47 protein-coding genes, 2 tRNA genes and 1 riboswitch are annotated in these 57671 nt (G+C 71.5%); of the genes, 21 read left to right on the top strand and 28 right to left on the bottom strand.

From position 1 onward, the window contains the following. Positions 1-99: 99 nt before the first annotated feature. Both C1C97_RS09510 and purU read left to right on the top strand, forming a co-directional pair. Positions 100-1254 (top strand): VIT1/CCC1 transporter family protein, encoded by a 1155-nt coding sequence (locus C1C97_RS09510; RefSeq protein WP_110920409.1) that lies wholly within the window; start codon positions 100-102, stop codon positions 1252-1254. A 588-nt stretch (positions 1255-1842) separates the two neighbouring features. Continuing rightward, on the top strand, positions 1843-2715 hold the full coding sequence (purU, locus tag C1C97_RS09505) for a formyltetrahydrofolate deformylase (RefSeq protein ID WP_121031529.1): 873 nt from the start codon (positions 1843-1845) through the stop codon (positions 2713-2715). A 98-nt stretch (positions 2716-2813) separates the two neighbouring features. On the opposite strand, the gene sucD is transcribed toward purU, so the two are convergent. Both sucD and sucC read right to left on the bottom strand, forming a co-directional pair. After that, a complete protein-coding gene (gene sucD, locus C1C97_RS09500) occupies positions 2814-3731 on the bottom strand; it encodes a succinate--CoA ligase subunit alpha (RefSeq protein ID WP_110920411.1) in 918 nt (305 codons plus the stop codon). 32 nt (positions 3732-3763) lie between these two features. Continuing rightward, positions 3764-4933 carry an ADP-forming succinate--CoA ligase subunit beta gene (gene sucC / locus C1C97_RS09495; protein ID WP_121031527.1) on the bottom strand — a complete coding sequence of 390 codons (1170 nt, stop codon included), beginning with the start codon at positions 4931-4933 and terminating at the stop codon, positions 3764-3766. Between the two features lie 212 nt (positions 4934-5145). On the opposite strand from sucC, the gene C1C97_RS09490 reads away from it, so the two are divergent. Next, positions 5146-5895 carry a hypothetical protein gene (locus tag C1C97_RS09490; RefSeq protein ID WP_121031525.1) on the top strand — a complete coding sequence of 250 codons (750 nt, stop codon included), beginning with the start codon at positions 5146-5148 and terminating at the stop codon, positions 5893-5895. A 70-nt stretch (positions 5896-5965) separates the two neighbouring features. On the opposite strand, the gene pcrA is transcribed toward C1C97_RS09490, so the two are convergent. Both pcrA and C1C97_RS09480 read right to left on the bottom strand, forming a co-directional pair. Then, entirely contained in the window at positions 5966-8425 is a 2460-nt protein-coding gene (pcrA, locus tag C1C97_RS09485; protein ID WP_110920414.1) for a DNA helicase PcrA, read from the bottom strand. A 34-nt stretch (positions 8426-8459) separates the two neighbouring features. Next, positions 8460-9191, bottom strand: coding sequence for an NHL repeat-containing protein (locus C1C97_RS09480; protein ID WP_233542866.1), 732 nt, complete (start codon positions 9189-9191; stop codon positions 8460-8462). Positions 9192-9295: 104 nt separating this feature from the next. Here C1C97_RS09480 and C1C97_RS09475 point away from each other — a divergent pair, with 104 nt between their 5' ends. Next, positions 9296-10012 (top strand): hypothetical protein, encoded by a 717-nt coding sequence (locus tag C1C97_RS09475; RefSeq protein ID WP_121031521.1) that lies wholly within the window; start codon positions 9296-9298, stop codon positions 10010-10012. A 57-nt stretch (positions 10013-10069) separates the two neighbouring features. Here C1C97_RS09475 and C1C97_RS09470 read toward each other — a convergent pair. Next, positions 10070-10142: transfer RNA gene (locus tag C1C97_RS09470), tRNA-Arg, on the bottom strand. 60 nt (positions 10143-10202) lie between these two features. Between C1C97_RS09470 and C1C97_RS09465 the strand changes: the two genes are divergently transcribed. Next, positions 10203-11084, top strand: a complete 882-nt coding sequence (locus C1C97_RS09465) for a DUF4031 domain-containing protein (protein ID WP_121031520.1) — start codon at positions 10203-10205, stop codon at positions 11082-11084. A gap of 30 nt (positions 11085-11114) precedes the next feature. Here C1C97_RS09465 and C1C97_RS09460 read toward each other — a convergent pair whose 3' ends face one another. The 4 genes from C1C97_RS09460 to C1C97_RS09445 all read right to left on the bottom strand — a co-directional run bounded on the left by C1C97_RS09460 (position 11115) and on the right by C1C97_RS09445 (position 15005). After that, entirely contained in the window at positions 11115-11405 is a 291-nt protein-coding gene (locus C1C97_RS09460; RefSeq protein WP_233542865.1) for a hypothetical protein, read from the bottom strand. Between the two features lie 368 nt (positions 11406-11773). Continuing rightward, complete coding sequence (locus tag C1C97_RS09455) at positions 11774-12934, bottom strand: C40 family peptidase (protein WP_121031518.1); 1161 nt, start codon at positions 12932-12934, stop codon at positions 11774-11776. A gap of 231 nt (positions 12935-13165) precedes the next feature. Further along, positions 13166-13798 carry a C40 family peptidase gene (locus C1C97_RS09450; protein WP_110920389.1) on the bottom strand — a complete coding sequence of 211 codons (633 nt, stop codon included), beginning with the start codon at positions 13796-13798 and terminating at the stop codon, positions 13166-13168. 3 nt (positions 13799-13801) lie between these two features. Beyond that, a riboswitch (cyclic di-AMP (ydaO/yuaA leader) is annotated at positions 13802-13960 on the bottom strand. 337 nt (positions 13961-14297) lie between these two features. Beyond that, positions 14298-15005 (bottom strand): metal-dependent transcriptional regulator, encoded by a 708-nt coding sequence (locus C1C97_RS09445; RefSeq protein WP_110920388.1) that lies wholly within the window; start codon positions 15003-15005, stop codon positions 14298-14300. Between the two features lie 201 nt (positions 15006-15206). On the opposite strand from C1C97_RS09445, the gene serC reads away from it, so the two are divergent. After that, positions 15207-16319, top strand: coding sequence for a phosphoserine transaminase (gene serC, locus C1C97_RS09440; protein WP_110920395.1), 1113 nt, complete (start codon positions 15207-15209; stop codon positions 16317-16319). Positions 16320-16326: 7 nt separating this feature from the next. Here the strand turns inward: serC and C1C97_RS09435 are convergent, their stop codons facing one another. The 3 genes from C1C97_RS09435 to C1C97_RS09425 are packed head-to-tail and all read right to left on the bottom strand — an operon-like array spanning position 16327 to position 18747. After that, complete coding sequence (locus C1C97_RS09435) at positions 16327-17538, bottom strand: MFS transporter (protein ID WP_110920387.1); 1212 nt, start codon at positions 17536-17538, stop codon at positions 16327-16329. 44 nt (positions 17539-17582) lie between these two features. Then, positions 17583-18371 (bottom strand): DUF3027 domain-containing protein, encoded by a 789-nt coding sequence (locus tag C1C97_RS09430; RefSeq protein ID WP_121031516.1) that lies wholly within the window; start codon positions 18369-18371, stop codon positions 17583-17585. Then, positions 18364-18747 (bottom strand): cold-shock protein, encoded by a 384-nt coding sequence (locus tag C1C97_RS09425; RefSeq protein WP_110920394.1) that lies wholly within the window; start codon positions 18745-18747, stop codon positions 18364-18366. Before C1C97_RS09425 ends, C1C97_RS09430 begins: the two co-directional genes overlap by 8 nt. Positions 18748-18895: 148 nt before the next feature. Here C1C97_RS09425 and C1C97_RS09420 point away from each other — a divergent pair, with 148 nt between their 5' ends. From C1C97_RS09420 to C1C97_RS09405, 4 genes are all read left to right on the top strand, one after another. Then, positions 18896-19162 carry a hypothetical protein gene (locus C1C97_RS09420; protein ID WP_110920393.1) on the top strand — a complete coding sequence of 89 codons (267 nt, stop codon included), beginning with the start codon at positions 18896-18898 and terminating at the stop codon, positions 19160-19162. A gap of 156 nt (positions 19163-19318) precedes the next feature. Next, positions 19319-20032 carry a response regulator transcription factor gene (locus C1C97_RS09415; RefSeq protein ID WP_110920385.1) on the top strand — a complete coding sequence of 238 codons (714 nt, stop codon included), beginning with the start codon at positions 19319-19321 and terminating at the stop codon, positions 20030-20032. Between the two features lie 4 nt (positions 20033-20036). Further along, positions 20037-21509: a sensor histidine kinase gene (locus C1C97_RS09410; RefSeq protein WP_199712240.1), complete on the top strand. Its 1473-nt coding sequence runs from the start codon at positions 20037-20039 to the stop codon at positions 21507-21509. Between the two features lie 103 nt (positions 21510-21612). After that, positions 21613-21903 (top strand): WXG100 family type VII secretion target, encoded by a 291-nt coding sequence (locus C1C97_RS09405; protein WP_110920384.1) that lies wholly within the window; start codon positions 21613-21615, stop codon positions 21901-21903. A 7-nt stretch (positions 21904-21910) separates the two neighbouring features. Here the strand turns inward: C1C97_RS09405 and C1C97_RS09400 are convergent, their stop codons facing one another. The 4 genes from C1C97_RS09400 to C1C97_RS09385 all read right to left on the bottom strand — a co-directional run bounded on the left by C1C97_RS09400 (position 21911) and on the right by C1C97_RS09385 (position 26017). Then, on the bottom strand, positions 21911-23137 hold the full coding sequence (locus tag C1C97_RS09400) for an RNase H family protein (protein ID WP_121031514.1): 1227 nt from the start codon (positions 23135-23137) through the stop codon (positions 21911-21913). Between the two features lie 261 nt (positions 23138-23398). Then, complete coding sequence (gene groL / locus C1C97_RS09395; RefSeq protein ID WP_110920382.1) at positions 23399-25033, bottom strand: chaperonin GroEL; 1635 nt, start codon at positions 25031-25033, stop codon at positions 23399-23401. 231 nt (positions 25034-25264) lie between these two features. Then, entirely contained in the window at positions 25265-25588 is a 324-nt protein-coding gene (locus C1C97_RS09390; protein ID WP_121031512.1) for a hypothetical protein, read from the bottom strand. A 204-nt stretch (positions 25589-25792) separates the two neighbouring features. Next, entirely contained in the window at positions 25793-26017 is a 225-nt protein-coding gene (locus tag C1C97_RS09385; RefSeq protein WP_110920938.1) for a DUF3263 domain-containing protein, read from the bottom strand. Positions 26018-26079: 62 nt separating this feature from the next. Here C1C97_RS09385 and C1C97_RS09380 point away from each other — a divergent pair, with 62 nt between their 5' ends. Further along, positions 26080-26769, top strand: coding sequence for a uracil-DNA glycosylase (locus C1C97_RS09380; protein ID WP_110920939.1), 690 nt, complete (start codon positions 26080-26082; stop codon positions 26767-26769). Between the two features lie 40 nt (positions 26770-26809). Here the strand turns inward: C1C97_RS09380 and C1C97_RS09375 are convergent, their stop codons facing one another. The 8 genes from C1C97_RS09375 to C1C97_RS09340 form a co-directional block, all read right to left on the bottom strand. Continuing rightward, positions 26810-28912, bottom strand: coding sequence for a threonine/serine exporter family protein (locus C1C97_RS09375; RefSeq protein ID WP_407657270.1), 2103 nt, complete (start codon positions 28910-28912; stop codon positions 26810-26812). Positions 28913-29040: 128 nt separating this feature from the next. Next, a complete protein-coding gene (locus C1C97_RS09370; protein ID WP_121031508.1) occupies positions 29041-30123 on the bottom strand; it encodes a lipid II:glycine glycyltransferase FemX in 1083 nt (360 codons plus the stop codon). Between the two features lie 91 nt (positions 30124-30214). After that, positions 30215-32161, bottom strand: coding sequence for an FMN-binding glutamate synthase family protein (locus C1C97_RS09365; RefSeq protein ID WP_110920749.1), 1947 nt, complete (start codon positions 32159-32161; stop codon positions 30215-30217). 135 nt (positions 32162-32296) lie between these two features. Beyond that, entirely contained in the window at positions 32297-32578 is a 282-nt protein-coding gene (locus C1C97_RS09360) for an HPr family phosphocarrier protein (RefSeq protein ID WP_110920746.1), read from the bottom strand. 48 nt (positions 32579-32626) lie between these two features. After that, the gene (gene ptsP, locus C1C97_RS09355; protein ID WP_121031507.1) at positions 32627-34360 is read right to left on the bottom strand and encodes a phosphoenolpyruvate--protein phosphotransferase; all 1734 of its coding nucleotides are present in this window, start codon (positions 34358-34360) and stop codon (positions 32627-32629) included. Between the two features lie 5 nt (positions 34361-34365). Further along, positions 34366-36675, bottom strand: coding sequence for a PTS fructose transporter subunit IIABC (locus tag C1C97_RS09350; protein WP_121031505.1), 2310 nt, complete (start codon positions 36673-36675; stop codon positions 34366-34368). Positions 36676-36760: 85 nt separating this feature from the next. After that, a complete protein-coding gene (locus C1C97_RS09345) occupies positions 36761-37780 on the bottom strand; it encodes a 1-phosphofructokinase family hexose kinase (protein ID WP_110920841.1) in 1020 nt (339 codons plus the stop codon). After that, entirely contained in the window at positions 37777-38568 is a 792-nt protein-coding gene (locus C1C97_RS09340) for a DeoR/GlpR family DNA-binding transcription regulator (protein ID WP_110920842.1), read from the bottom strand. The genes C1C97_RS09345 and C1C97_RS09340 overlap by 4 nt, the downstream gene beginning before the upstream one ends. Positions 38569-38756: 188 nt before the next feature. Between C1C97_RS09340 and C1C97_RS09335 the strand changes: the two genes are divergently transcribed. From C1C97_RS09335 to C1C97_RS09320, 4 genes are all read left to right on the top strand, one after another. Next, on the top strand, positions 38757-40502 hold the full coding sequence (locus tag C1C97_RS09335) for an ABC transporter ATP-binding protein (protein WP_110920843.1): 1746 nt from the start codon (positions 38757-38759) through the stop codon (positions 40500-40502). Beyond that, positions 40499-42472 carry an ABC transporter ATP-binding protein gene (locus C1C97_RS09330; protein ID WP_121031503.1) on the top strand — a complete coding sequence of 658 codons (1974 nt, stop codon included), beginning with the start codon at positions 40499-40501 and terminating at the stop codon, positions 42470-42472. The genes C1C97_RS09335 and C1C97_RS09330 overlap by 4 nt, the downstream gene beginning before the upstream one ends. Positions 42473-42617: 145 nt before the next feature. Beyond that, positions 42618-43220: a TIGR03085 family metal-binding protein gene (locus tag C1C97_RS09325; RefSeq protein WP_199712239.1), complete on the top strand. Its 603-nt coding sequence runs from the start codon at positions 42618-42620 to the stop codon at positions 43218-43220. 220 nt (positions 43221-43440) lie between these two features. After that, positions 43441-43514, top strand: a tRNA-Thr gene (locus C1C97_RS09320). Positions 43515-43667: 153 nt separating this feature from the next. On the opposite strand, the gene C1C97_RS09315 is transcribed toward C1C97_RS09320, so the two are convergent. Further along, positions 43668-44561, bottom strand: a complete 894-nt coding sequence (locus C1C97_RS09315) for a DsbA family protein (protein ID WP_110920873.1) — start codon at positions 44559-44561, stop codon at positions 43668-43670. A gap of 246 nt (positions 44562-44807) precedes the next feature. Here C1C97_RS09315 and C1C97_RS09310 point away from each other — a divergent pair, with 246 nt between their 5' ends. The 3 genes from C1C97_RS09310 to C1C97_RS09295 are packed head-to-tail and all read left to right on the top strand — an operon-like array spanning position 44808 to position 48596. Further along, positions 44808-46343: an alpha,alpha-trehalose-phosphate synthase (UDP-forming) gene (locus C1C97_RS09310; protein WP_121031501.1), complete on the top strand. Its 1536-nt coding sequence runs from the start codon at positions 44808-44810 to the stop codon at positions 46341-46343. Then, a complete protein-coding gene (gene otsB, locus C1C97_RS09305; RefSeq protein ID WP_199712238.1) occupies positions 46336-47319 on the top strand; it encodes a trehalose-phosphatase in 984 nt (327 codons plus the stop codon). Before C1C97_RS09310 ends, otsB begins: the two co-directional genes overlap by 8 nt. 56 nt (positions 47320-47375) lie before the next feature. Beyond that, positions 47376-48596, top strand: a complete 1221-nt coding sequence (locus C1C97_RS09295) for a DUF4032 domain-containing protein (RefSeq protein WP_233542864.1) — start codon at positions 47376-47378, stop codon at positions 48594-48596. Here the strand turns inward: C1C97_RS09295 and C1C97_RS09290 are convergent. Continuing rightward, positions 48593-49195 (bottom strand): TetR/AcrR family transcriptional regulator, encoded by a 603-nt coding sequence (locus tag C1C97_RS09290; protein WP_110920590.1) that lies wholly within the window; start codon positions 49193-49195, stop codon positions 48593-48595. The two genes, C1C97_RS09295 and C1C97_RS09290, sit on opposite strands and share 4 nt — an antisense overlap. A gap of 3 nt (positions 49196-49198) precedes the next feature. Next, positions 49199-51448, bottom strand: coding sequence for an HAD-IB family hydrolase (locus C1C97_RS09285; RefSeq protein WP_121031497.1), 2250 nt, complete (start codon positions 51446-51448; stop codon positions 49199-49201). 297 nt (positions 51449-51745) lie between these two features. On the opposite strand from C1C97_RS09285, the gene C1C97_RS09280 reads away from it, so the two are divergent. Genes C1C97_RS09280 through C1C97_RS09270 form a run of 3 tightly spaced genes read left to right on the top strand, consistent with a single transcriptional unit; the run spans position 51746 to position 55077 of the window. Continuing rightward, positions 51746-52528, top strand: coding sequence for an SDR family NAD(P)-dependent oxidoreductase (locus C1C97_RS09280; protein ID WP_121031495.1), 783 nt, complete (start codon positions 51746-51748; stop codon positions 52526-52528). A gap of 4 nt (positions 52529-52532) precedes the next feature. After that, on the top strand, positions 52533-53369 hold the full coding sequence (locus tag C1C97_RS09275; RefSeq protein WP_233542863.1) for a lysophospholipid acyltransferase family protein: 837 nt from the start codon (positions 52533-52535) through the stop codon (positions 53367-53369). A gap of 31 nt (positions 53370-53400) precedes the next feature. After that, positions 53401-55077 (top strand): FAD-binding oxidoreductase, encoded by a 1677-nt coding sequence (locus C1C97_RS09270; protein WP_110920587.1) that lies wholly within the window; start codon positions 53401-53403, stop codon positions 55075-55077. Between the two features lie 152 nt (positions 55078-55229). On the opposite strand, the gene C1C97_RS09265 is transcribed toward C1C97_RS09270, so the two are convergent. Then, complete coding sequence (locus C1C97_RS09265; RefSeq protein ID WP_121031493.1) at positions 55230-57233, bottom strand: acetoacetate--CoA ligase; 2004 nt, start codon at positions 57231-57233, stop codon at positions 55230-55232. Positions 57234-57671 lie beyond the last annotated feature (438 nt).

The following is a 57671-nucleotide window of genomic DNA, read 5'->3' as shown; positions in this document are numbered from 1 at the left end:
CCCGGGGCGCGCTGGCACCCATGGCCGACCGTGCGGACGGTGGGCAAGCTTCGGGGTCCCGAAATCACCGTCCGCGTCCCGTGCGTAAGATCCGGAGGCATGCCCGAGTCCAGCACCCCGTCATCCGTCATGCCCGGAGCCCCCGAACCGACGTCCGCCCAGATCCGCCGCTGGCGCCACTACCTCGCGGACGAGCTCGCGGAGGCCAAGACCTACGAGCACCTCGCGCGCCACAGCACGGGGCGCCACGCCGAGATCCTGCACCGGGTCGCGGAGGGCGAGGGCCGCCACGCCGAGCACTGGCGCAGGCTCCTGGGCCCCCACGCCCACCGTGCCGTGAGTCCCGGCATCGAGGCCCGCATCCTGATGTTCCTGGCCAGGCACGTGAGCTCGGTGTTCGTCCTGGCCCTGCTGCAGCGCGCCGAGTCCCGCTCCCCGTACCGCGAGGACCCGGACGCCACCGCGGCGATGGCCGCGGACGAGGCCGTGCACGAGGAAATCATCCGCGCCCTGGCCACGGACGGCCGCACCCGGCTCTCGGGCAACTTCCGGGCCGCCGTGTTCGGCGCGAACGACGGCCTGGTGTCCAACCTCGCACTCGTGATGGGCGTGGGGGCCACCGGCACGGCCAGTTCCATGGTGCTGTTCTCGGGCATCGCCGGGCTGCTCGCGGGCGCGCTGTCCATGGGCGCGGGCGAGTTCGTCTCCGTGCGTTCGCAGCGGGAGCTGCTGGACGCCTCGCAGCCCACGCAGGTGACGCTGCGGGTGGCACCCTCCCTGGACCTCGACGCCAACGAGCTCACCCTGATCTACCGGGCCCGCGGGATGAGCGAGGAGGCCGCCGAGCACCGGGCCGCCGAGCGGCTGGGCCACTTCGACTGCGACTGCGACCCCTCGCTGTCCTACCAGGACGAGAAGGCCCGCCGGGTGGTCGACGGCGAGGACGAGCAGCCCGCACCCGACGACAACCAGGCACTGGGCACGGACCTGGGAGCCGCGGCGTCGAGCTTCTGCTTCTTCGCGTCGGGCGCGATCATCCCCATCCTCCCCTACCTCTTCGGTCTCGGGGGTGGGGCGGCCCTGCTCGTGGCCATGGCACTGGTGGGCGTGGCGCTGCTGATCACGGGCGGTTTCGTGGGCCTGCTCTCCGGCGCCTCACCGTTGAAGCGGGGGCTGCGCCAGCTGGCCATCGGGTACGGTGCCGCGATCGCCACCTACCTGCTGGGGCTCGCGTTCAACACGGGGGTGGCCTGACCCCGCGAACACGCGGCAATCATTTTGTCCCCTCTAGTGCCCACAAGCGCATGGAATTATGAGCAGTTGCCGCATAATTCGCAGGAGTAAATCCGGCACGGCATCCGGATGACCCGCATCACCCCTAGTCAGAAGCATATTTCGTGCTCCTGTCCCTGAATTTTCCACTGTGGGACGGCGCACTGCAGGGCGGGTGGTGAATTCGGGAATTCCCGGGGGCTCGGAGTCGTCTGAGAAATTCCGATATTCTGATGACGTGGTTCTTTGAACCACTGCAACGGGAGACTTCGCACAGGGAAACCGCCACACCTGCACTGGGGGGTGCACTGTGGCTGGTGCTGTGCGTCGGTAGCCGCTCAGCCCACGGCTTGATCCCGTTGAGGCGTTATCGCCTGCCGGTGGCCGCTGGTTCTCTCACAGAGGCGCACCTCTCCCCGCGCCGGACGGGCTCCTACCGTCCGCTCTCGCGGCCACCGGTCGATAACGCCCCCTGACCCGGGTGAGGCGATAGCATCGACTGCGGCTCACGGGCACCCCACGCGTTCCGCGGGCCGTCGATCCGTCCCGCCACGTCAGGAGCGCCCCCTCATGTCGGTCCACCAGCCCACGCCCGACGAGCACGTCCTCACCGCCCACTGCCCCGAGGCCTACGGGCTCGTGAGTGCCGTGGCCTCCAACCTGACGAGCCAGGGCTGCGACATCTTCGACGTCAAGCACTTCTCGGACCGGCACGACGACCGGTTCTATATCCGCTGCCACACCATCAGCGCACCGGGCACCGTGACCACGCAGTCACTGGTCGAGGGCTTCCGCCCCGTGGCGCAGGAGCACGACATGCGCTTCCGCCTGGTGGACGCCCGGAAGAAGACCCGCGTGCTCGTCATGGTCTCCAAGATCTCCCACTGCCTCGCGGACCTGCTGCACCGCGCCCACGTGGGTTCCCTGCCCGTGGAGATCGTGGCCGTGGTGTCCAACCACACGGACCTGCAGCCGCTCGTGGACTTCCACGGCGTGCCGTTCCACCACGTCCCCGTGACCCGGGAGACCAAGCCGCAGGCGGAGGCCGAGCTGCTCGAGCTCGTCGCCGCGTACGACACCGAGCTCGTGGTCCTCGCCCGCTACATGCAGATCCTCTCGGACGAGCTCACCCGGGAGCTGGCCGGGCGGTGCATCAACATCCACCACTCGTTCCTGCCCTCCTTCAAGGGCGCCAAGCCTTACCACCAGGCCTACGAACGCGGCGTCAAGATGGTGGGCGCCACCGCCCACTACGTGACCCCGGACCTGGACGAGGGGCCCATCATCGCGCAGCGCGTGATCCCCGTGGACCACGCGCACACCCCCGCGGACCTCGTGGCCGCGGGTTCCGACGCGGAGACCCAGGCACTGTCCCGCGCCGTGAAGTGGCATGCCGAGGGACGCGTGGTGATCTCCGGCAACCGCACCATCGTGCTGGCCTGAGGCCCGTCACCCGGCCCACGACGAGAACGACGCCGCTCCCCCACCGAGGTGGGCGAGCGGCGTCGTCGTGGCGGCGGTCCCGGCGAACCGGGAGCCGGTCACTTGCCGGAGAAGATGTCCCGCATCAGCTGCGCGGTCTCCGAGGGGGTCTTGCCGACCTTCACCCCGGCGGCCTCGAGGGCCTCCTTCTTCGCCTGGGCCGTTCCGGAGGAGCCGGAGACGATGGCACCGGCGTGGCCCATGGTCTTGCCCTCGGGAGCGGTGAAGCCGGCCACGTAGCCCACCACGGGCTTGGTGACGTTGGCCTTGATGAAGTCCGCGGCGCGCTCCTCGGCGTCGCCGCCGATCTCGCCGATCATCACGATGGCCTCGGTCTCAGGATCCGCCTCGAACGCCTCGAGGGCGTCGATGTGGGTGGTCCCGATGACCGGGTCACCGCCGATGCCGATGGCGGTGGTGAAGCCCAGGTCACGCAGCTCGTACATCATCTGGTAGGTCAGGGTGCCGGACTTGGAGACCAGACCCAGCTTGCCCTTGCCGGTGATGTTCGCGGGGGTGATGCCCAGCAGCGACTCCTCGGGGGAGATGATGCCCGGGCAGTTGGGGCCGATGATCCGGGTCTTCGGCTTGCCGTCCGCGCCGGTCCTGGCCCGGGAGTGGGCCCAGAACTCGGCGGAGTCCTGCACGGGGATGCCCTCGGTGATCACGACCACCAGCGGGATCTCGGCGTCGATGGCCTCGATCACGGCGTCCTTGCAGAAGGCCGGCGGCACGAAGACGATCGACGCGTTCGCGCCGGTCTCCTTCATGGCCTCGGCCACGCTGCCGAACACGGGCAGCTCCACGGGGTTGCCGTCCTGGTCCTTGTGGCTCACCGTGGTCCCGGCCTTGCGGGCGTTCACGCCGCCCATCACCTGGGTGCCGGCCGCGAGCATGCGTGCGGTGTGCTTGGTGCCCTCGCCGCCGGTGATGCCCTGAACGATGACCTTGGAGTCCTTGTTCAAAAAGATCGACATGTCTTCTTCCTGGTAGCTCTGTTCGTGGGCGATTACTTGGCGGACTGGGCGAGCTCGGCGGCCTTGTCGGCGCCGGCGTCCATGGTGTCCGCGGTGGTGATCAGCGGGTGGTCGGCCTTGCGGAGGATCGCGCGACCCTCGTCCACGTTGTTGCCGTCCAGGCGCACCACGATGGGCTTGGTGGCGGAGTCGCCGAGGATCTCGAGCGCCTTGACGATGCCGTTGGCCACGGCGTCGCACGCGGTGATGCCGCCGAAGACGTTGACGAAGACGGACTTGACCTGGGGGTCGCCCAGGATGACGTCCAGGCCGGCGGCCATGACCTCGGCCGAGGCGCCGCCGCCGATGTCCAGGAAGTTGGCGGGCTTCACGTCACCGTGCTTCTCGCCGGCGTAGGCCACGACGTCCAGGGTGGACATCACGAGACCGGCACCGTTGCCGATGATCCCGACCTCGCCGTCGAGCTTGACGTAGTTGAGGTCGTTCTCCTTGGCCTTCTCCTCGAGGGGATCGGCGGAGGTCTTGTCCGCGAGCGCGGCGTGGTCCTCGTGGCGGAACTCGGCGTTGTCGTCCAGGGACACCTTGCCGTCCAGGGCGAGGATCTCGCCGCCGCCGGTCTTCACGAGCGGGTTGACCTCCACCAGGGTGGCGTCCTCCTTCGCGTAGACCTCGCCCAGCTTGACCAGCACGGGGACGACCTTCTCCGCGGTCTCCGCGTCGAACTTCGCCTGCTCCACGATCTCGCGGGCCTTGGCCTCGGTGATGCCCTCGGCGGGGTTCACGTCCACGCGGGCCAGGGCGTCCGGGCGCTCCACGGCGAGCTGCTCGATCTCCATGCCGCCCTCCACCGAGCACATGGCCAGGTAGGAGCGGTTGGCGCGGTCCAGCAGCACCGAGAAGTAGTACTCCTCCGCGATGTCCGCACCCTGGGCGATCATGACGCGGTGCACGGTGTGGCCCTTGATGTCCATCCCGAGGATCTGCTGGGCGTACTCGTAGGCTTCCTCCGGCGACTTCGCGACCTTGACGCCGCCGGCCTTGCCGCGACCGCCCACCTTGACCTGGGCCTTGACGACGGTCACGCCGCCGATCTTCTCGGCGGCTGCCTTGGCTTCTTCTGGGGTAGTGGCGACGATGCCGGCCAGCACGGGGACGCCGTGCTTCTCGAACAGGTCGCGTGCCTGGTACTCAAACAGGTCCACGGATAGGTGTCCTTCTGCGTCGAGGTGTGTCGTCCCGCGCCGGGAACCCCCGGCTGGAGCGACCTGATGTGGGGGGATGTGGTGCAGCGCTGCACCACAGTGCCCTCGCGGCGATTTTAGTCCATGGCGAGGGGATTTCCCGTACCGCCGGTGTGCGTGAAGCCACACCGCACCTTCCCGGGACGGGCGGCCCCACCTGGTTGACTGGGCGCATGCGACGCATCGGACTGCCGGAGATCTGGGACGCCCGCGAGGCGGACCGGGGGTTCATGGCCTCGCTCGCCACGTTCTCGTTCGTGGCGCTCGGCCTGGAGCTCGTGGTGGACGGCACCGTCCTCACCTACACCGGCGCGGCTCCCGGGCTGTACCCCCTGGGGTGGCAGTGCCTCGAGTGGATCGGTCTCGGTGCGGCCTGGCTGGTCACGGCCCGCGCGCTGGTGTCCTGGTCCCGACGCCGCGGGGTGGACCCCCTGCCGAGCGAGTTCTCCTCCGCGGGGCGCGACGGCGCCCTGGACCACCGCGCCTGGCGCGCCGTCCTGCTGTGCTTCCTCTCGGCGGTCGTGCTCGCCATCGTGCTCCCCGCGCTGATCGGGGGCCCGTGGGGGTTCGTGCCGGTGGGCCGGTACCTGCAGCTCTACGACGCGTACGGCGCGGCGGGCTGGCTCGCGATGCTCGCGTGGGCGGTGTATCTGGTGGGCCGGTGCGCGGTGATCGCCGGGTTCCTCGCCTACGCCCACAGGGCCGTGCGGGGCGTGGCCACCTTCCGCGGGGCGCACCGCATCCCCTGGGGCGGGCTCGTGACCGGTGCGGTCATGGGCGCGGTGGCCTTCCTCTCCCGCGGGCAGGCCGTGGCGCTGACCACCGTGATGGTGTGCCTGCTGCTGGGGCTGATCCACGTCCGCTGCGGGGAGTCGCTGCGGATCACCGCGGTGTTCACGGTGCTGGTGCTGGCCGTCGTCTGAGGCCGCGACGCACCCGCAGGGTCCGGAGCCCGCCGCCGCGTGACCTCGCGCCGTGCCCGCGAGCCCGGTGCTACGAGACCTTCGTCATGGGCGCGTAGCGCAGCAGCAGCCGCTTCTCCTCGGCCCCGAAGCGGACCTTCGCCACGGTCTTGTCCCCGCTGCCCTCCACGGCGACCACCGAGCCGCGGCCGAACGCCTTGTGCTCCACGGCGTCCCCCACGCCCAGCGAGGGGATCTCCCTGTTCGGCTCCACGCGCCCCGCGGTGGCCGGGGACAGCCGGCGGAACGTGGCCCCGGAGCCCGCACCCGCACCCCAGGACGAGCCGCGCAACGGATCACGGGACCCGAACCCCGTGTGCACCGGCGAACCCCAGCCGCCGGACGCGGCAGCGCCCTCCCGCTTCCAGTCGATGAGGTGCCCGGGGATCTCGTCCAGGAACGGGCTGGCCGGGTTGAACTGGGACTGTCCCCACATGGAGCGGGACTCGGCGCGCGTGATGTAGAGCCGCTCGCGGGCGCGCGTGATGCCCACGTAGGCGAGCCGCCGCTCCTCCTCCATGCTCGAGGGGTCCGCGAAGCTGCGCTGGTGCGGGAAGATCCCGTGCTCCATGCCGGTGAGGAACACCACAGGGAACTCCAGGCCCTTGGCCGTGTGCAGCGTCATGAGTGTCACGACCCCCTGGGAGCGTGCCTGCGCGACCTCCTCGGCGATCTGCTGGGCGCTCGCGGCGTCGTCACCGTCGCGCCCGGGCTGGGACGGGATCTGGTCCGCGTCCGCCACGAGCGCCACGTGCTCGAGGAACTCCCCGAGCCCGGCCTCGGGGCGGTCCTTCTCGAACTCCCGCACCACGGCCACGAGCTCCGCGAGGTTCTCCACGCGGGACTCGTCCTGGGGATCGGTGGACGTGCGCAGCGCCTCCAGGTACCCCGACTGCTCCAGCACCGCCTCGAGCACGGCGGTCACGGAGGCGCCGGCCGCCAGTTCCCGCAGGTCGTCCATCAGCTGCGAGAACTTCCGGATGGCGTTGGCGGAACGGGTGGCCAGCCCGGGCGCCTCGTCCAGGCGGTGCATCGCGTCGGAGAAGGAGATGCCCTCGCGCTCGGCGAGTGCGGCGATCGAACCCTGCGCCCGGTCTCCGATGCCCCGCTTCGGCTCGTTGATGATGCGGCGCACGGTGATGTCGTCCGCGGGGTTCGCGACGGCCCGCAGGTAGGACATGGCGTCCTTGATCTCCTTGCGCTCGTAGAAGCGCGTTCCACCCACCACCTTGTACGGCAGCCCCACGCGCATGAGGATCTCCTCGAGCGAGCGGGACTGGGCGTTGGTGCGGTAGAACACGGCCACGTCCCCGGGACGGATGCCGTGCTCGTCCTGCAGCCTGTCGATCTCCTCGGCGATGAAGCGGGCCTCTTCGTGCTCGTTCTCCGCGGCGTAGCCCACGATGGGGGCGCCGTCCCCCTCGGCGGTCCACAGCTTCTTGTCCCGACGGTCGGCGTTCTGGGAGATCACCGCGTTCGCCGCGGAGAGGATGTTCTGGGTGGAGCGGTAGTTCTGCTCCAGCAGGATGGTGCGGGCCGAGGGGTAGTCCCGCTCGAAGTCCGTGATGTTGCGGATGTCCGCACCGCGGAACGCGTAGATGGACTGGTCCGAGTCCCCCACCACGGTCAGCTCCGCGGGCGGCAGCCCGGAGGGGTCCCCGCCCTGCGGGGAGTCCGCTCCCACGAGTTCGCGGACCAGCGCGTACTGCGCGTGGTTGGTGTCCTGGTACTCGTCCACGAGCACGTGCCGGAAGCGGCGCCGGTAGTACTCGAGCACCTGGGGGAACGCCCGGAACATGTGGACGGTCTCGCCGATGAGGTCGTCGAAGTCCATGGCGTTCGCCGCGCGCAGGCGCTGGGTGTATCCCCGGTAGACCTGCGCCACCGCGGACTCGAACGGATCGGTGGAGCTGGCCCGCGCCAGGCAGGTCTCGTCGTCCACGAGCTCGTTCTTCAACGCGGAGATCTTGTGCTGGATGGCCTTGGGCGCGAAGCGCTTGGGGTCCAGCTCGTGCTGCTTGGCCACCTGGGTGATCAGGCGCAGCGAGTCCGCGGAGTCGTAGATGGAGAAGTTGGGGGACAGCCCCAGGGTCTTGGCCTCCCGCCGCAGGATGCGCACGCACAGGGAGTGGAACGTGGAGATCCACATGGAGCGGGCGGACTCCCCCACCAGCTCCACGATGCGCTCCCGCATCTCCGCGGCGGCCTTGTTGGTGAACGTGATGGCCAGGATCTCTCCCCGGCGCGCACGGCCCGTGGCCAGCAGGTGGGCGATGCGGTGCGTGAGCACCCGGGTCTTGCCGGACCCCGCCCCGGCCACGATGAGCAGCGGCGATCCCGAGTGCTCCACGGCCGCCCGCTGCGGCTCGTTGAGACCGGCCACGAGCTGCTCCGGGGACGCGACGGCGTCGAAGGAGCCCTGGGGGACGCCCGCGTTCGCGGAACGCACCGAGGAAGCGGAGAGCAGGGGGTTGTCCGAGAGGTAGTCCATGGTGCGCCCAGTCTATCCAGGGGCTCGGACGCCCTCAGACGTACCGCGGCTCCACCAGGTGGCGGCCGTTGCGGTCCTCGACCCACAGCTGCGAGTCCGCCACCGTGACCCGCACGGGGGTGTCCAGCACCACGTCCTCGCCCGCCAGCTCGTCCGCCTCCCGCTCCGGGCCGCCGTACACGGTGGTGACCTCGAGATCGGTGAGGTCCACGTGGCGCAGCGCGTGGTTGCCGGTGTCCGCCACCACCACGGAGCCGTCGTACAGGATCTGCAGGTCCTCCGGGTGCGCGAGCCTGGCGTCCGCCGCGGGGCCGTCCAGGTACCCGGCCCCGTGCCGACCGACGACCGTGGTCACGCGGGGATCGCCGTCGGGCCGGTCGGTGTTGATCTCGAGCCGACGCAGGGACGAGGAGTCCCGGTCCACGAGCCACAGGGTGCCGTCCCCGGCCTCGGTGATGGAGACGGTGGCCGCGAACTTGGCCTGGGCCACCTTCCCGTCGCGGCGCCCGGCCTCCCCCGTGCCCGCCCACTCCTGGAGGGAGTCGGTGTACGCGTCCCAGCGGAAAAGCCGGTTGCGCTCCGGGACCGCCGCGATCACGGCGGAGAGCTTGTGCGACCACACGATGTCCGCCATGCGTGCGCCCTCCAGGACCGCGCAGTCGATCCTGCGGCGCACGGTGGTGTGGTCCGCCTCGTACAGGGTGAGCGCCGTCCCGTCACCCGCGCTCATGAGCAGTCCGTCCGGCAGGCCGATGGACAGTTCCATGGCCGTCACCACCTTTCGCGGTGCCCCGCGGCACCTGTCCCCACCTCGTCCTCGAGAGTGGCATCCGTGGCTCCTCACAGTACGCCGCGGGGGATAATGGGGCCATGGGTATGACCAGAGCGCAGAAGGCCCGGAAGTACGGGGAGAGCGGCGGCAGCACGGCGGCCGGTTCCCGAAGGTCCCGCGGCGCGGCTGCCCGGCCCGCGGGAGTCCGGCCCACCAGCGTCCACGAGATGCGCCCGGATGAGCTCGCGGCCGAACCCACCCGGGGGTCCTCGGCGGGAATCCTGGTGGGTGTGGCGTTCTTCGTGGGCGCCGCCCTGTGGCTCTACTACCACCTGCTGGTGCTGCAGGGCGTCTCCGGTGCCATGGCCCACGGGGTCACGGCACCGGAGCTGCTCGCGGGGGGTTTCGGCCCGGAGCACGTCGCGGACTTCGCCCGCGGGCTGGGTCCGGACGGGCACACCGGCTATAAGGGGGTCCACGCCACCACCGGACTGTTCACACCCCTGCTGACGGGCATGGGATGGTTGCTGTTCACCGGGCTGAACACCCCTCAGCGCGCCCGCAAGTGGGTCTACTGGGTGGTGGTCCTCGCCTACGCCGTGGTGTTCGTGGCGGGCAACTCCGCTCTCGACGCCGCCGTGGCCCACCCCGCCGATCAGGGGGCCGCGGCTCTCGCCTCCGGACTCGTGGTGACCCGCTGGATCCTCTTCGCGGCCCTCGTGCTCATCACGGTCATCGTGGCGGTGTCCGTGGTCCGCCGCAAGCTCTCCGACTTCGCCGAGGGCAGGCTCCCGGGCCAGCGCCCGCGCGGCTGAGCGCCGGGCACCGCGGATGAACAATGCCCCACCCGGTGACGGGTGGGGCATTCTCCGTGCCCCCGATTGGATTCGAACCAACGACACCGGCTTTAGGAGAGCCGTGCTCTATCCCCTGAGCTACGAGGGCAACAGTGCTCCACTTTATCCGCGCGACGTTCCCCCCGCGAGTCGAGCGCACAATGGGGTCATGACCGTCTACATCGATCCACCCCGGTGGCCCGCGCACGGCACCGTCTTCTCGCACATCGTCTCGGACGCCTCCATTGCGGAGCTGCACGACTTCGCCCGTGCGCTGGGTGTCTCCGAGCGGGCGTTCGACCGGGACCACTACGACGTCCCGGCCCACCGCCACGCCGCCGCCGTGGCGCTGGGCGCCGTCCCCGTGGACGGCAAGCAGCTCGCCCGGCTCCTGATCCGCAGCGGTCTGCGGATCCCCGCACGACGCCGCCCGGCCAAGCTCGCGGCCGCCCTCACCGCACGGTGGCGCCGGCACTTCCCGCGGCACCCGGACATGGCGGGCGAGCTGCTGCAACGGTGGAGCGAGCCCCACCGCGCCTACCACGGCCCGGCGCACCTGCTGGACGTGCTGGAGGCCGTGGACCTGCTCACCGCTGCCGACGAGCACCCGGAACTCGTGCTGGCGGCCTGGTTCCACGACGCCGTGCACGAGGGAACGGCCGGCCAGGACGAACGGGACTCGGCGGCACTGGCCCGGAGGCTGCTGTCCACCGAAGGGTGGCCGGAGGGTGTCGGGGACCGCGTGGCCGACCTCGTGCTCGTCACCGAGCACCACTCCCCCGATCCCGGGGATCGCGAGGCGTGCCTGCTGGTGGATGCGGATCTCTCGGTCCTCGGGGCCGGCACCGAGGACTACGACCGCTACCGCGCGGCGGTCCGGCGGGAGTACGCCGATGTGCCCGAGGAACAGTTCACGGCCGCGCGGGCCGAGGTGCTGCGCGCGCTGCGGGAGAAACCGCAGCTGTTCCACGAGCCACGGGCCGTGGCGCTCTGGGAGGAGCGTGCCCGCCGGAACCTGGACCGCGAGCTCGGGATCCTGACCCGCGCGTAAGGAGGCCGTTCCGCTCGGGAACGAGCCCGGTCACCGACCGCGGCGACGCTCCTCGGGGTTCGGGGCGGCCGCGGTCGAGGCGGCGGCGTCGCGGGCACGGGCGGCACTCCGGCGTCGGAAGACGATGGCGGCCAGGACCAGACCGACGATGATGCCGATGCCCCCGGAGACCGACAGCCACATGGCCACGTGCCCCGCGAACGCCGCCACGACGAACCCCACGATGATCCCGGGGATCGCCCCCGCCACCATGCCCACGGCGTAGTAGGTGAATTCCTGGTCCTGGGGGGTGCGAGCGGCGCTGGAGAGATCGGTGGACATGCCCCCGATTCTACGACGCCCCGCTGGGTGGTGACCGAGGACCCGTGCCCCTGCGGCCCGCCTGGCGGGATGCGGGTGTGGCGGGGCGCGGGAGTGGCAGGGCGTGGGCGTGCCCGGCCGGGCGGGCTCCACATCACCAGGGGGCGGAACGGCTGGCTGCGCCGCAACGGCCGCACCGCATGCGGGGGGGCGTGATCGGAGCCGGGGGTGCAACCGGGAGGCGGGAGCGAAAAAGACGTACGGACCCCGTGGTCGACGGGGTCCGTACGTCTTTTCGCGTCCTCATCGGGATCGGGTACACAACCGGTCCCGACTCGTCACGAGGTGTGGCACCGTGCGGATCACCGCGGTGCCGGGTGTGGAAGGGCTCAGCCCACGCGGATGAACTCCGGGCCGGAGCCCACGTACGCGCTGGTCTTGACGGTCTGGTTGCCGTTCCAGCCGCCGTGGATGGCCTGGCCGTTGCCCGCGTAGATGGCCACGTGGGCCACGCCGGCACCGCCGTTGGCGTAGTAGGCGATGTCACCGGCGCGGGCCTCGGAGGCCGACACCGGGGTGCCGAGGGACTTGTAGCTGGCGGGATAGCCGTGGTGGTTGATGCCCACGGCCCGGAGGGAGTTGGTCACCAGTGCGGTGCAGTCCTGGTTCGCGCCGATCTGTGCCTCGGCGGCACCCAGGATGGCCTGGCCCTGACCGGAGGCGGAGACGTGGGCGGCCTTCGCCGGGGCGGTCCTGGCGGCACCGGTGGACTGCGGGGTGACGGTGCCGGTGTGGGACGCGGCCGTGGCCTGGGGCGCCGCAGGAGCGGTCCGGGAGGTGCCCTGGTGGGCGGGCTGGACCTGCGTTGTGGGAACCTCGGAGGAGTACACCTGGGTGCTCTGCTGTGCCGCGGCCTCCTTGGCCAGGGTCTGCTGGCTCGGCTGAGCCGCGTGACGGCCCTGCACGGGGGCCTGCTCGGCCACGGGGGTGACGTTCTGCGAAGCGGTCACGACCTTGGAGGCGGCGGGGGCCTCGACCCGGGCAACGGGCACCTGGGCTGCGGGAGCGCTGGCAGCCGGAGCCTGGGCTGCGGGAGCGCTGGCAGCCGGAGCCTGGGCGGCGGGCGCGCTGGCAGCCGGAGCCTGGGCGGCGGGCGCCTTGGGGGCTGCGGCCTGGGGTGCCGGCGCCTGCTGCGTCGCGGCAGGGGCCTGGATCGGGGTCACATCCGCCACCGGGGCGGCCTGCACCACGGAGGACCGGACGGGGGCCGCGGCCTTGACGGCCGGCTGGGCCTTGACGGCCTTCGCGGCGGGAGCGGTCTTCTGCTCGGCCTTCTCGGCCTTGGCGGCGGGTTTCGCCGACACGGTGTTCTCGGAGGCGGGCGCCTCGGACACGGCGGCGGCGGGGGTCTGCTCAGAGGCGTTCTGCGTGGCCTGGACGGACACGGTGGTGGCGAGGGCCAGACCGGAGAAGGCGGCCACTGCGGCCACGGTGCGGGCCTTGCCCGCGAAGAGGCCCTTGGCGGCCTGCGAGGAGGTTTCGTTCGACATGCGTGTGGTTTCCTAACACGTTCGTGTCCACCCAGGGCACGGAGGTGTGCGGTGACCGCAACGTATTCGCACGCTGCACGGGTTCACCGGTGTGGGCGGTGTGGTGATGTTCTGTGATGTCAGCGGCTGACAGCCGGTGTGCCGTTCGAGGATCCGAACGGCACACCGGCCGCAGAGCCGGCTCGATCCTGGTGCCGAGGTGGCGCGAGCGCGTCACCTCGGGCGCGTGGATCAGCGGAAGGTGTAGTACCCGTCCAGCTGCATGGCGTTCACGGAGTGCACCTGGGTGCCCTGCGACGGGTTGAGAGCGGAGATCATCTGGCCGTTGCCGATGTAGATCCCCACGTGGGAGCCGCCGTTCTGGGACACCAGATCGCCGGGCTGCGGGTTGGAGGTGGGGGTGCCGGCGCCGATCTGGGCCCAGCTGACGCGGGGGATGTTGATCCCGTTCTGGGCGTACACCCACTGGGTGAAGCCGGAGCAGTCCCACGCCTTGAAGCTGGTTCCGGCGGGAACGTACGCACCACCCACGCCGGCGTACGCACTGCCGAGAAGGCCGCCGCCGGAGTGGTTGGACTGCGTGCTCACGCCGGAGGCGGACGCCGTGGTGCCCGCGGACTGCGTGGCGCCGGACGTCATCGTGCCGGTGGACGGCGTGGAGTAGGAAGCGTTGTAGGACAGCACCGAGGGGGTGCTGACGGAGGACGTGGACCCGAGGTCCACGATGTCCCCGGCCGCCTGGGCGGGCATCGCGATGCCTGCAACGGCGGCACCCGCCGCGACGGCCGCGACGGTGGTGTTGCGCACGGCGTGCGACGAGGTCTCGGCGCGGTGGCGTGCAGAAGTGTTCTTGATGAGAGACATGGTTGTTCCTCCCTGCGCCTACGAGGTGAGCTGTCGGGTTCGGATGGGAGACATCCGGTCGCACGATCTGGTGTGCCGTGCTGACTTGACCCCAAGGACCCGTGGGGCTGTCACGAGTCCGGAAGTGGTTCCCCCGCTTCTGCCATGCGGATTTTCTGTGTACGGGTCCCGGGGGCGCATGGCAGAACTCGGCGAGCGCTCGGGAGTGCCGGATCCGACCAGTGATCGGCACGTGCACGACTGTACAGGAGGGATAACGAAAATGTCACGTTTTGATTACAACGGATCACGGATCGGGCAATCGGGGGAATCAATGGGCTGCATTGCGTAGCTCTCGGATATCAATGGCCATCCCGATTGTCGCCCCGCCCCACCGCCACACCATGCTGTGACCAGGCACGATACCCCTCGGCGCCGTGGAGGGCGCCCCACGGGGCGGGATGGTCGACGCGGTGATCCCCAGGCCCGTCAGGTCACGGCGAGGGGTGGGTGAATCGCCTCAAGACCCGTGGGAGGCGAGGCGCACCGCGCGGGCGGTGGCGGCGTCGAGATCCAGTGAGACGCCCGTGGTCAGGTTCGTGACGAGGACCCTGTGCTCGTCACCGGGGTTGACCTCCGCCGTGATCCGCGACCCCGTGAGGATGCCCGCGGAGCTGAGCATCTCGATGAGTTCCGGATCCGCCTGCACCACCTCCGGCAGCAGCCGCACCGTGTACTGCTCCCCCGCGGGTCCCGCGGCGGCGTCGGACAGTGTGAGGCCGCCGAAGACCTCGGCCGTGGTCGTCCGGGTGCCGTCCTCCCGGCCCGGGATGGGCGTGCCGTACGGGGAGACCTTCGGGTCCCCGAGCAGATCCACGAGCCGGCGCTCCACCCGCTCGCTCATCACGTGCTCCCACCGGCACGCCTCCTCGTGGACGTGTGCCATGTCCAGGCCCACCACGTCCGCGAGCAGCCGCTCCGCGAGCCGGTGTTTGCGCATCACGGACACCGCGGTGCGGCGCCCGGCCTCCGTGAGCTGCAGGGAGCGGTCCGTGGCCACCGAGAGCAGACCGTCGCGCTCCATCCGGGACACCGTCTGCGAGACCGTGGGGCCGGAGTGGTGCAGGCGCTCCACGATGCGCGCCCGCATGGGCGTGATGCCCTCCTCCTCGAGCTCCAGCACGGTCCGCAGGTACATCTCGGTGGTGTCGATCAGGTCGCCGCTCATGGTCAGTCCTCTGATTTCTGCGCACCACGGCGCGCGGGTCGGCGGTCCCCCGTGGGGGTGCGCTCCAGCACAGTCTGAATGATTCGGGTCAATTGTAGCCAGCGGGCGGGTGGCGCAGCCCCGGGAGGAATGACGCCACCGCGGGACGGCACAATGGGGAGCACCACCGCATCACCCCTCGGAGGAGCCACCGTGAGCACCATGCCCGTCATCCCCCCGTCCCTGCTGCCGACCGACGGTCGTTTCGGGGCGGGCCCGTCCCGGGTGCGCCACGAGCAGCTGAGTGCGCTCTGCCACGGCGGACCGGCCCTGCTGGGCACCTCCCACCGGCAGGCGCCGGTCAAGGACCTCGTGGCGCGGATCCAGCAGCGGCTCGGCGCGTTCTTCTCCCTGCCCGAGGGGTACGAGATCGTCCTGGGTCTCGGCGGGGCCAGCACGTTCTGGGACAGCGCCGCGTTCGGCCTGGTGCGCTCCCGCGCCGAGCACCTGGCCTTCGGCGAGTTCGGGGCGAAGTTCGCGAGTGTGACGCAGCGGGCGCCCTTCCTGGAGCCGCCGGTGGTGGTCGAGGCACCCGCCGGCTCCCGTCCCGACGGTCCGCGCGTGATCCCCGGGGTGGACGTCTACGCGTGGCCGCAGAACGAGACCTCCACCGGGGTGGCCATGCCCGTGCGACGCGTCCCGGCAGACGGCGCTCTGACGGTCGTGGACGCCACCTCCGCCGCCGGCGGCATGGCCGTGGACCTCGCGCAGACGGACGTCTACTACTTCTCGCCCCAGAAGAACTTCGGCAGCGACGGCGGCATCTGGTTCGCCGCGTTCTCCCCCGCCGCGCTGGAGCGCGTGGCGGACGTCGCGGCCTCGGGACGGTGGATCCCGGACGTGCTGTCGCTGGCCACGGCCGTGGAGAACTCCCGCCGCCACCAGACCTACAACACCCCCGCTCTCGCGGGTCTCGTGCTGCTCGACGCGCAGCTGGGGTGGCTCGAGGAGCGCGGCGGACTCGAGTGGGCCGCCCGCCGCACCGCCGAGACCTCGGGACTCGTGTACGAGTGGGCCGAGCGCAGCGACGTCGCCCGCCCGTTCGTCGCGGATCCGGCCCACCGTTCCCCCGTGGTGTGCACGGTGGACTTCGACGCCGCCGTCGACGCCGCGCGGGTCGCGGCCGTTCTGCGCGCCAACGGCGTGGTGGACGTGGAACCGTACCGCAAGCTGGGCCGCAACCAGCTGCGGATCGCCACGTTCGTCGCAGTGCCCCCGGAGGACGTGCGGGCACTGCTCGAGTGCATCGACTGGACGGTGGCCGCCCTGGGCTGAGAACCGCTCAGGCCCGCCGGGCAGGGGAACGGGACGCGTGCCACGCGAACCCGGCACCGATGAGCACTCCCGCCAGGCCGGCCAGCACCGCGGACCCCATTCCCCAGCGCGCACCGAACGAGTCCGTGAGCCACCCCACCGCGGGGGCGCCGATCGGGGTCCCACCCATGAAGATGGCCATGTAGAGGCTCATGACCCGCCCGCGCATCGTGGGCGAGGTGGTGGTCTGCACGTAGGCGTTCGCGGTGGTCATGATGGTCAGGGACGAGACCCCGCACGGGATCAGCCACAGGGCGAACAGCCACAGGGTGGGAGCCGTGGCCGCACCCAGGCAGGAGACCGCGAACGCCGCGCACCCGATGAAGACGTACCGCAACCGGGCCGTGGCCCGCCGCGCGGAGAGCAGCGCGCCGGTGACCGTGCCCACGGCCAGCACGGAGTTGAAAACGCCGAACTCCTCGGAGCCCCGGCCGAACACCGAACCGGCCATCGCCGCGAGGTACACCGCGAAGTTCATGCCGAACGTCCCGATCATGAAGATGGTGCTCATGACCGCCACGAGGTCCGGGCGGTGCAGCACGTAGCCGATGCCCTCCCGGATCTGTCCGCGCGCCCGCGCGGCCCGGGGCGAGTGGCGCAACCGGGCGTCGTCGATCAGCATGATGGCCCAGATCATGGCCGCGAAGGTGAGCGTGTTGAGCATGAACACCCACCCCGTGCCGAGCGCCGCGACGAGCACGCCCGCCACCGCGGGGCCGATCAGCCGCGCGGAGTTGAAGGAGGTGGAGTTCAGCGCCACGGCGTTCGAGAGGTGGGAGTCCGGGACCATCTCGGAGACGAAGGTCTGACGCACGGGCGCGTCGAAGGTCGCCACCACGCCCAGCGCCAGGGCGAACACGTAGACGGTGGACAGGCCCGCCACCCCGAGCAGCAGCAGCGCTCCGAGCCCGGCGGCGAGCAGCGCCATGGCGCTCTGCGTGACCACCAGGATCCGGCGCCGGTCGTAGCGGTCCGCCAGCACACCCGCATAGGGTGCGAGCAGCAGCTGGGGCACGAACTGCAGGGCCATGACCACGCCCATGGCGGTGGTGTCGTGCTCCGTCAGTTCGTCGAACACGAGCCAGGACTGGGCGGTGCGCTGCATCCACGTGCCGATGTTGGACACCAGGGCACCCGTGAACCACAACCGGTAGTTGCGGATCCGCAGGGACCGGAACATCCCGGTCCCGTCCGCCCGGTCGGCGGGCGGCGGGGTGCCGCGGCCTAGGATGACGGGCCGCCCTCCGAGGGGGTCCCGTCCTGCTCGGACCGCTTGCCGCCGGTCCGCCTGCGCCCCGTGCGCTTACCCCCGGTCCGCTTGCCCCGGGGGGAGCAGACCTCGTCCTCGGGCGTCTCCTCGGCCGCCGGCGCATGGACCTGCACGGTCGGGGCCGCGGTGTCGGCGGCGCTCGCGGGGTCGTGCTCGTGCTCCGTGCCCGTCGGCTGCTCCGCGTCCTCCGCACCCGCGTCCGCGGTGTTCTCGTCCGCGTTCTCCTGCGCCTCCTGCTCGTGCAGCGCCTGCATGCGCTCCTCCCACGGGACCCAGTCCGGGGCCAGCAGGGAGTGCGGTCCAGCCAGGATCCCGGACTCGCACACGGTCACGTGCTTGGTGCGCGGCGCCCGCGCCACCGTGGCGTACCACGTCCACCCGGGGTATCCCGGGAGCGTGCAGTCGAAGAGATGGGTCAGCAGCCGGTCCTCGTGCACCCGGATGCCCACGTGCTCGCCGATGCCGCTCGCCGCCTGCTCGCCCGTCCCCACGGCCTCCCGCGCGAGGTCCACGGCCGCGGCGAGCACCGGGTCCTGCTTCGGGGCGCGGGTGCGGCTCCGCGCACGCGTGGCGGCGCGGGCCGGCACCGCGGTCTCCGCGCCCGGAGCAGCGGCGTCGGGTGCGCTGCCCGGGGACGCGGCGTCGGCTGCGGCACCGGGGGCGACGGCGTCGGGCGCGGTCTCCGGGGACACGGCGGGACCGGTGGTGCCGGGCAGCTCGTTGCGGCTCGTGGTCTCAGACATCGAGCTCATCCGCCACGGTGCGCAGGATGGCGGCGATCTTCTGTCCGTGCGAGTGGTCCGGGTAGCGCCCGCGGCGCAGCCCGTTGGACATCCCGTCCAGCAGGCGGATGAGGTCCTCGGTGAGCACCGCCATCTCCTCCGGGGGCTTGCGGGTGTTGCGCGTGACCGACGGCGGGGCGCTCAGCAGCGTGGCCGACAGCGCCTGCGCCCCGCGCTTGCCGTCCGCGATCCCGAAGTCCATGCGCGTGCCGGGCTTCACCGTGGTGACCCCCCTGGGCAAGGCGGACGAATGCAGGAACACTTCCTGACCGTCGTCCGTGGCCAGGAAACCGAAACCCTTGTCTGCGTCGAACCACTTGACCTTGCCCGTGGGCACGCGGATCACCTCAGTCTCTCGTCGTCACGTTGCGGCCACCTCGCCCGTGGAGCGGGGCACCGTGGGAACACCACAGTTTATCCCCCGGCGAGGCGGGCCGCGCCCGGGTCCTGCCCTGCGCGTCACCCCGCCTTGCTACCTTATGGGCATGTCTGAACCCACCGCCCCCGTGTCCGCACCCACCGGGCGTCGTCCCGGCCGAGGCCGGGGTGACGGCATCTCCCCGGTGCTCGCCACGGCTCTCGTGCTGACCGCCGTGTGCGCACTGTCGGTGGTGGCTGTGCTCATGGCCGCCGCGGGCCACCACGTGCTCTGGGCCGGCTTCACGATCTTCCCGGCCGTCTTCTTCCCCATAGCGTTCCTCCTGCTGTGCGTCGAGCTCGTGCGGGGCGTACGACGCCGTTCGGCCCGCTGACCCGCGCGGCGGCGTCGGCCGCGGTGCTCGGCACCGGGCGCCGACGACCCGCCGGAGCGGGACGGCAGGGGCCCGTTCCCGGGACCGTCGAAGCACCCAGGAAGCCACCGGAGACCGGACAGAATGTGTCCAGGAAACTCGGAGATACTGAGCCGCATGAATGCCAAGACCCCCGAAGCCAAACTGCTCGTCGTCGACGACGAGCCCAACATCCTCGAGCTGCTGGCCACGTCCCTGCGATTCGCCGGGTTCGAGGTCGTGACCGCCGCGAACGGGCGGGACGCCCTGCTGCGGGCCGAGGCCGAGGACCCCGATCTCGCGGTGCTGGACGTCATGCTGCCGGACATCGACGGCTTCTCCGTGACCCGCAAGCTGCGTGCCGCCGGGCGGCACTTCCCCATCCTGTTCCTCACGGCCAAGGACGACACCGACGACAAGGTGGCGGGGCTGACCGTGGGCGGGGACGACTACGTGACCAAGCCGTTCAGCCTGGACGAGGTGGTGGCGCGCATCCGTGCGGTGCTGCGCCGCACGCAGCCCCTCGAGGAGGAGGACTCGCGGCTGAAGGTGGACGACCTCGTCCTGGACGACGACGCCCACGAGGTCTTCCGCGGCGGGCGCGAGATCGGCCTCTCCCCCACCGAGTTCAAGCTGCTGCGCTACCTGATGCTCAACCCCAACCGGGTGCTGTCCAAGGCCCAGATCCTGGACCACGTGTGGGAGTACGACTTCAACGGGGACGCCTCCATCGTGGAGTCCTACATCTCCTACCTGCGGCGCAAGATCGACAACGACCCCGAGCAGCCGTCCCTGATCCACACCAAGCGCGGCGTGGGGTACCTGCTGCGTTCTGCGGACAAACGCCACTGATCCCTTGAACGTGCTCACCCGCCGGTTCCGTTCCGCGTCCCTGCGCTCCCAGCTCATGGCCCTGACCGGCCTGCTGCTGGCCGTCAGCATCCTGGTCACCACGCTGGTGGCCGTGTCCGTGCTGCGGGACTCGCTGGTCACGAGCATGGACCAGGAGCTGCGGCAGGCGGTGCCCGCAGTGGCCCCCGCACTCACGGGGGCGCTGCAGGGGGACGTGAGCACCCCCGTCCCCACCTCGGGGTTCCTGCTGGACCGCGACGGCCACGTGCTCGCCACGGCCCGCGGGGGTTCCACCGACTCCGCCCAGCGGCTGGACCCGGACCTCGGCAGGATGACGCTCGACTACGTGGTCGCCCACGACGGGCAGGCCGAGACCGTGGGCTCCGAGAGCGGCTCCGACCGCACGTGGCGCGTGGTGCCCACCAAGCTGACCATGTTCGACATGTCCGTGGTGGTGGCCGAACCGCTGGACCGCACCGACGCGATCATCTCGGGCGTGGGGCTGCTGACGTTCAGCTTCGGTCTGGCCACCCTGCTCGCCGCGATGACCGTGGGGTGGGTGCTGGTCACCCGGGCCTTCCAGCCCCTGCGGCAGGTGGAGGCCACGGCCGCCCGGATCGCGGACGGGGACCTGTCCCAGCGCATGGAGGGCTACAACCCCCAGACGGAGATCGGGCAGCTGTCCACCTCCCTGAATGCGATGCTCGGTCACATCGAGGACGCGTTCGACGCCCGCACCCGGTCCGAGACCAAGCTGCGCCGCTTCGTCGCGGACGCTTCCCACGAGCTGCGCACTCCGCTCGTCTCGATCCGCGGCTACTCCGAGCTCTACCGGCACGGGGCCCTGCAGACCCCGGAGGACGTGGGCAAGGCCATGAACCGGATCGAGTCCGAGTCCAAGCGCATGACGCAGCTCGTGGAGGACCTGCTCACGCTCGCCCGCCTCGACGAGCGGCGCGTGTCCGCCGTGCGTCCCGTGGATCTGCTGCACCTGGCCTACGACGCCGCCTCGGACGCCCACGCCACCGCGCCGGACCGGAGCGTCCAGGTCACGGGACTGCAGGACTCCTCTCCCGAGGAGGCCTGGGTGAACGGTGACGAGTCCCGGCTGCGGCAGGTGGTGGCCAACCTGCTCACCAACGCCCTGCGCTACACCCCCGACGGCTCGCCCCTGGAGCTCGCCGTGGGCCTGGAACCTGCGGTGGACGGCCAGTACACCTCCGTGCTGCAGGTGCGGGACCACGGCCCGGGCATCCACGGGCAGGACGCCGAGCGGGTCTTCGAGCGGTTCTACCGTGCGGACTCCTCCCGCACCCGGGAGACCGGCGGGACCGGGCTGGGGCTGTCCATCGTGGCCGCGATCATCGCGCAGCACGACGGCTCGGTGAAGCTCGAGGAGACGATCGGCGGCGGGGCCACGTTCACCGTGCGCATCCCCCACACGCGCCCTGTGGACGAGCACAACCCGGGCGCCTGAGTCCACAAGCCCGCGGGCGGGTCACCACGACGTTCCCACCCTCACCTAGCGTGAGTCGCACCGGCACGACGCCGGGATCTCACACCTTCCGGGGAGGAACATCATGGCTCATTTCGTGGTGGACAGCGACACAATTGCCGCCAAGTCCCAGCAGGCCCACGGGCACATCGACCGGCTGAGCGCCGAGGTCAACGGCATGACGGCCACGCTCACCGACCTCCAGGGCTCCTGGACGGGCACCGCCTCCGCGAGCTTCCAGGAAGCCCTGCGGTCCTGGCGCTCCGCACAGGCGCAGATGGAACAGGCGGTGGCCCAGATCAACCAGGCCCTGGCCACCGCCGGCACCCAGTACGCGGAGACGGAGGCGGCCAACGCCCGCATGTTCGCGGGCTGAGACCCGCTCAGTCCTCCGCCGTGACCTGGTGGAAGCGCAGCAGCCACGGGCCCATCTCGTTGTGCTGGTCCTCGCGGACCCACACGGAGCTGCGCCGTGTCACCCGTGCGGACTCCGCGAGCCGGTAGCTCAGGTGGTAGGCGTTCGCCCCGAGGGCGGTGACCCGCACCTCGGACGGTGCGCCCGCCGCACTCGTGGCGCCCCGTGCTCCCGGGGCGTCCGCCCGGCACGGGAACCGCCCCGTGGGCGCGGTGGCCCCGCGCTCGTCGATGCACAGCAGATCGGGGTGCAGCACGTCCGCGTGCGGGTGCTCCTCCTGCCTCCCGGCACGCCCGGAGGTGGCTGTGGACGCGCCGGTGGTCGACGACGTGGCCGGGACACACACCGCCGCCGTCTCGCGCTGCACGGCACCGGCCAGGAACTGCGGCGGCAGGTGCTCCGTTCCTGCGGCGTCCTGGTTGTCCCCGGCGCCGTCGGAGGCGGTGGCGCTCATGTCCCGGAGCTCGGAGAAGAGGTCCGGCTGCTCGGCCGACGCCGCGGACGGCGTCACGCCCGGGGTGCTGCTCGCGAGGCCCGGCTGCGGGCAGCCCGCCGGGGTGGGCCCGCCGCCGTCCCCAGCCGCGCGGGCGGCGAGGTGGTCCGTGTGGCCGGCAGGGTCGTGCCCGCGGGCGGCGGAGTCGTCCGTGCCGGCGGGGGTCCGTCCGGGGGCCGCACCGTCCGCAGCGGCGCCACCGGTGCGAGCGTGCGTCCCGGCGGAGTCGTCCCGGAACCCCGGCCCCACGGGCATGTCCCGTTCCGGTGTCCCGGACTGGTAGGCGGTGGCCATGGCGCGGGCGCGCTCGTCCGCCGCCTCGTTCAGCTCGTGGCCGGCATGGCCCTTGACCCACTCGAACGTGACCGTGCGTCCGGACAGCTCACGGTCCAGGGCCTTCATGATGTCCACGTTCTGCACGGGCTTGCCGTCGCGCTTCTTCCAGCCCTTCTTCTTCCACCCGGGCAGCCACTTGGTCACGGAGTTGATCACGTACTGGCTGTCGCAGTACACCGTGAGGGGCTCGTCCCCGCGGTGGCGGGTGGACTCCAGCAGGTTCAGCACCGCGGTGAGCTCGCCCATGTTGTTGGTCCCGTGGGCCCACCCGCCGGCGCGCCACGAGGTGGGGTCGATGTACCAGGCCCAGCCGGCCGGTCCCGGGTTGCCGAGGGCCGAGCCGTCCGCGGAAGCAATGATCGTCATGGACTCATCCTCCCAAAACCTCCCGACATGCAGAGCCGCGGCGCCGCGTGGGGCGTTCGTGCGCTCCGGCCTGCAGCGACTCCCCCACGCTGCGCCGGCCGGACCCCGTCGCCGTGGCCGTGGCCGAGAGCAACCCGCCGTCGCTGCCCACGCCGTGGCCGTCGCCGCGAACGGGAGAGGACCCCGGGCGCGCTGCACGCGCCCGGGGTCCTCTCGCGTCCAGCCCGTGGAGCGGGCCGGAATCCACTCAGGGGAGTGGGATCACATCATGCCGCCCATGCCGCCCATGGGATCGGCACCCGCGCCCGCACCGGCGGCCTCGGGCTCGGGCTTGTCCGCCACCACGGCCTCGGTGGTGAGGAACAGCCCGGCGATGGACGCCGCGTTCTGCAGGGCGGAACGGGTCACCTTGACGGGGTCGTTGATGCCCGCGGCCATGAGGTCCTCGTACTCGCCGGAGGCGGCGTTGAGGCCCCAGCCGGTCTCGAGACCGCGGACCTTGTCCACCACCACACCGGGCTCCATGCCCGCGTTGAGGGCGATCTGCTTGAGCGGCGCGTCGATCGCGACCTTGACGATGTTCGCGCCCGTGGCCTCGTCACCGGAGAGGTTCAGGGACTCGAAGACCTTAGCGCCGGCCTGGATCAGGGCCACGCCACCGCCGGCGACGATGCCCTCCTCCACCGCGGCCTTGGCGTTGCGCACGGCGTCCTCGATGCGGTGCTTGCGCTCCTTGAGCTCCACCTCGGTGGCGGCACCGGCCTTGAGCACGGCCACGCCGCCGGCCAGCTTGGCCAGTCGCTCCTGCAGCTTCTCGCGGTCGTAGTCGGAGTCGGAGTTGTTGATCTCCGCGCGGATCTGCGCCACGCGGCCCTCGATCTCCTCCTGCGTGCCGGCACCGTCCACGATGGTGGTCTCGTCCTTGGTCACCACGACCTTGCGGGCCTGGCCCAGCAGGTCGATCGTGGCGGACTCGAGCGAGAGGCCCACTTCCTCCGTGATGACCTGGCCGCCGGTGAGGATGGCGATGTCCGCGAGCTGCGCCTTGCGGCGGTCGCCGAAGCCGGGGGCCTTGACGGCCACGGACTTCACGGCGCCGCGCATCTTGTTCAGCACGAGCATGGCCAGGGCCTCGCCGTCCACGTCCTCAGCGATGATCAGCAGCGGCTTGCCGGCCTGCATGACCTTCTCCAGCACGGGGACGAGGTCCTTCACGGCGGAGATCTTGGAGTTCACGACGAGGATGTAGGGATCCTCCAGGACGGCCTCCTGGCGGTCCGCGTCCGTGACGAAGTAGCCGGAGAGGTAGCCCTTGTCGAAGCGCATGCCCTCGGTGAGCTCGAGGTCCAGCCCGAAGGTGTTGGACTCCTCGACGGTGATGACGCCTTCCTTGCCCACCTTCTCCATGGCCTCGGCGATCAGCTTGCCGATCTCGGGGTCCGCGGCGGAGATGGACGCGGTGGCGGCGATCTCCTCCTCGGTCTCGATCTCCTTGGCGGAGGACAGCAGCTGCTCGGTCACGGCGGCCACGGCCTTCTCGATGCCGCGCTTCAGCGACAGCGGGTCCGCACCGGCGGCCACGTTGCGCAGGCCCTCCTTCACGAGGGCCTGGGCCAGCACGGTGGCCGTGGTGGTGCCGTCACCGGCGACGTCGTCGGTCTTCTTGGCGACCTCCTTGACGAGCTCGGCGCCGATCTTCTCGTAGGGCTCCTCGAGCTCGATCTCCTTGGCGATGGACACGCCGTCGTTGGTGATCGTGGGGGCGCCCCAGGACTTCTCCAGGACCACGTTGCGCCCGCGGGGGCCGAGCGTGACCTTGACGGCGTCCGCGAGGGTGTTCAGACCCTTCTCGAGGCCGCGGCGTGCTTCTTCGTCGAATGCGATCATCTTTGCCATGTGTTTCGTCCCTCCTGGACGGTTGACAAACAAGACTTGTCATCACGGTGCCCGCGACGGACGGCACCGCACCGCGGTCCTCACCGCGCCGCAGCCACCTCACCGTGATGTGGTGTCACTCGGGTGCCGGGCAACCGCCACCGGACCCGGTTAGCAGTCCACTCGACTGAGTGCTAACCCAATAGTGACACCCGCGCGCGCGGAACCGCAAACGATCTGCGCGCGGTGGGCTCAGGTTTCATCCCCGGCTGAACGGGGTGCGCACCGGGCGGGGACGACGCCGCCCGGGACCCGCGCGGCCGGGCTCGCCACGGCGTCGTCGGCCTGCGCCTGGAACCCCGCCACGGGACCGGACGCCTGTGCGTCCTGGGCCGTGCGGGGCGCGTTCACGAAGCACACCGCCCCGAGTGCCAGCGCGAGCACACCCGAGACCAGGACGGCCCGGAACTCTCCCGGGGAGCCGGTGCGCGCCCGCGGGTTGTGCCCGCGGTGCGCGCCCTGCCGGGCGCCGTCCTCCGGGACGTCGTCGAACTCGTCGCGGGGGTACTCGCTCATGCTCTGCCTCTCGTCGGACGGACGGCACGGGGTCGGGCGGGGTGCCCGGGACCGGGCGTGGTGCTTGGGGTCGGGCGAAGTGCACGGGATCGGGACGAGCCGGGGGTCGGTCGGCGCACAGGCACCTCACCGGCCACTATCCCACGCCCGAGCAGGCCGGTGCGCGGCGGGACGTGCCCAGCGGGTGCGCTCAGCGGGATGTGCTCAGCGGGACCGTGCGCGGCGCAGCCGCGAGATCAGCATGGGGGCGTGGCGCGCGGCGGCCTCCGATGAGATCAGGGAGTTCAGCCGCTGGTAGTAGTGCACGGGGCTGAGCCCGAGTCGGGAGCGGATGGCCGATTCCTTGGCGCCGCGGTACTTCCAGTGCTCGGCCTCCAGCTGTAGGACGGCCCGGTCGAGCTCGTCGAGCTCCTCCCCCGTGGTAGACATGGGCACAACCCTAGCGCGCACCGTGCACCGCCCCGCGCGCCGTCCGTCCCAGGAGGCCAGCCGTGACCACACCCCGCCCGCTGCACGAGATCATGCACGAGGAGTGGGCCGCCGCCCTGCAGCCGGTGGAGCCGCAGATCCGCGCGATGGGCGAGTTCCTGCGCGCGGAGCACGCCGAGGGCCGGCACACGCTGCCCGCGGGTGAGAACATCTTCCGGGCGTTCCGCGAGCCGCTGTCCGCGGTCCGGGTGCTGATCGTGGGGCAGGACCCCTACCCCACTCCCGGCCACGCCATGGGGCTCTCGTTCTCGGTGGCTCCCGACGTGCGCCCAGTCCCCCGGTCCCTGCAGAACATCTACAAGGAGCTGCACGCGGACCTGGGGATCGAACCACCCGCCCACGGGGACCTCTCCTCGTGGTCCGGGCAGGGCGTCATGCTCCTGAACAGGGTGCTCACGGTGCAGGCCGGTTCTCCCGCCTCGCACCGGGGCAAGGGGTGGGAGGCCGTCACGGAGTGCGCGATCCGCGCCCTGGGTGAGCGCGAGCAGCCGCTCGTGGCCATCCTGTGGGGCAAGGACGCACGCAGCACCAAGGCGTGGCTGGGCGGGGCCCCCACGGTGGAGTCCGCCCACCCCTCCCCGCTCTCGGCGTCCCGCGGCTTCTTCGGCTCCCGCCCGTTCTCCCGCGTGAACGACCTGCTGCGCGAACAGGGCGCGGACCCCGTCTCGTGGGAGCTGCCCCAGCGCCCCTGACCGGGCGCGACGGCGTCGCCGCGCCCGGGGGCCGGCGGTGTCAGCGCCGTCGGTTGCGGCGCTGCGAGAGGTGCTGCATCTGCTCGATGAACGGCCGCATGAGGTACTTGGCGAGCACCACGCCGGCCGCCAGCAGCACGATCGAGGCCATGGCGTTGACCAGTTCCGTGATCCCCTGCCCCGGGGACTCGGCCTGCACCGTCATGGCGTACATGCCCCGGAACAGGGTGAGACCGGGCAGCAGGAACGTCATGGCCGGGATGGCCAGCACCGCCTGGGGGATCCGTGACCGGGCGGCCAGCAGCGCGGCCACGCACCCGCTGCCCACGGCACCCACGCCCGTGGCGATCCGGCTGCCGGCGTCGAAGAGGCCCACGCCGTGGTAGAGCAGCAGCCCCGCGAACGCGGCGGCCGCCGCGGGCGGGATGTGACGCGGCTTGACCTGCATCGAGACCGCGATCAGCACCGTGGAGACCAGCATGAAGACGATGTTCGTCACCGAGCCCGTGGGCGTGAAGCTCGACTGCGAGATGTCGATGGGAGGGACCCCGGCCACGTTCACCGTGACGGAGACCCCCATGGCGATCCCCGCCACGATGCCCAGGAACGCCATGGACGTGGACAGCAGCCGCCCCGCCGCGGTGACCGGGAAGCCGTTGATCGCGTCCTGCATGGTGGACACCCAGCGCGTGGTGGGCAGCAGCATGATGAGCCCGCCCGCGATCACCGTGGGCGGTGAGAGTTCCACCCCGAGCGAGGAGACCACGATGGCCACGAGCGTGACCACGAAGGCGTTGGCCGCCAGCGCGAAGAACTCGGGGATGCGCCAGGCACTGAGTTTCACCGTGACCAGCTGCACCACGGCGGACGAGGCCACCGCGACCAGCGCACCCACGGGCGAGGCCCCGAGTGCGAGCGCGAGCGTGCCCGCCACGACCACCGTGGCCGCCGAGACCAGCCAGCGCGGGTAGGGCTTCGGGCGGGCGTTGATCTCCGCGAGCTCCCGTTCGGCCCTGCGCAGGGGCATCTCGCCCTCGATGATGCGGATCACCAGCTGGTGGGTGTCCGCGAGCCCGGCGTAGTTGTCCGTCCACGAGCGCACCACGCGCATCACGGTGTGGCTGGAGGTGGCGGAGTCCCCCCAGGGGTCGTCCCCCGTGCGGGGTGCGCCCCCGCCGCGGGTCTCGGCCGTGGTCCCGGGGGTTCCCGCGAACGACGGCGCGTGCTCCCCCGCCTGCTCCCCGGGGTCCGCCGCCGTGGCGGGGGCGCGCCCGGCCGCGGTGAGCTTGCCCGTTGGTGTGGTCTCCGCGACGTAGTTGATGGTCACGGACTGGTTGGTGATGTCCACCTCCAGGTTCTCCACCCCGTACGTGGCGCACACGGCGATGATCGCGTTCTCCACGTCCAGGGCGTCCGCGCCGTAGTGGAACATGGTCTCGGCCAGCCGCAGGGCGAAGTTGAGGGTGCGCCGGGCCTGCCGGTCGCTGCCGTCGCCGAACTTCCGCAGGTGCTGGAACGGTGTGGCGGTGAGCCGGTCCAGGATCCGCATGGGGGCCGTGGGCGCGGTGTCGCCCTGCACCAGGGAGCGGAACAGGGACCTGGGGGCCCGTGCGGGCGCCACGCGCGTGGCCGGGTAGGCACCGCGGGGGATGGCCGTGGTGGCCGGGGCGATCTCGTGCGCCACGGTCTCCGGGCGCTCCACCGGGGACGCGGCGGCGGCGCCGCTGCGGCGCGACGGCGTGCTGATGGGCTCCGTCAGCGCGGCGGACACACCGGCCCGGTGCCCCTGCCCGGCCCGGTCCGCGGCGATCTGGCCCGGGGTCAGGACCGGCAGGGCCGAGACCTGGGGGGCTCCCGCCCGCGCGGGCTGCCCGGTGTGCGGGGTGCGGGACCCCGGGGGTCGCGAGGGCGCCGTCGGGCGTGCGTGCGGGGTGGCGCTGCGCAGCTCGGCGCGTGCGGCCTGCTCCTCCGTGGGCCGGGGCAGCGCGCGGGAACGGCGGCGGGGGGTCGAGGGGCGCACCGCCTCGCGCAGTGCGGTGTCCCCGCCCGGGCCGAAGGGCTGCTCGTCCGCCGGCTGCGGGTCCGCACCCTCCCCCGAGGACGGGTACCCCTGCTGCGCCAGACGCGTCAACTGCTCACTCACGCTCACGTCGGATGAACCTTCCCTGCCGCCGCGGGCACTGCTCGGATCTGTGTGGCGGCCGCGTCAGGTCCGAACCGTCACGCGCCCGCGGTGGTGTTCCCGGGTGCCCGGGCCGGCCCGGGTGCCGCTCAGTAGAACGGCTGGCCGGTGCGGCGCACCCACAGCTGCCGCTGGACCTTCTCCGCCACGCTGGTCCAGACAGCGTATTTCGCGCGGCTGAGCGGCTGGTCCCAGACACCCACGTAGTCCACGACGGTCTTGGTGAAGCTCGTCTTGAACAGCCCCAGCCCGTAGTAGTGGTGCTCCTTGTTCTTGAGCTGGTCCGAGGGCGGGGTGCCGCAGAAGTCGTACTGCGTGATCCCGTGGTCCCGCTTCAGGTCCGTGATGGCGGACCACTGCACCAGGTGGGAGTCCCCGTACTGCTTCCGGCGCGGTTTCGACCCGCCGTCCTTGTAGGTTCCCTTGGAGCCGTAGGCGATCACGTAGGCACCCACGGAGGGCTTGCCGTCCTCGTACGTGAAGTACAGCCGGCCCTGGCCGCGCTCGGCGAAGTTCGTCCAGAACGCCCTGTAGTACTCGTAGGAGCGCAGGTTCACGTGGGCGTGGCCCTGACCCACGGAGTCCATGAGGGCGTACATGGTCCGCATGTTCTCCTCGGTGAGCGGCACCTGCGCCACCTCGCAGCCCTCCCGGGTGGCGCGGCGCACGGCGTTGCGCCCGCGGGAGTGCAGGGACTTCAGCAGGGCCTTCTCGTCCATGTCCGTGTCCAGCACGGCCGTGGAGTCGTTGGGCTGGATCTCGAAGGACTTCACCAGACCGCAGCGGGCCAGCACGCCGGAGGCGTAGTCCGAGGCGAGGATCTCGGGCTCGTACTTGATTGCGAACACGCCCTTGGCGGCACCGGCCACGAAGCGCTCGTTGGCGGCCACGATGCCCGGCATGTCGTCCACGGACTCCACGTCCGGACCCTTGATCATGTACCAGAGCCGGCCGAGGGCGGGCACGGACTTCTCCAGCACCAGGTTGTAGCTCGGCCGCGAGCCGTCCGAGGGCTCGTACACCACGTGCTGCGGTTTCCAGCCGTGGTCCTGCTTCACCCGCGCGAAGGCCTCCGACTGCAGCAGGTTCCCACCGGAGGGGTTGGCCGTGACGTGGGAGTCCCACTCGGAGATCTCCTGAGCGGTGGCGAAGCGTGCCGTGAATTCTCGCAAGACTCTCTCAATCCTGTGCCGCGGGACGTGCTCTGACGATGGGGGCGGTGCCGACCGTGGCCGACACCGCCTCACATGGTATCCCCCGAACTCAGGCGAGCCCCGGGTTCCTGGTCCGTGAGTCGTCCGCCGGGTCCACGTTGCCCGGTTCCGGGGCGGGGTCCCGCACCGTGTGCTGCGCTCCGGGGGTGGTGCCCGGCTCCCCCTCGGGGCGCCTGCTCGCGCCCGGGGTGGACTCGCCGGGGTGCTCCGCGGAGACCTGTTCCGGTGCGGGACCGGCCGCGCGGGGTGCCGCGGGAGCGTTCGACGTCGCCCGCGCACCCTCCGCGGCACCGGCACCGGCCGTGGAGCCGGCGGACGGGGCTCCCGCGAGCGCGAACTCGCGGTCGGCCGCCGGGATCACCCCGCCGGGCGTGAGCGGGCCGCGGTCGTTGAACACGTACTTGCCGGGGTGGCCCGCGGTGAAGCGGTCCGGGTCCGCGTAGTCCCAGTCCTCGCCCCAGCCGCCCTCGACGCCCTCGAACAGCTCCCCGGGACGCAGCCACTGGTACAGGGACTCGTAGGAGATGCTCTGGGTGGCGGTGACCTTGCGGCGCAGCATCTCGCGGGTGAGCTCCTCGGGGTGCTCGCAGCCCATGGTGGAGATGATCTGCCCGGCCTCCTCCACGGTGAGGCGGTGGTAGCGCTCCACGCGCTCGCCCTTGTCCGCCACGTCGAGCGCCCGGTACAGCTTGGGGTCCTGGGTGGTCACGCCCACGGGGCACTTGTTGGTGTGGCAGGCCTGGGCCTGGATGCAGCCCACGGCCATCATCATGGCGCGGGCGCTCATGCAGAAGTCCGCGCCCTGGATGATGTGGCGCACGATGTCGTGGCCCGAGGTGATCTTGCCCGCGCAGCCCAGCTTGATCCGCTCCCGCAGCCCGGCACCCACCAGGGCGTTGTGCACCAGGATGAGGCCCTCCACCAGCGGGGTGCCCACGTGGTCCTGGTACTCCAGCGGGGCGGCGCCGGTGCCGCCCTCGGCGCCGTCCACGATGATGAAGTCCGGGGTGACGTCCTCCTCGATCATGGCCTTGCAGATGGCCAGGAACTCCACGCGGGAGCCAACGCACAGCTTGAAGCCGATGGGCTTGCCGTTGGAGAGCTCCCGCAGCTGCGCCACGAAGCGGATGAGCTCGCGCGGTGTGGTGAACGCGGAGTGGCTGGCCGGGGAGATGCAGGTCTGCCCCTCGGGCACACCGCGGGCGGCAGCGATCTCCGCGGTGACCTTGGAACCGGGCAGCACACCGCCCAGACCGGGCTTCGCACCCTGGGAGAGCTTGATGTTCACGGCCTTGACCTGGGGCAGGTTGGACTTCTCGCGGAAGGTCTCGGGGTCGAAGTGCCCGTTCTCGTCACGGGTTCCGAAGTATCCGGAGCCGAACTCCCAGAAAATGTCCGCACCGTGGGCCAGGTGGTACTCGGTGAGACCGCCCTCTCCCGTCTCCTGGGCGAAGCCGCCCATGGCCGCGCCCTTGTTCATGGCCAGGACGGCGTTCTTGGAGAGGGACCCGAAGCTCATGGCGGAGATGTTGAGCAGGGAGGCGTCGTAGGGCTGACGGCAGTCCGGGCCGCCCAGGCGCACCCGGTGCTCGTCCTGCGGGGCGGACTTGGGCGCCACCGACTGCACGAAGTACTCGTAGCCGGGTTCGTTGACGTCCAGCTCGGTGCCGAAGGCCTTGTCCCCCTTGAAGCCCTTGGCCCGGGAGTAGACGAGCGAGCGCTGGTCCCGGTCGAAGGGCTTGCCGTCGTAGTTGCGCTCGATGAAGTACTGCTGGATCTCGGGGCGGATCTTCTCCAGGAAGAACCGCATGTGCCCGAGCAGGGGGAAGTTGCGCAGCACGGAGTGCCTGCGCTGCGTGGCGTCGCGGACGGCCACGAGCAGGAGCAGGAGGAAGCCCACGGCGGGGATCCACCAGCCCCACGGGCCGAGCACCGCCGCGAGGAGCGTGGCGATCGTCGCCACGGTGAGCCCGGAGAGGATGAGAAGTCGCACCATGGGGTCACCGTACGCCCCGGGCACCGCGCGCGGGCCTCTGTGCGCCCCTGCTACGTCCCCGGACACGACGACGGCGCCGGGCCCTGTGAGGGAGCACCCGGCGCCGTGCGTTCGGTGCGGTACCGGTCCGCGTCCTCAGTCCGCGTCGAGGTCCGTCTCGATGATGCCCGCGAGGTGCTCGAGGGCCTCCTCGGCGCCGTCGCCCTCGGCGGCCAGGACCACCTTGTCCCCGTGGGACGCGCCCAGGGACATCAGCGACAGCACGGACGAGGCGTCCATGCCCTCCTCGGCGTCCTCGCCCTCGGAGCGGATGGTGATCTCCAGGTTCTCGTACTCGCCCGCGGCCTCGGCGAAGATCGCGGCGGGGCGTGCGTGCAGGCCCACTCGGGAGGCCACGGTGGCAGTGCGTTCGGTCATGTCAGCTCCTTGTCTGGTTCTTGCTCTGTCGGTTTTGCGCGAACGGGCTCACAGGCCCAGTTCGTCCAGCACGGGCAGCTGCGCCCGCACCGCGTCCTTCGCCTCCCGGGCACTCGTGGCGTCCAGGGCCAGCGCCGCGAGCCGCCGCGCCTGCGCGGTGTCCACGCGGGCGAGGACGGCGGCCACGGCGGCCAGCGAGCGCGCGCTCATGGACAGGGTGTCCACGCCCAGTCCCACGAGCACCACGGCGAGCGCGGGGTCCGCGGCCGCTTCGCCGCACACCCCCACGTTCTTGGGGGCGCCCTGGCGCTGCGCTGCCGACGCCGCTCCCCGGGTCACGCACTCGACCATGCGCAGCACGGCGGGCTGCCACGGGGAGTTGAGCTCGGCCAGCGAGCCGAGCATCCGGTCCGCGGCCATCGTGTACTGGGTGAGGTCGTTGGTGCCCAGGGACACGAAGTGCACCCGCTCCAGGATCTGCTCCGCCGTGACGGCGGCCGCCGGGGTCTCCACCATGACCCCGCACACCCGCAGTCCCGCCGCGGTGGCGAGCTCCCGGAAGCGCACGGCCTCCGGGACGGTGGCGATCATCGGCGCCATGACCCACACCTCCGCGCCGCTGCTGCGCTCCGCGGCCGCGACGGCCTCCAGCTGGCGCGCCAGCACACCCGGGGTGGTCCAGTCCGTGCGGTAGCCGCGCACGCCGAGCGCCGGGTTCGGTTCGGTGGCGTCCGTGAGGAACGGCAGGGGCTTGTCCGCGCCCGCGTCCAGCGTGCGCACCACCACCTTCCTCCCCTCGAACGCGGTGAGGATCTCGGTGTACGCCTCGGTCTGCTCCGCCACGGTGGGCTCGGCGTCCCTGTTGAGGAAGCAGAACTCGGTGCGCAGCAGCCCCACGCCCTGGGCCCCGGCAGCCGCGGCGGCCCGGGCGTCGTCGCCGGTGCCCACGTTGGCCAGCAGCGGGACGGTGGTGCCGTCCGCGAGCGCACCGCGCCCGTCGAAGGCCGCGAGCTGCTCCGAGGCGCGGCGCCATGCGGCCACCGCCGCCTCCTCGCGCTCGCCCGGGGACGCGACCACGGTGCCGGCGGCGCCGTCCACGAAGACGGCCGTGCCGGCGTCGAGCTCCAGGACGCCCTCGACGGCGACCGCCGCCGGCAGCCCCAGGTTGCGCGCCAGGATGGCCGTGTGGGACTGCGGACCGCCGGACTCCGTCACCAGGGCGAGCACGACGTCGGGGTCCAGCACCGCGGTGTCCGCGGGGGCGAGGTCCTCGGCCACGAGCACGAACGGCTCCCGCCGCTGCGGCACCCCCGGGGCGTCCTCGCCGCGCAGCTGCGCGACGATCCGGGCCCGGACGTCCTCGATGTCCGCCGCGCGCTCGGCCATGTACCCGCCCATGGCTCGCATCTGGTCCGCGTAGGCCGTGGCGGCCTGCCACAGGGCCCGCTCCGGGCTCAGCCGCTGACCGGTCACGAGCTTGCCCGCGCTCTTGACGAGCGCACGGTCCCCCGCCATGAGCGCGGTGGCCTTGAGGACCTCCGCCGCAGACTCCGAGCGGGCCCGGGCCGCGCGCTCCGTGAGCTCCGCCTTGACCGCGAGCGCCGCGGATTTGAGGCGGTCGACCGCGGCCTCCGCATCCCCGGTGAGGGGCTCCCCCTCGGGCGGTTCGGCCACGGCCGGTGCCATGTGCACCAGGGGTGCGATGACGCGCCCGGGGCTCACGCCCACCCCGTGCAGGACGACGGGGCCGGAGCCCGTGGGCAGTTCGGTGTTCTCGCTCATGGTCCTCACGCTTCCACGCTCTGCTGGGTCTGGGGAATCCCGGGGACCTCGCCCACGCGCTTCTCGACGCCGCCCACCCGCTTGAGGAGGGTGACCAGCACGGCGGTGATCACTGTGCCCACCAGAACGGAGCCGATGAACGCGATGCGCCCGTCCACGACCGGCAGGATGAAGAATCCACCGTGCGGTGCCGGTGAGGTGACGCCGAAGGCCATGGTCATGGCGCCGGTCACCACGCCGCCCACCATGGAGGCGGGGATCACGCGCAGCGGGTCCGCCGCGGCGAACGGGATGGCGCCCTCGGAGATGAAGGACGCGCCGAGCAGCCACGAGGTCTTGCCGTTCTCGCGCTCGGCGGCCGTGAAGTACTTGCGGCCCAGCACGGTGGAGGCCAGGGCGAGGCCCAGCGGGGGCACCATGCCCGCGGCGATCACGGTGGCCATGATCTCCTGGGGTGCGGTGGCGGTGGCCGTGGCTGCGCCCAGGCCGGCCACGGCGAAGGAGTACGCCACCTTGTTGATGGGTCCGCCCAGGTCCGAGCACATCATCAGGCCGAGCACCGCGCCCAGGGCCACGGCGGACGCCCCGCTCATCCCGGACAGCAGGCCGGTCAGCCACGTCATGAACGCCGCGATGGGTCCGCCGATCAGCAGGAGCAGCAGCCCGCCGGCGAACAGCGAGGCCAGCAGCGGGATGATCACCACGGGCATCAGGGACCCGAGCCAGCGCGGCAGCCGGGGCAGGGTCAGCCAGTAGGCGCACACCCCGGCGAGCAGACCGCCCACGATGCCGCCGATGAAGCCCGCGCCCATGAAGTTCGCCACGAGCCCGGCCGCGAAGCCGGGCGCGATGCCCGGGCGGTCGGCGAGCCCGTAGGCGATGTACCCCGCGAGGGCCGGGACCAGCAGACTGATGGCCAGGTTGCCGATCTTGAACAGCACCGCCCCCAGGTACATCCCCAGGGACACGTCCCCGAGATCACCCAGGGTCGCGGTCTTCAGGATGTTGTCCGCCTCCTTCGCCACCAGCACGGGGTCCGCGATCATGAACGCGATCGCCATGAGCAGGCCGCCCGCGGCCACGAAGGGGATCATGTAGCTGACACCCGTCATCACGGCCTTGCGGATCCGCGTTCCCCAGCCCTCGCTGCCGGTCAGTGCCGCGGCGGCCTCCGTGCCGTCACCCGTGACCTTGGGCGCGTGGGGGTCGTCCGCGGCGGCGAGCGCCTCCTGGATCATCTCGCGCGGCTCGTCGATCCCGCGCTTCACGGCCGAGGCGATGTACGGCAGCCCCGCGAAGCGGGTGCGCTCCCGCACGTCCACGTCCGTGGCGAAGATGACGGCCTCGGCCCCCGCGATCACCTGCGGGTCCAGCCGGGTGGCGCCCGAGGAGCCCTGCGTCTCCACCTGCAGGTCCACGCCCATCTCCTCGGCGGTGTTCGTCAGGGAGTCCGCCGCCATGTAGGTGTGCGCGATCCCGGTGGGACACGCGGTGACGGCCACGAGCCGGCGCGGTCCGCGCTCGGCGTCGCCGGGCCGCGTCCCGGTGCCGGGTGCGGCCGCCGCGGCGCCGTCCCCGGGGCGTGCGGACGACGCCGTCGCCCCGCCGACCCCGGCGGGGGAACCGACCGCCGCACCACCCGTGGCGGCACCGGCGGCACCCGCGACACCTGCCGCGGTGGCACCGGACGGGGCCGACCCCTCGGCACGGGCACCGTGGCCGCTTCCGGACGCGGTGCCGCGCTCGGAACCGGCGGCCTCGCCCGCCGCGCGGGTGCCCGTCGCGGACGCCACGGAATCGGATGCCGCGGCCGGTGCGGTGCCCGCGGCACCGGAGCGGGCGGCGGCGTCGTCCGGGACGGGAGACAGGCCCAGGGCGCCGTCGACGATGCCCACGACCTCCTCCGGGGACCCGGCCGCGCGCAGTGCGGCCACGAAGGGCTTCTTCATGAGCGAGCGCGCGAGCTTGGAGAGCAGCTTGAGGTGCTCCTGGTCCGCGCCCGCGGGGGCGGCGATGAAGAACACGATGTCCGCGGGGCCGTCCTTGGCACCGAAGTCCACGGCGGGGGCGAGCCGCGCCATGACCAGGGTGGCCTGCGTCACGGCCTCGGAGCGGCAGTGCGGGATGCCGATGCCGCCCGGGATGCCCGTGGCGTTCTTGGCCTCGCGTGCGAGGGCGTCCGCGGCGAGCGAGTCCGCGTCCCGCGCGCGACCCTCCCTGTGGACGGTGGCGGCGAGTTCACGGATCGCGCTGTCCGTGGACCCGCCCAGATCCCGGTCCAGCAGGACCAGTTCCGGGGTGATGAGATCCGACATGTCAGGGCTCCTTGGGTACGGCCCGGTGGGCTCGGGGTGGGCGTCTCTGAAGGTGTGGTGCTCGGGTGGGTGGTGCTCGGGCGGGTCAGGACCGGGTGTTCGCGCCGGAGGGGTGCCCGGTGTCCGGCGCGGGCGTTGCGGGCGGGAGGACCAGGGGTGCCACGTGGACAGCCTCGGGTGTGGTGTCCGCCACCGTGGGCATCCGGGTTCCGGGCAGGGCCGCGGCCGCGGACCCGTGGGCCACGGCGCGGCGCAGGCACTCGGCGGGCGGGGCACCGCTCTCGGCGGCCACCAGGTACCCGGTCAGGGCACTGTCCCCCGCCCCCACCGTGGAGCGCACGGTCACGGGCTCGTGGACGGCGTGCCACGCGCCCTCCGGGGTCACCAGCACGGCGCCGTTGCCGCCGAGCGTGCACAGCACCGCGCCCACGCCGCGGGCCACGAGGTCGCGGGCGGCGGCGGCCGCGGCGTGCGGGTCCGCCTCCAGGGCGTCCCCGTCCGTGCGCCCCAGCAGCTGGGCGAGTTCGTGGCCGTTGGGCTTGACGACGTCCGGCAGCACGGCCGCTCCCGGGGCGAGGGCCTCCTGCAGCGGTGCTCCGGAGGTGTCCAGGGCCAACGACGGCGCCGCGGACCCGAGCGCGCCCCGCACCCGCGCGGCCAGCGCGGCGTAGACGTCGGGGGCCGGCCCGGGCGGCACGGACCCCGCGAGCACGAGCCACGAGGCGCCCGCGCCGCGCGCCACGATGCGCTCGGCGATCCGTTCCACCGTGGGCTCGTCCAGCGCGGGCCCGGGCTCGTTGATCTTGGTGGTGGTGCCGTCCGGCTCGGTGACGGTGATGTTGGAGCGCACGGGGGTGCCGATGGGCACGTTGTCGTAGCGCACCCCGGCGGCGTCGAGCCCGGTGAACAGCGGGTCCGAGGCGTCCCCCGGGGCCACGGCCACGGTCTGCACGCCGCTCGCGCTCAGGGCCCGGGAGATGTTGACGCCCTTGCCACCGGGGTCCTGCCGGGTGGCGTGCGCCCGCTGCACGCGGCCGCGGGCCAGCGGTGCGGAGAGGTCCACGGTGCGGTCCACGGAGGGGTTGAGGGTCACGGTGATGATCATGCGAGGACCACTTCCACGTCGGCTGCTTCGAGGGCTTGGGCCAGCTCCCCCGTGGGGGCCCGGTCCGTGATGAACGTGTCCACCTGCGCGAAGGAGGCGAACCGGGTGAGGGTCTCCTGGTCCTGCTTGCTGGCGTCGCACACCACCACCACGCGGCGGGCGGCCTGCACGATCGCGGACTTCACCACGGCCTCGATGGGGTCGGGGGTGGAGAGCCCGAAGCGGGCGTGCGCTCCGTTGCACCCCACGAACGCGAGGTCGGGGCGCAGCTGGTCGTAGTGCTGGGCGGCGCGCGAGCCGGTGGCGGCCCACGTGAGCTTGCGGATCCGGCCACCCACGAGCTCCAGCCCCACACCCTCCGCGTCCGCGAGCTTCGCGGCGATGTGCAGGGCGTGCGTGATGACCAGCTGCTCCTGGCCGCTGGGCAACCGGTTGTCGCGGTGCAGCAGCAGCTCGGCGAGCGCCTCCACAGTGGTGCCGGCGTCCAGCACCACGGCGCCGGCACCGGAGCGCTCCAGGACCTCGAGCGCCTTCAGCGCGATGCTGCGCTTCTCCTCGGTGGCCAGCCGGTGGCGGGAGTCCATGCCCTGCTCCCCACTGGTGGACTGGTCCACGGACACGGCGCCCCCGTGCACACGGCGCAGCCGCCCCTGGCTCTCGAGCACGGCGAGATCCCGACGCACGGTCTCCATGGTCACCCGGAACCGCTTGGCCAGCTCGGCGCCGTTGACACGGCGCTCGCGGCTCACGGTGCGGGCGATCTCCTCGTGGCGTTCTGCTGCGAACATCGTCACCTCACGGCCGGGGACGACGGTGGTGGCGTCCCTGTGGATGTGAGCTTATGTCTGTTTATGTGGTTTTGCCACCCCTTATCCCACATTTCTGCGCCGGGCCGTGACCGCCCCGGCGCGCGGACCCGCGTATATTGGGCCCGTCATCGGCTAGCCCCTCGGTGCCTGCGTCAGGATTGACCGTCATGCTGCTGCGTTTGCTACGCACCTCCACCCGCCCCTACCTCCCGTGGGTCGTGGGCGTCCTCGTGTTCCAGCTGCTGTCCACGATCGCCGCCCTCTACCTCCCGAGCCTCAACGCCCGGATCATCGACAACGGCGTCACCCACGGGGACACCGACTACATCTGGCGCACGGGCGCCGTGATGCTCACCGTGGCCCTCGGGCAGGTCGTCGCGGCGGTCGTGGCCGTGTGGTGCGGTGCCCGCACGGCCGTGGGCGTGGGCCGGGACCTGCGCCGCAGCGTCTACCGCCGGGTGGGGACGTTCAGCGCCCGCGAGGTGGGGACGTTCGGGGCGCCGTCGTTGATCACCCGCAACACCAACGACGTCCAGCAGATCCAGGTGCTCACCCTCATGGCCCTGAACTTCATGGTCATGGCGCCCATCATGTGCATCGGCGGGATCGTCATGGCGCTGCGGGAGGATGCCGGGCTGTCGTGGCTCGTGTGGGTCTCCATCCCGGTGATGGGCGTGCTCCTGGCCCTGGTGGTGTCCCGGCTCATGCCGTGGTTCCGGGTCATGCAGGAGCGCATCGACGGCATCAACGGGGTGCTGCGCGAGCAGATCACCGGCATCCGGGTGATCCGCGCGTTCGTGAAGGAGCCGTTCGAGACGCAGCGCTTCCGGCGGGCCAACCAGGACCTCACGGACATCTCGCTGCGCATCGGCTCGCTGTTCGTGCTCATGTTCCCGGTGATCAACATGGTCATGCACCTCGCCACCGCGGCCGTGCTGTGGTTCGGCGGGCACCGCGTGGACCAGGGACAGATCCAGGTGGGTGCGCTGACCGCTTTCCTGCAGTACATGCTGCAGATCCTGATGGCCGTCATGATGGCCACGTTCATGTTCATGATGGTCCCGCGCGCCGTGGTGTGCGCCGAGCGCATCAGCGAGGTGCTGGACACCCGCCCGAGCATGCACCCCCCGCAGCACCCCGTGGCCGCACCCCGCGCGCTGGGGAACCTGGAGTTCCGAGGCGTCGCCTTCCAGTACCCCGGGGCGGAGGCGCCCGTGCTGGACGACATCGGCTTCACGGCCGAGCCCGGGCGCACCGTGGCGGTGGTGGGGGCCACCGGCTCCGGCAAGAGCACGCTGATCAGCCTGATCCCGCGGCTGCTGGACCCCGTGTCCGGTGACGTGCTGCTGGACGGTGTGCCCCTCACCGACTACGCCCCCGAGGACCTCGCGGGGCGGGTGGGTCTCGTGCCGCAGCGGCCGTTCCTGTTCTCGGGGACCGTAGCGAGCAACCTCCGCTTCGGCCGGCAGGACGCCACGGACGAGGAGCTGTGGGACGCCCTGCGGGTGGCCCAGGCGGAGGACTTCGTGCGGGAGCTGCCCCAGGGCCTGGACTCCCCCGTGTCACAGGGCGGCACCAACGTCTCCGGCGGGCAGCGCCAGCGGCTCAGCATCGCCCGGGCCCTGGTGGCCCGCCCGGAGGTGTACGTCTTCGACGACTCCTTCTCCGCGCTCGACGTCGCCACCGACGCCCGGCTGCGCGCCGCACTGCGCCCCGTGACCCGCCACGCCACGGTGGTCACCGTGGCCCAGCGCGTCTCCACCATCACGGACGCGGACCTCATCCTGGTGCTCGAGGACGGCCGGATCACCGCGCGCGGCAGCCACGAGCAGCTCGTGGCGAGCAGCGACACCTACCGGGAGATCGTGACCTCCCAGCTGTCGGCCGAACAGACCACCGGAGGCGAACTGTGAGCGAGAGCCAGGAACCGGCCAGGAAACCGCAACGCTTCTGGCCCTCGGCCGTGCGGCTCGTGAAGCTGATGACCCCGCACAAGGCGGCCCTCGCGCTGGTGGTTGCCGCCGTGGTGCTCTCCGTGGTGTTCACCGTGTGGGCACCCCGCGTGCTGGGACGCGCGATGGACGTGATCTTCGCGGGCGTCGTCGGCCGGTCCCTGCCCGCCGGGACCAGCCAGGCGCAGGTGGAGGCCGGGATGCGCGCACAGGGCCAGGACACCATGGCGGACATGATGTCCACCATGACCCTGGTCCCCGGCCAGGGCGTGGACTTCACCCGGCTGGGCACGCTCATCCTCACCGTGCTCGCCATGTACACCGTGGCCTCCGTGCTGATGTGGCTGCAGGGCTACGTGCTCAACCGCGTGGTGATGCGCGTGGTGTACGACCTGCGCCAGGAGGTGGAGCGCAAGCTCAACGCCCTGCCGCTGAGCTACTTCGACACGCGGCAGCGCGGGGACGTGATGTCCCGGGTCACCAATGACGTGGACAACGTGCAGACGGCGCTGCAGCAGACCTTCTCGCAGCTCGTGGAGAACGTGCTGACGGTGCTCGGGATCGTGGTCATGATGTTCGTGGTCTCGTGGCAGCTCGCGCTGGTGGCGCTGCTGGCCCTGCCCCTGTCCGCGGTGGCGGCCGGGCTGATCGGCTCGCGCTCCCAGCGGATGTTCAAGCAGCAGTGGCACGCCACGGGACAGCTCAACGGGCACATCGAGGAGTCGTTCTCCGGCCACGAGCTCGTGCTCGCCTACGGCCGTCAGCACCAGATGCAGGCGCAGTTCGACGAACGCAACGAGGAGCTGTACCGGGCCGCGTTCGGCGCGCAGTTCCTGTCCGGGACGATCATGCCCGTGATGCAGTTCGTCTCCTACCTCTCCTACGTGGGGATCGCGGTCCTCGGCGGGCTGCGCGTGGCCACGGGTCAGCTGAGCCTCGGCGGCGCCACGGCGTTCATCCAGTACTCGCGGGAGTTCACCCAGCCGCTGTCCCAGGTGGCCGGGATGGCCACCCAGCTGCAGTCGGGCATCGCGTCCGCCGAGCGCACCTTCGAGCTGCTGGACGCCCCCGAGCAGGACGCGGAGACCCCCAGTGCGCAGCTGCCCATCCGGCTGCGCGGCGAGGTGCGCTTCGAGCACGTGGACTTCTCCTACGACAAGGCGGCCCTCGCGAACGGCGCGCAGCCCATGATCGAGGACCTCACCTTCCACGTGGCACCCGGCCGGACCGTCGCGATCGTGGGCCCCACCGGCGCGGGCAAGACCACCCTGGTGAACCTGATCCTGCGCTTCTACGAGATCGACGGCGGGCGCATCACCCTGGACGGCATCGACATCCGGGACCTCACCCGTCGTGACCTGCGCTCGCAGGTGGGCATGGTGCTGCAGGACGCCTGGCTCTTCGGCGGGACCATCATGGAGAACATCCGCTTCGGCCGCCAGGACGCCACGGACGAGGAGGTGCTCCACGCCGCGCGCGCCACCTACGTGGACCGCTTCGTGCGGGCGCTTCCGGACGGCTACGACACCCTGATCACCGAGGACGGCTCCTCGGTGTCCGCGGGTGAGAAGCAGCTGATCACCATCGCCCGGGCGTTCCTGTCCCAGCCGTCCCTGCTGATCCTGGACGAGGCCACCTCCGCCGTGGACACCCGCACCGAGCTGCTCGTGCAGAAGGCCATGGCGGCCCTACGGGAGCAGCGCACGTCCTTCGTGATCGCGCACCGGCTCTCCACCATCCGGGACGCGGACACGATCATCGTGATGCAGTCCGGGCGGATCGTGGAGCAGGGCTCCCACACCGAGCTGATCGAGGCCGGCGGTGCGTACGCGACCCTCTACGAGGCCCAGTTCAACTCCCCCGAGCCGGACGCGGACGACGCCGCCCCGGCCGGCTCCGCACCCACCCCCACCACCGGCCCCACCGGCTGAACCCGCACCCGGCCCCCGCACCCACCCCGCCCGGAACGGGTGAGGGATCCGGTGCGCTCCCGGGTGCGAGGCCGCACCAGTGGTAATCACCACCGGGCCCGTCTACCGTGGTCGTGATGGCCCGCCCCACAGAATGGATGTGCTCGTGACCAACTTTGCCAACGTCGAACGTCGTCATCTCGCCGCGCTGCTGCGCCGGGTGGGCCCGGACGCCCCCACCCTGTGCGAGGGCTGGAACACCCGCGACCTCGCGGTGCACCTGGCCATCCGGGACGCCCGCCCGGATGCCGTGCCCGGGATGTTCTCCCCCAAGCTGCCGCTCCTCGGTGCCCACGCCAAGTCGGTGGACGCCGAGTACCGCGAGCGGACGTGGGACGATCTCGTGAACCTCGTGGAGCGCCCCCCGCTGTACTCCCCGGGGCGCTGGTCCCCGCTGGACAAGCGCATGAACACCGGCGAGTTCTTCGTGCACCACGAGGACGTCCGCCGCGCCCAGCCCCAGTGGCACCCCCGCCAGCTGCTCAACGACGAGCAGAAGGCCCTGTGGGCCATGCTGAAGTTCGGCGGGTCCATGATGTTGCGCAAGGAGTCCGAGTCCGTGGTGCTGCTCGCGGCCGGCTTCGGCTCCGTGCGCGGCGGCAAGTCGGGGGCCCGGCGCGTGAAGATCGTGCGCGGTGAGCCCTCGGAGCTGCTGCTGTGGGCCTTCGGTCGGCAGGAGCAGGCCGCCGTGGAGATCACGCAGGAGTAGTCCTCGTTCTGCCCGCACTCCACGACCGGCCGCGCTCACCCCGAGCGCGGCCGGTCCTTCTTCCGGTCCGTGGAGCGGGCACCGCGGAACGCTGTGGCCGACGCGCTGTGCCCGCCCGGACGCGCGGCCCGCGCGCCGTCCCGTATCATGGAGCGGTCCCGAGCGCGCGCGGAGCGGAACGTGCCCCACCAGCCGCCCGTGCGCCGTCGGGACGGGCAGCGCCCCCTTAGCTCAGCTGGCCAGAGCATCTGTCTTGTAAACAGAGGGTCGCCGGTTCGAATCCGGCAGGGGGCTCGTTGTGACTGGGGCAGACGCCCCGTGTGAGGGACATGCGGCTACCGGCTGCGTGTCCCTCGTGCGTTGGGAGGAACCGCGCCCCGGGAAATGCGCGAAGCCCCGGTCCGTCGCACGGATCGGGGCTTCGCGCAGGGTGAGCGGTGGTCGCGGCTACTTCTTGGTGCTCTTGGCGTCGATGGCCTTCTGGAGCACCTCTGGGAACTTGCCCTTCTCGAAGCGCTTGCCGTCCACGAAGATGGACGGCGTGCCGGCCACGCCGTTGCTGACGGCCTCCCGGGTGTCCACGTTGACCATGGGGCGGTAGGTGTTCTCGTCGAGATCGTCCTCGCTCACGGTGGCACCGTGCTTTCCGGCGATCTCCGCGATCTGCTTGTTGCTCAGCCCCCCGCTGCCCTGGTGGGAGAAGATCTCCTGCGAGTACTCCATGAACTGGTCCGGGTTCACCTGCTCCGCCACCAGGTAGGCGGCGTTCGCGGACCGGGACGAGTACTGGTCCGGGGTGGCCTTGTCCAGGAAGTTGAGGTTGCGGTACTCCACCTCCACCTTCCCGGAGTCCACGGCCTTCTTGATGGTCTCCGCGTTCTCCTTCTCGAAGTCCGCGCAGTGCACGCACTCGAAGTCCTGGAACACCACCAGCTGCACGGGCTTGCCGTTGCTCGCCGCCTTGTCCTGGGACACCACGCCCAGCGGCGTCTTGGACGTGTCCGGCTCCTCCGGCGCCTCGGGCAGCGTGGCGAGATCGCGCTCCTTCACGTCCGAGGTGTGCTGGGGAATCCCGTTCCTGGTGACCGTGATGCCGCCGTACTGGTTGGCGCTCGCGGGCACAGGGCCGGCGTCGGGGATCTTCGCCTTGTGGTTCTGCCACACGACCAGACCGATGATCAGGGCGATCACGAGCACGAGCGCCACGATCCCGAGGATCAGGCCCAGCGGTCTGCCGTTGCTGCGGCGGGACTGCCTGTCTGCGATCTGCCGGGCTCGCTCCCTGGCGTCCGCGGCGGAGGACGCGGGTGAGGAACCGGCGGATTTGTTCTTGGGAGCCATGGGGCCAGGAGTCCTTCCGAAGAGGGGTGCGGAGGTGTCGACGACTGGTCCTCAGGGTACCCGGCCCCGGGGGTGCCCCCGGTTCAGGCGGTTCCCAGGCGGGGCCCTCCCGCGGCCTGCGCCGACGACGCCGCGACGGCCGGCTCCCCCGCGCCGTCGCCGTGCCGCGGGGCCGCGTCCGGGCCGCGGAGCGGTGCGCGCACCTAGGATGGAGGTGATCAACCCGCCCCGGGGAAGGAACCCAGCATGAGCGCACAACAGTCCATGGAAGAGGTGACCGTCCCGCGGGACGGCTACGACTTCGTTGTGGTGTCCAACCGGTTGCCCGTGGACCGTGACGTGGACGAGGCCGGCAACAGCTCGTGGCGCCGCTCCCCCGGCGGTCTGGTGAGCGCTCTGGCCCCGGTGATGGCCCAGCGCGACGGCGCGTGGGTGGGCTGGCACGGCGCCCCGGACGAGACGTTGGAGCCGTTCGACCACGACGTCTTCCACCTGGTGCCGGTCATGCTGTCCGAGCTCGAGGTGAAGCGGTACTACGAGGGCTTCTCCAACGCCACGCTGTGGCCGCTCTACCACGACGTGATTGCCTCCCCGGAGTTCCACCGCACGTGGTGGTACGCCTACCGCCGCGTCAACGAGCGCTTCGCGCGGATGGCCGCGGAGACCGCCTCCCAGGGCGCTACCGTGTGGGTGCAGGACTACCAGCTGCAGCTGGTGCCCCGCATGCTGCGCAGGCTGCGCCCGGACGTGACCATCGGCTTCTTCAACCACATCCCGTTCCCTCCCACCGAGATCTTCTCGCAGCTGCCGTGGCGCCGGGCGGTGCTGGACGGGCTCACGGGCGCGGACCTGATCGGCTTCCAGCGCCCCGGGGACGCGCAGAACTTCCAGCGCTGCGTCCGCAAGTATCTGGGGGTGCAGTTCACCAAGGGCGCGGCGCAGTTCAGCGAGAGCACCGCCGAGGGCACGGACACCACCTGGACGGTCAACGCCGGCTCCTACCCCATTTCCATCGACGTGGACTCCATCAAGGAGCTCGCGGACAGCCCGGAGGTGCAGGCGCGTGCGCGGGAGATCCGGGAGGAGCTGGGCAACCCGGAGACCATCTTCCTGGGCGTGGACCGGCTGGACTACACCAAGGGCATCGGCCACCGCATCAAGGCCTACGGGGAGCTGCTGCACGACGGCGAGCTGTCCGTGGCGGACTCCGTGCTGATCCAGGTGGCCAGCCCCTCCCGCGAGCGCGTGGACTCCTACCGCCAGCTGCGGGAGCTCGTGGAGGGCATGGTGGGCCGGATCAACGGTCAGCACGACACCATCTCCCACACGGCCATCCGCTACCTGCACCACGGCTACCCGTTCGAGGAGATGGTGGCCCTGTACCTCGCCGCGGACGTCATGCTCGTCACCGCGCTGCGGGACGGCATGAACCTCGTGGCCAAGGAGTACGTGGCGGCACGCCGGGACAGGTCCGGTGCGCTCGTGCTCTCCGAGTTCACCGGGGCCGCGGAGCAGCTCAGGCAGGCCGTCCTGGTCAATCCGCACGACATCGACGGTCTCAAGGAGGCCATGCTGTACGCCCGCGACATGCCGCGCGCCGAGGCCCGCAAGCGGATGGCGTCCATGCGCCGTCAGGTGCTCACGCACGACGTCGTGGACTGGTCCCAGCGCTTCCTCGCGGATCTCGCGGGTCACGCCCGCGCGGGCCGCGACACCCCCGCGGACGCCGCCACCGGGGCCGCCGAGCACGGTTCGTCGGACCGCGGGTCCCACGATGAGTGAGGACCTCACGAGCGCCCTCGCCACGGCCGCCGAGACGGACGAGCTGCTCGTGGCACTGGACTTCGACGGCACCCTGGCCCCGTTCACCGAGGACCCCGCGGACTCCCGCCCGCTGCCCGGGGCGCAGGAGGCACTGGAGCTGCTCGCGTCCCTGCCCCGCACCACGGTGGCCGTGGTCTCCGGGCGCCCCCTGGACTTCCTGCGCACCGTGGTGGACCCGGCGCGGCGCATGGTGCTCTCCGGCTCCCACGGGGCCGAGGTGGACCTCACCGCGGCACCGGGGACGGGCTGCGGCGCCGGGATCGAGCTGACCGGGCAGCAGCGGGAGCTGCTGGATCGTGCCGTGGCCGCCACGGAGGCGCTCGTGCGGCGCTGCCCGGGCTCCCACGCGGAGCTCAAGCCCGCGGGGGTAGCGTTCCACACCCGCCCCGTGGAGGACCCCGCCGCGGCGGAACGTGCCCTCGCCGAGATGACCGCCACGTACTCCCGGCTGCCCGGCCTGCGGGTGACCCCGGGTCAGCAGGTCGTCGAGAGCTCGGTGCTCAGTGCCACCAAGGGGGACGGTCTCACGGCCATCCGCTCGGTGGTGCACCCGGACGTCACGGTGTTCGCCGGGGACGACGTCACGGACGAGGACGCCCTGGCCGTCCTGGGCCCCGGGGACGTGGGCATCAAGGTGGGTGGGAAGCCGTCCGTGGCCCGGTGGCGGGTCCCGGATCCCGAGGCCCTGACGGCCGCGCTCACCGCCCTGGCGCGGCACCGTGACGACGCTGTGGGGCCCGGCCAGACCGCCCGGGGCGACGCCGCAGGGCACGGCCAGACCGCCCAGGGGGACACCGCAGGGCGCGGCCCGACCGCCCGGGGCGACGCCCCCGACCCGGCGCCTCTGCCGCACGGGTCCGGGACGCCGCCGCGGCCGGACCCGGCGTCCCCTGCCCCCTGGAACCCGCTCCTCGGCCGGCGCGGACTGAGATGACCGTCCCCCCGCCCCCGGACCCCGCGCCGTCGCCGGCCCCCCGCGCAGCGCACGGGGTGTCCATCAACACGGCGTTCCCGGACCCCGGTCTGCTGGAGCTGCCCTGGGACCTGCCCCTGGAGCGGTGGCCCGCGGAGGTGCTCGCCGCGTACCCGCGTGGACTCTCCCGCCACGTGGTGCGCTTCGCCCGGGTGGGTGAGCGGGTCGTCGCCGTCAAGGAGACCACCGCCCACTACGCGCGGCGGGAGTACGGCCTGCTGCGGAGGCTCCAGCGCATGGGGACCCCGTCCGTGGTGCCGGACTCGGTGGTCACGGACCGCTGCACCCCCGAGGGGGAGCCGCTGCCCGCCGCGCTCGTGACCGACCACCTGAGCTTCTCGCTGCCCTACCGCGCGATCTTCGAGCAGCTGCCCTCCCCGGACACCGTGGAGCGCCTCGTGGACGCGCTGGCCTCGCTCATCGTCCAGCTGCACCTCTCCGGCTTCTACTGGGGGGACGTCTCCCTGTCCAACACCCTGTTCCGGCGGGACGCCGGGGCCTTCGCCGCGTATCTCGTGGACGCGGAGACCGGTGAGCTGCACTCCCGGCTCACGCGCGGTCAGCGCGAGTACGACATCGACCTCGCGCGGACCAACGTGGCCGGGGAGGTCATGGACCTGCTCGCCGGGGAGCACATGCAGCGGCGGCTCGCGGAGGAGGGCGTGGATCCCGCCTCCGTGGACCCGTTCGCGATCTCCGACCGGCTCGTGGAGACCTGCACCGGACTCTGGGAGGAGCTGACCGCCACGGAGACCTTCTCCGTGGCCGAGCGGTGGCGCGTGCAGGCCCGCGTGGAACGCCTCAACGATCTGGGCTTCGACGTGGAGGAGGCCTCCCTGGACTCGGACGAGTCCGGCCGGGTGCACCTGCGCCCGCGCGTGGTGGAACCGGGCCACCACAGCCGCAGGCTGCTGCACCTGACCGGGCTGAGCACCCAGGAGAACCAGGCGCGCCGGATCCTCACGGACATCGACCAGTTCGGACGGGCACTGTACCCCGGGCTGCCCGAGGACCTCACGGCCCAGCTGTGGATGCGCGAGATCTTCATGCCCATCATGTCCGCGATCCCCCCGGACCTGCGGCGCAAGCGCGAACCGGCTCAGATCGTCCACGAGGTCCTGGAGCACCGCTGGTTCATGTCCGAGAACGCGCGCGCGGACGTCCCCACCGGCACGGCGGCGCAGGACTACGTGCAGTCCTACCTGGCCCTGCGTCCGGACGAGAAGGACGTGTTCTAGGCGGCGTCGGGACGGGTGGAGATCAGCTCCGTGACCGCGCGGTGCACCCGCTCGGTCCACGTCTCGTCCAACGACCCGTAGCGGGCCACGTGCGCGTAGGCCGCGCCCAGGATGAAGTCCACCACCATGTCCAGGTCCACGGCGGCCCGGATCAGCCCCCGGTCCTTGTCGCGCTGCAGCAGGGTGCGCAGCGCGTCCATGTGCGGGCGCACCACCGCGGAGCGCAGCACCTGTGCGGTGGCGGAGTTCGGGTCCTGCAGCAGGGTGATGGCCACCCCCATGCCCATGTCACGCAGCAGCAGGTCCACCGCATCCGTGAGGGCCTGCTCCCACGTGGCCTCCTCCGTGGGCGCCACGGCCGCGGCCACCGTGTGCTGCAGCGCGGCCTCGAGCAGCTGGGGGCTGTTGTCGAAGCGGCGGTAGATGGAGGTCTTGGCCACCCCGGTGAGCGCGGAGACCGCCTCGATCGTGACCCGCTGGGGGCCTCCCTCGCGCAGCAGCCGCAGCGCACCCGCCACGATCTTGCGATCGGTGCGGGCGGTCCGCGGATCCACGGCGCCCGCCGTGTCCGCCGTCCGCTCCCGGTCCTCGCAGCCCATGGGTCAGGCCCTCCTCCAGTCCTCCACCGGCCAGTGCGCCTTCCGGGCCCTGCGGTACAGCGGCAGGTCCGGGTTCACCGCGTGGGGATGGCCCACCAGCGACAGCCAGCTGGCGTCCGCCACGGAATCGCCGTACCCGTACGAGCGGCCGAGGTCCAGCCCGTGGTCCTCGGCGTAGCGCTTGAGCCACTGGGCGCGGGCCTCGTCCACGAGCGGCGGGGTGGCCAGGTAGCCCGTGAGCACACCGTCCACCTGATCCATGCGCCCGGCGACCACGTCGTCGAACAGCTCCGCGAGGGGGCTCACGAGCAGGTCCAGCGAGCCGGTCACGAGCACCGTGCGGTGCCCCGCCTCACGGTGCTGCCGGATGCGCTCGAGCGCTCCCGGGCGCACGCTCTGCTCCACCGCGCGGCCCAGGGAGCCGTCCATGAGCTCTCGGACCCGCTCCACGGACACGCCCTCGTAGCGGCGCAGGAACGCCCGGATGAACTCCCCGCGGTCCCGGCGCTCGGCCTTGAGGTACGTGGCCGCGTTGCCCATCAGCTCCGCGAACTCGCCCGGCCACTGCACGGGGCTGAGCTCCCGGCGGCGCAGCTGCGCGTACTGCGTGATGATGTTGCCCGAGGCCACCGTGCCCTCGAGGTCGAACACCGCCACCACGTCCGTGCCCCCGCTCAGCCCGCGGGTGCGCGAAGCCCGTTTGCGGGAGGCCGCCTTGGCCCGGCCGTACGCCTTCGTCATCTCCGTGAGCGCGGGCAGGTGCACGTCCCGCCAGTAGTCCCGCCATTCGATGGCCCGCACGTCGAAGCGCCGGTCCTCGGCGGTGCCCTCCGGCAGCGAGCGGTTCAGCGCGCGGGTGTGGGTGTCGTCGAAGATCATCTCGGTGCGCGTGTAGTTCTGGTACAGGTCCACGTAGGTGCGCAGCGAGCCCAGCCCCGTCTGCATGCGGTGCAGCGAGTTGGTCCACTCCCGGGTGCGCGCCGTGGCCGGGAGCACCGAGCTCACGCGGCTGCCCGCGGCGGCCAGCTTCTCCTTGACCGCGAGACCGCGTTCCATGGAGTTGCCGGCCGGGAACTTCCACTCGGGCACGGCGATCGGGTTGCCGTGCGAGTCCTCCAGGGGGCGCTCCAGGAAGTAGGAGCGCACGCTGCGGTACATCTGGTGGAACGGCAGCGGGTTCGAGGCCCCCGAGCACACCTGGTAGTACGCGGGCCCTTGCGGTTCCGCCGCGGCACCCCGGGTCTGTTCCCGGTGCCCGTCCAGGACGAGCGCCACGATCGCGTTGACCACGAAGTCCACCGGGATCACGTCCAGGACGGAGTCCGGCAGCCCGGGGAACTCCGGCAGCGCGCCCTTGGCGTAGGCCATGATGAGCGGGTCGGCCACCTTGTACCCGTCGATCCACCCGGGGAACGGGTGGCGCAGCGCGGACTCGATGATCGAGGGGCGCACGATCGACAGCCGGTGCCCGTCCCCCGCCCACTTCTGCTCGGCCACGCGCTCGCCCAGCGCCTTGGTGAACGTGTAGATGTCGGTCCACCCGAGCGACTGCGCGCGGGTCCGGCCGTGGTCCACGAGCCGCGAGCGCACCCACTCCAGCCGCGCCTCCTCGGCGGCGCGGGCCACGGACTTGGGGCCCTCCTTGCCGTGCAGTCCCGTGGCCTGCCGGATGAAGGACTCCAACCGTTCCGGGGAGCGGGACTCCACCTCGGCGGTGTCCGCGGCGCGCACGGCGGCGTCGAACTCCACCCGCCAGTCGACGTCGTGGTCCACCGACGCCTCCGGGCGCAGGCCCTTCGCGATCCCACCCACGTAGCACGTGGACACGTGGATCACGTGGGGGTCCTGGCCCGAGGCCCGCAGCGCGTCGTAGAGCCCCACCGCGCCGCCCACGTTCGTCCGGAAGGCCTGGTCGATGGGCGGGTCGAAGGAGACCGTCGAGGCCGAGTGCACCACCACGTCGAAGGGCTCGGTGATCTCCGCGAGTCCCGTGAGATCACCCTCGAGCACGCTCGTGCGGGCCTCGAAGACCTCCCGCGCCCGCTCCTCCCCCACGGCCTCGCGCCAGGTCCTGAAGGAGGGCTTGCGGAGCAGCTGCCGCAGCCGTGCACTGCCGGACTGCGATCCCCTGGGGCGGACCACCGCCGTCACGTGGACGTCGTCCGATCCGGAGAGCAGCCGTTCGAGGACCGCCTGTCCCAGGAAGCCCGTGGCCCCCGTGAGCAGGACGCGCGTGGTGGTGGTCTGGGTCAAGGAATCCTCCGATGGTTGGAACGGGAACGGCCGCCGGGCCACGGTGCGGGCACCACCCGCGGGTCCCGGGTGGGCGCCTCTCCGCGGATCCCGGCACCCGGCCCGGGGCGGGACCGGACCGTGATCCGCCGCGGTGCCCAGTTGACGGGCGCCGCGAGGACCGCACCGGCCGAACCGCCGCCGGGATCCCCTCGCCACGAGGCGACCCGAACCGGCTCGCGGCCCGCAGACCCGAGGAGCACCGTCCGAGCAGGCCGGGGCCACTGTGCTACGCCCACCGTAGTGTATCTTAGGGTCATGCTTACCGCTCTCGTGACCGGTGGGACGTCAGGCATCGGTGCCGCGTTCGCACGCTCCCTCGCCCGCAGGGGCTTCAACCTCGTCCTGGTCGCGCGGGACGAGCCGAGACTCGCGCGGACCGCGCGCGATCTCACCGCCGAGCACGGCGTGCACGTGGAGACGATCACCGCGGACCTCGCCGTGCGCGAGGACCTCCGCCGCGTCGCCCAGCGCCTCGAGGATCCCGACCACCCGGTGGACATGCTCGTGAACAACGCGGGCTTCTCCGTCAAGGCCCTGTTCACCGCCGAGGACTTCCGTCAGCACGAGACGGGCTTCGAGGTCATGTGCGCGGCGGTCTCCAGGCTCTCGGGTGCCGCCGCCCGCGCCATGCTGAAGCGTCGCACGGGCTGGATCGTCAACGTCTCCTCGACCTCCGGCTACGTGACCATGGGCGACTACTCGGCGATCAAGGCCTACACCACCACCATGACCGAGTCGCTCGCGGTGGAGCTGCACGGCACTGGTGTCCACGTCACGGCGCTGCTGCCGGGGTGGGTGCGCACCGAGTTCCACAGCCGCGCGGGCATCACGGGTTCCTCCATCCCGGACTTCATGTGGCTCGACGCGGACCGCCTCGTGGAGGCGGCCCTCGCGGACGTGGCGCGCGGGAAGGTCCTCTCCGTCCCCACCCTGCGCTACAAGGTCATGGCGACCGCACTGCGTCACCTCCCGCGCCCCACCGTGCGCTGGCTCTCCCGCCAGATCTCGGGGATCCGACGCCGCGAGATCCAGGCCTGATCCCGTGGCACCGTCACAGCAGAACGACTCTGACCGCCCGGCCGGGCCCGCCCGACGACGCCGCGGCGCACCCGCCCCCGAACCGCGTCCCCGCGTGCTGGACTCCCTGGAGGGTCCCGTGGGGCAGCAGGAGCCGGATCCGCCCGCCCCGCCCGCGGAGTCCGCGGAGCTCACGGCCGCGCACTACACCCGGCCGGTGCGTCGCGTGGTGCGCCGGATCGTGCAGACCCTCTTCTTCCGCGGGATGGTCAACCGCACCATCACGCGCACCAACGTGGTGGACCCGGCCGCGTACGGGGTGAAGGGCACGTGCGTGGTGGTGGCCAACCACTCGAGCCACCTGGACGCGCCCCTCGTGATGAGCGGGGTGCCGCACTACATCTCCCGGGACCTCGCCACCGGCGTGGCCGCGGACTACTTCTTCACCACGTGGCACAAGCGCTTCTTCACGCAGCTCGTGTTCAACGCCTTTCCGGTGGACCGCCGCGGTGAGGGCGCGAACCGGGGGCTCTCCAAGAAGCTGCTGGCCGCAGGGGTCCCCCTGCTGATCTTCCCGGAGGGGACCCGCTCCAAGACCGGCAGAATGGCCCCGTTCCAGGTGGGAGCGGCGTCGTTGGCGCTGGCCACCCAGGTGCCCGTGGTTCCGGTGGCGCTCATCGGTGCGCACGAGGCCATGCCGCGCGGGACCAGCTGGCCCCGCCGGGGGCGCCCGCCCGTGGTGGTGGCGGTGGGTGCCCCGCTGCGGGCGCGCGGCAACGAGAACGCCGTCGGGTTCAACGAACGCATCGAGGCCGCCGTGCGCGCGCTGTACGCTGCGAACCGGCACATGATCCAGGACTAGTGGCATCCCCCAGGAAAGAGGTTTCCCCGTAGTGGCACACGTGAAGCATCAGAAGTGGTGGGGCTGGGGCGAGGAGGGCGTGTTCTTCGACTACCGGAACAAGCCCGCGTTCGCGCCGTTCGTCAAGGAGGCCATCGGCGTCTCCCTGCGACCCCGGCAGCGCGACACCGTGGATTTCGCCACGGTGCAAGTCCCGGCCTCCACGGCCTCCGAGGACGTCCTGGCGCGGCTCCGTGGGATCAGCGGCCCGGAGAACGTGTCCCTGGACGACGAGCTGCGGATCGTGCACTGGGCCGGCAAGTCGGTCCTGGAGCTGATGCAGACGCTGCGCAGTGATTTCGCACGGGTCCCGGACGTGGTCGTCTACCCGGGGTCCGAGGACGAGGTGGCGGAAATTCTGCGCACCGCCGTGGCGCAGGACCTCGTGGTCATCCCCTTCGGCGGGGGCTCCAGCATCTCCCGCAGCCTGCAGCCCGCCCCGGAGGAGACCCGCTGCATCGTCTCCCTGGACATGGGCCGGTTGAACAAGGTGCTCGAGATCGACGAGACCTCGGGGCTCGCCACTATCCAGGCCGGGGTGCTCGGGCCGGACATGGAGGACCAGCTCAACGCCCGGGGCTGGACCCTGGGGCACTTCCCCGACTCCTTCGCGTACTCCACGCTGGGCGGCTGGGCCGCCACCCGGTCCTCCGGGATGCAGTCGGACAAGTACGGGGACATCGCGGACATCGTGCGCGGCCTGCGCCTGGTGCGTCCCTCCGGGACCGTGGTGCTGCGCCCCCTGCCCTCCACGTCCACCGGGCCCAGCCTGCGCGAGATGGTCATCGGCTCCGAGGGCCGCCTGGGCGTGATCACGGAGCTCACCGTCCACGTCCACCGGCTGCCCCAGGAGCACGAGGTAATCGCCTACATGTTCCCCACGTGGCAGCAGGCACTGACCGCGGTGCGCCGCTACACCGAGGCCGAGATCCCGCTGACCTTCGCCCGGATCTCGGACGCCCACGAGACGGCGTTCTCGCTGGCCACGCAGAAGGCCTCCACCTCCGTGAAGGGCAAGCTCGCCGCCAAGGGCCAGGACGCCCTGTGGGCCGTGATGCGCAGGCGCGGCTGGGACACGGACGCCATGTGCATCTCCTACGCCTGTTTCGAGGGCTCCGCGAAGGACGTCGCCGAGCGCAAGAAGGCCGTGGCCCGGATCGCGAAGGCCCACGGCGCCGTCGTGCTGGGGTCCGGCCCGGGCGCGCTGTACGACCAGAAGAAGTTCGACACCCCGCACCTGCGCGACTTCCTGCTGGAGCAGAACACCGTGGGGGACGTCTCCGAGACGGCCGCGCCGTGGTCCAAGCTCACCACGGTGCACAAGAACGCGTACGACGCCGTGCAGCGCGCCTACGCGCAGCTGGGCAAGTCCGGCTGGATCATGTCCCACATGTCCCACTCGTACCACTCCGGGGCGTGCCTGTACTTCACGTTCGCGTACGTCTTCGACGAGGAGAACCCGTACGAGGAGTACCAGGTGGTCAAGTCCGCCATCCAGCAGTCGTTCATCGACTCCGGGGCCACGCTCTCCCACCACCACGGCGTGGGTGTGGAGCACCAGCCCTGGATGGAGCAGGACGTCTCCCCCGAGGGCGTGGCGCTGATGAAGGGCCTCTTCCAGGTCGCGGACCCCGGGGGGAACCTGAACCCCGGCAAGGTGGTCTCCTGACCGGGATCTGACACTCCCGATGGGCAACGGCCCCGGTCCGCCCACCTCGGGCGGGCCGGGGCCGTTGCCGTGTGCCATGGGGTGGCCCTTGACGCCTGCCGGAAGCTCACGCATGTCGGGGGCCTGAGCCCGGGAAGGCCGGGGCGAGCCGCTCAGTCGGCCGCTGCCCCGCGTGCGTGGCGGCGCGCTTGCGCGGCGTACCAGTCCAGGACCTCCGCGTCCTCGGCGGTCGCGCGGTTGAGGGAGGACGGATCCGCGCCCTGGTACAGCTTCTTGACGGGGATCTCCAGGAGCTTCCCGGTGCGGGTGCGGGGCACGGCCGGGGCCTCGATGATCTCGTCGGGCACGTAGCGCGGGGACACCTGCTCCCTGATGGCGGCCACGATGCGCTGCTTCAGCTGCTCCGTGAGCCGGGTGCCGGGCTCGGGCACCACGAACAGGGGCATGTAGTAGTCCCCTCCGGCCAGTTCGGCCCCGATCACCATGGAGGCCGCCACACCGTCCACTCGGTCCACCACGTGAGTGAGGTCCGCGGAGCCCATGCGGATGCCCCCGCGGTTGATGGTGGAGTCCGACCGGCCGTGCACCACGAACGGCCCCTCCGAGAGCTGGGTCACCCAATCCCCCTGGCGCCACACCCCGGGGAACATGTCGAAGTAGGCGGCCCGGTAGCGGTCCCCCTCCGGGTCGTTCCAGAAGCGGACGGGCATGCTGGGCATGGGCCGGGTGATCACGAGCTCCCCCACCTCGTCCCACACGCGCTCCCCCGCGGTGTTCCAGGACTCCGCGGCCACACCGAGGTACGGGCCCATGATCTCGCCGCGGTAGACGGGCTGGTACGGATTCGTGCCGATGAACGCGCTGGTGACGTCCGTTCCCCCGGAGTCGGAGCCCAGCCGCACCGTGGTGGACACCGAGTCGTACACCCAGTCCCACGTGGCGTCCGGCAGCGGGGAGCCCGTGACCAGGATGGACTCGAGGGCGGAGAAGTCCAGGCTCACGTTCGGAACCACACCCGCGCGCTGCACCATGGACAGGATCCCGGCGCCGGTGCCGAAGAACGTGGCCCCGTGGCGAGCCACCAGCTCGAACGACTTCTGCGGTCCACCGAATGTCGGCGAGCCGTCGTAGGTGATGATCCGTGCGCCGGTGAGTAGGATGCCCACGAGCATGTTCCACACCATCCAGGTGGTGGCCACGGCGTAGTAGGCGACGTCCTCCGGGCCCAGACCCGAGTGCAGCCCGAGCGCCTTGTAGAACTCGACCACCACCCCGCCATGGGAGTGCACAATCCCTTTCGGTTTACCGGTGGTGCCGGAGGAGTAGAGGATCCACAGCGGGTGGTCGAAGGGAAGCTGCTCGTAGTGGGGTTCGCCCGGTGTGGCCATGATCCGGGACAGGCGCAAGGCGCTGTCCGGCAACTCACCGACGGTACCTTCCGCACACTGGTCAACCACGATCAGTTGTTCCACCGATGGCAGCACGTCCAGCAGGGCGTCGTAGGAACCGGTCATGTCACGCACGGAGCCACCGAACTCGTAGCCGTCCACCACGAAGAGCACCCTGGGCTCGATCTGCGCGAACCGATCTGCCACACCCGCCGGCCCGAAGTCCGTGTTCACCACGGACCACACGGCTCCCACGGAGGCCGTGGCCAGCAGCGCCACCACGGTCTCCGGGATGTTGGGCAGCACCGCAGCCACACGGTCACCGGGCGTGACGCCCAGCTCCCGCAGCTGCCGGGCCACCGCCGCCACTCGCGACTCGAGCTCGGCCCATGTCCAGGACACGGCCTCGCCGGATTCATGCTCGCCGACGACGGCCACGTCGCCCGGTCGGCTCCGGGCCCACCGCAGCGTGTTCTCGGCATAGTTCAGACGAGCTCCCGGGAACCACTGCGCCCCGGGCATGGCCGTTCCTCGCAGGACACACTCCCCCGGCTCGGACGCCACCATGTCGAAGAAGTCCCACACGGACTGCCAGAACTCGTCGAGGTGTTCCACGGACCAGGTGTGCAGTGCATGGAACCCCGAAGCCGGCACGCCGTGGTGCTGCTCTACCCACCGGGCGAACTCGTGCATGCGGGACGCGCGGGTCCGTTCCTCGGTGGGCGTCCACAACAGGGCGCGTTCATTCGTGCGGTCAGGATTGTTCATGTGGACCGGTTCCTCTCTCCGATCCCTGCATCCTCCGTGATGCGCGGGTCTTCGAAAGCTACCAGGCCGTGCGGGGAGGCGGGGACCCAACCACGGCGGTGGGCGCCCACCCGCCCTGCATTGATAGACGGCACACGGCACCCGAGGCGGCTCCGGCCGTCCCCGATCTGGTCTCGCACTGGCCGGGGTTGCGGTGCGTGGGCACCGGGCCGGTGATGGTCCTGGGTAGACCCATCTGGAGTCCACGCTCCCCTTGGTATCGTGCCCGCGTGGACCGCACCGCCGCGGGCCGGTCCCCGTCACCAGCCCACACCATCACGGGCCGGCCCTTATCACCAGCCCATCCATCGGGGAACTAGCGTGTTAAATGCGGGGAGGCCCCACACCCAATAGGTGTGGGGCCTCAACCCTTCAACGTGAATTCCGGCGGTGACTTAC

The organism is Kocuria tytonis, from assembly GCF_003226895.2.
Classification (GTDB): domain Bacteria; phylum Actinomycetota; class Actinomycetes; order Actinomycetales; family Micrococcaceae; genus Kocuria; species Kocuria tytonis.
This window is presented reverse-complemented; position numbering and strand designations above follow the sequence as displayed.

Excerpts from the sequence above, each read along its gene's own strand:
- C1C97_RS09360 (WP_110920746.1), bottom strand. The coding sequence starts at position 32,578 with ATGACCGAACGCACTGCCACCGTGGCCTCCCGAGTGGGCCTGCACGCA.
- pcrA (WP_110920414.1), bottom strand. The coding sequence starts at position 8,425 with ATGGACTACCTCTCGGACAACCCCCTGCTCTCCGCTTCCTCGGTGCGT.
- C1C97_RS09510 (WP_110920409.1), top strand. The coding sequence starts at position 100 with ATGCCCGAGTCCAGCACCCCGTCATCCGTCATGCCCGGAGCCCCCGAA.
- C1C97_RS09475 (WP_121031521.1), top strand. The coding sequence starts at position 9,296 with ATGGGTATGACCAGAGCGCAGAAGGCCCGGAAGTACGGGGAGAGCGGC.
- groL (WP_110920382.1), bottom strand. The coding sequence starts at position 25,033 with ATGGCAAAGATGATCGCATTCGACGAAGAAGCACGCCGCGGCCTCGAG.
- C1C97_RS09435 (WP_110920387.1), bottom strand. The coding sequence starts at position 17,538 with ATGTTCCGGTCCCTGCGGATCCGCAACTACCGGTTGTGGTTCACGGGT.
- C1C97_RS09280 (WP_121031495.1), top strand. The coding sequence starts at position 51,746 with ATGCTTACCGCTCTCGTGACCGGTGGGACGTCAGGCATCGGTGCCGCG.
- C1C97_RS09265 (WP_121031493.1), bottom strand. The coding sequence starts at position 57,233 with ATGAACAATCCTGACCGCACGAATGAACGCGCCCTGTTGTGGACGCCC.
- C1C97_RS09340 (WP_110920842.1), bottom strand. The coding sequence starts at position 38,568 with ATGTTCGCAGCAGAACGCCACGAGGAGATCGCCCGCACCGTGAGCCGC.
- C1C97_RS09490 (WP_121031525.1), top strand. The coding sequence starts at position 5,146 with ATGCGACGCATCGGACTGCCGGAGATCTGGGACGCCCGCGAGGCGGAC.
- C1C97_RS09460 (WP_233542865.1), bottom strand. The coding sequence starts at position 11,405 with ATGTCCACCGATCTCTCCAGCGCCGCTCGCACCCCCCAGGACCAGGAA.
- C1C97_RS09315 (WP_110920873.1), bottom strand. The coding sequence starts at position 44,561 with ATGGCTCCCAAGAACAAATCCGCCGGTTCCTCACCCGCGTCCTCCGCC.
- C1C97_RS09310 (WP_121031501.1), top strand. The coding sequence starts at position 44,808 with ATGAGCGCACAACAGTCCATGGAAGAGGTGACCGTCCCGCGGGACGGC.
- otsB (WP_199712238.1), top strand. The coding sequence starts at position 46,336 with ATGAGTGAGGACCTCACGAGCGCCCTCGCCACGGCCGCCGAGACGGAC.
- C1C97_RS09465 (WP_121031520.1), top strand. The coding sequence starts at position 10,203 with ATGACCGTCTACATCGATCCACCCCGGTGGCCCGCGCACGGCACCGTC.
- C1C97_RS09335 (WP_110920843.1), top strand. The coding sequence starts at position 38,757 with ATGCTGCTGCGTTTGCTACGCACCTCCACCCGCCCCTACCTCCCGTGG.
- C1C97_RS09345 (WP_110920841.1), bottom strand. The coding sequence starts at position 37,780 with ATGATCATCACCGTGACCCTCAACCCCTCCGTGGACCGCACCGTGGAC.
- C1C97_RS09480 (WP_233542866.1), bottom strand. The coding sequence starts at position 9,191 with ATGGAACTGTCCATCGGCCTGCCGGACGGACTGCTCATGAGCGCGGGT.
- purU (WP_121031529.1), top strand. The coding sequence starts at position 1,843 with ATGTCGGTCCACCAGCCCACGCCCGACGAGCACGTCCTCACCGCCCAC.
- C1C97_RS09390 (WP_121031512.1), bottom strand. The coding sequence starts at position 25,588 with ATGAGCGAGTACCCCCGCGACGAGTTCGACGACGTCCCGGAGGACGGC.
- C1C97_RS09445 (WP_110920388.1), bottom strand. The coding sequence starts at position 15,005 with ATGAGCGGCGACCTGATCGACACCACCGAGATGTACCTGCGGACCGTG.
- C1C97_RS09400 (WP_121031514.1), bottom strand. The coding sequence starts at position 23,137 with ATGACGATCATTGCTTCCGCGGACGGCTCGGCCCTCGGCAACCCGGGA.
- C1C97_RS09415 (WP_110920385.1), top strand. The coding sequence starts at position 19,319 with ATGAATGCCAAGACCCCCGAAGCCAAACTGCTCGTCGTCGACGACGAG.
- serC (WP_110920395.1), top strand. The coding sequence starts at position 15,207 with ATGCCCGTCATCCCCCCGTCCCTGCTGCCGACCGACGGTCGTTTCGGG.
- C1C97_RS09290 (WP_110920590.1), bottom strand. The coding sequence starts at position 49,195 with ATGGGCTGCGAGGACCGGGAGCGGACGGCGGACACGGCGGGCGCCGTG.
- C1C97_RS09430 (WP_121031516.1), bottom strand. The coding sequence starts at position 18,371 with ATGTCTGAGACCACGAGCCGCAACGAGCTGCCCGGCACCACCGGTCCC.
- ptsP (WP_121031507.1), bottom strand. The coding sequence starts at position 34,360 with ATGAGCGAGAACACCGAACTGCCCACGGGCTCCGGCCCCGTCGTCCTG.
- C1C97_RS09420 (WP_110920393.1), top strand. The coding sequence starts at position 18,896 with ATGTCTGAACCCACCGCCCCCGTGTCCGCACCCACCGGGCGTCGTCCC.
- C1C97_RS09405 (WP_110920384.1), top strand. The coding sequence starts at position 21,613 with ATGGCTCATTTCGTGGTGGACAGCGACACAATTGCCGCCAAGTCCCAG.
- C1C97_RS09350 (WP_121031505.1), bottom strand. The coding sequence starts at position 36,675 with ATGTCGGATCTCATCACCCCGGAACTGGTCCTGCTGGACCGGGATCTG.
- C1C97_RS09365 (WP_110920749.1), bottom strand. The coding sequence starts at position 32,161 with ATGGTGCGACTTCTCATCCTCTCCGGGCTCACCGTGGCGACGATCGCC.
- C1C97_RS09385 (WP_110920938.1), bottom strand. The coding sequence starts at position 26,017 with ATGTCTACCACGGGGGAGGAGCTCGACGAGCTCGACCGGGCCGTCCTA.
- sucD (WP_110920411.1), bottom strand. The coding sequence starts at position 3,731 with ATGTCGATCTTTTTGAACAAGGACTCCAAGGTCATCGTTCAGGGCATC.
- C1C97_RS09455 (WP_121031518.1), bottom strand. The coding sequence starts at position 12,934 with ATGTCGAACGAAACCTCCTCGCAGGCCGCCAAGGGCCTCTTCGCGGGC.
- C1C97_RS09450 (WP_110920389.1), bottom strand. The coding sequence starts at position 13,798 with ATGTCTCTCATCAAGAACACTTCTGCACGCCACCGCGCCGAGACCTCG.